52 protein-coding genes and 1 tRNA gene (2 of these 53 running past the window's edge) are annotated in these 56878 nt (G+C 65.2%); 38 read left to right on the top strand and 15 right to left on the bottom strand.

What is annotated here, in order from left to right:
* The 30 genes from btuB to AB4Y82_RS11000 all read left to right on the top strand — a co-directional run.
* Positions 1 to 1940 carry the 3' portion of a TonB-dependent vitamin B12 receptor gene (gene btuB / locus AB4Y82_RS11145; protein WP_441603150.1) on the top strand. The gene continues 10 nt to the left of window position 1, outside the view, so the window shows 1940 of its 1950 coding nt (coding positions 11–1950); its start codon lies beyond the left edge, outside the window; it ends in the stop codon at positions 1938 to 1940.
* Between the two features lie 64 nt (positions 1941 to 2004).
* On the top strand, positions 2005 to 2583 hold the full coding sequence (locus AB4Y82_RS11140) for a hypothetical protein (protein ID WP_441603149.1): 579 nt from the start codon (positions 2005 to 2007) through the stop codon (positions 2581 to 2583).
* 2 nt (positions 2584 to 2585) lie between these two features.
* Positions 2586 to 3206, top strand: a complete 621-nt coding sequence (gene cobO, locus AB4Y82_RS11135) for a cob(I)yrinic acid a,c-diamide adenosyltransferase (protein ID WP_441603148.1) — start codon at positions 2586 to 2588, stop codon at positions 3204 to 3206.
* Between the two features lie 46 nt (positions 3207 to 3252).
* Positions 3253 to 4551 (top strand): cobyrinate a,c-diamide synthase, encoded by a 1299-nt coding sequence (locus tag AB4Y82_RS11130; protein WP_441603147.1) that lies wholly within the window; start codon positions 3253 to 3255, stop codon positions 4549 to 4551.
* 14 nt (positions 4552 to 4565) lie between these two features.
* Complete coding sequence (cbiB, locus tag AB4Y82_RS11125) at positions 4566 to 5477, top strand: adenosylcobinamide-phosphate synthase CbiB (RefSeq protein ID WP_441603163.1); 912 nt, start codon at positions 4566 to 4568, stop codon at positions 5475 to 5477.
* On the top strand, positions 5470 to 6468 hold the full coding sequence (cobD, locus tag AB4Y82_RS11120; RefSeq protein ID WP_441603146.1) for a threonine-phosphate decarboxylase CobD: 999 nt from the start codon (positions 5470 to 5472) through the stop codon (positions 6466 to 6468). The genes cbiB and cobD overlap by 8 nt, the downstream gene beginning before the upstream one ends.
* On the top strand, positions 6465 to 7949 hold the full coding sequence (locus AB4Y82_RS11115; RefSeq protein WP_441603145.1) for a cobyric acid synthase: 1485 nt from the start codon (positions 6465 to 6467) through the stop codon (positions 7947 to 7949). The genes cobD and AB4Y82_RS11115 overlap by 4 nt, the downstream gene beginning before the upstream one ends.
* Entirely contained in the window at positions 7937 to 8458 is a 522-nt protein-coding gene (gene cobU, locus AB4Y82_RS11110; protein ID WP_441603144.1) for a bifunctional adenosylcobinamide kinase/adenosylcobinamide-phosphate guanylyltransferase, read from the top strand. Before AB4Y82_RS11115 ends, cobU begins: the two co-directional genes overlap by 13 nt.
* Complete coding sequence (gene cobT / locus AB4Y82_RS11105) at positions 8455 to 9501, top strand: nicotinate-nucleotide--dimethylbenzimidazole phosphoribosyltransferase (protein WP_441603143.1); 1047 nt, start codon at positions 8455 to 8457, stop codon at positions 9499 to 9501. Before cobU ends, cobT begins: the two co-directional genes overlap by 4 nt.
* On the top strand, positions 9498 to 10076 hold the full coding sequence (locus tag AB4Y82_RS11100; protein WP_441603142.1) for a histidine phosphatase family protein: 579 nt from the start codon (positions 9498 to 9500) through the stop codon (positions 10074 to 10076). Before cobT ends, AB4Y82_RS11100 begins: the two co-directional genes overlap by 4 nt.
* Positions 10073 to 10792 (top strand): adenosylcobinamide-GDP ribazoletransferase, encoded by a 720-nt coding sequence (locus AB4Y82_RS11095; RefSeq protein WP_441603162.1) that lies wholly within the window; start codon positions 10073 to 10075, stop codon positions 10790 to 10792. Before AB4Y82_RS11100 ends, AB4Y82_RS11095 begins: the two co-directional genes overlap by 4 nt.
* 122 nt (positions 10793 to 10914) lie before the next feature.
* A complete protein-coding gene (locus AB4Y82_RS11090) occupies positions 10915 to 11202 on the top strand; it encodes an FmdB family zinc ribbon protein (RefSeq protein ID WP_441603141.1) in 288 nt (95 codons plus the stop codon).
* Positions 11203 to 11326: 124 nt separating this feature from the next.
* Positions 11327 to 11905: a DUF3011 domain-containing protein gene (locus AB4Y82_RS11085; RefSeq protein WP_046971060.1), complete on the top strand. Its 579-nt coding sequence runs from the start codon at positions 11327 to 11329 to the stop codon at positions 11903 to 11905.
* A gap of 131 nt (positions 11906 to 12036) precedes the next feature.
* On the top strand, positions 12037 to 13806 hold the full coding sequence (gene aspS / locus AB4Y82_RS11080) for an aspartate--tRNA ligase (RefSeq protein WP_441603140.1): 1770 nt from the start codon (positions 12037 to 12039) through the stop codon (positions 13804 to 13806).
* Positions 13807 to 14041: 235 nt separating this feature from the next.
* Positions 14042 to 14677 (top strand): alpha/beta hydrolase, encoded by a 636-nt coding sequence (locus AB4Y82_RS11075; protein WP_121882450.1) that lies wholly within the window; start codon positions 14042 to 14044, stop codon positions 14675 to 14677.
* A 102-nt stretch (positions 14678 to 14779) separates the two neighbouring features.
* Positions 14780 to 15514 carry a YebC/PmpR family DNA-binding transcriptional regulator gene (locus tag AB4Y82_RS11070; protein WP_441603139.1) on the top strand — a complete coding sequence of 245 codons (735 nt, stop codon included), beginning with the start codon at positions 14780 to 14782 and terminating at the stop codon, positions 15512 to 15514.
* A 40-nt stretch (positions 15515 to 15554) separates the two neighbouring features.
* Positions 15555 to 16073 carry a crossover junction endodeoxyribonuclease RuvC gene (ruvC, locus tag AB4Y82_RS11065; RefSeq protein ID WP_441603138.1) on the top strand — a complete coding sequence of 173 codons (519 nt, stop codon included), beginning with the start codon at positions 15555 to 15557 and terminating at the stop codon, positions 16071 to 16073.
* The gene (gene ruvA, locus AB4Y82_RS11060) at positions 16070 to 16669 is read left to right on the top strand and encodes a Holliday junction branch migration protein RuvA (protein WP_441611275.1); all 600 of its coding nucleotides are present in this window, start codon (positions 16070 to 16072) and stop codon (positions 16667 to 16669) included. The genes ruvC and ruvA overlap by 4 nt, the downstream gene beginning before the upstream one ends.
* Before the next feature lie 27 nt (positions 16670 to 16696).
* A complete protein-coding gene (locus AB4Y82_RS11055) occupies positions 16697 to 18574 on the top strand; it encodes a potassium transporter Kup (RefSeq protein ID WP_441603161.1) in 1878 nt (625 codons plus the stop codon).
* Between the two features lie 97 nt (positions 18575 to 18671).
* Positions 18672 to 19721, top strand: a complete 1050-nt coding sequence (gene ruvB, locus AB4Y82_RS11050) for a Holliday junction branch migration DNA helicase RuvB (RefSeq protein ID WP_441603136.1) — start codon at positions 18672 to 18674, stop codon at positions 19719 to 19721.
* Positions 19714 to 20142, top strand: a complete 429-nt coding sequence (gene ybgC, locus AB4Y82_RS11045) for a tol-pal system-associated acyl-CoA thioesterase (RefSeq protein WP_441603135.1) — start codon at positions 19714 to 19716, stop codon at positions 20140 to 20142. The genes ruvB and ybgC overlap by 8 nt, the downstream gene beginning before the upstream one ends.
* 33 nt (positions 20143 to 20175) lie before the next feature.
* Positions 20176 to 20862 (top strand): protein TolQ, encoded by a 687-nt coding sequence (tolQ, locus tag AB4Y82_RS11040; protein ID WP_121882443.1) that lies wholly within the window; start codon positions 20176 to 20178, stop codon positions 20860 to 20862.
* A 281-nt stretch (positions 20863 to 21143) separates the two neighbouring features.
* Positions 21144 to 21581: a protein TolR gene (gene tolR / locus AB4Y82_RS11035; protein WP_046971050.1), complete on the top strand. Its 438-nt coding sequence runs from the start codon at positions 21144 to 21146 to the stop codon at positions 21579 to 21581.
* Complete coding sequence (tolA, locus tag AB4Y82_RS11030; protein WP_441603134.1) at positions 21578 to 22522, top strand: cell envelope integrity protein TolA; 945 nt, start codon at positions 21578 to 21580, stop codon at positions 22520 to 22522. The genes tolR and tolA overlap by 4 nt, the downstream gene beginning before the upstream one ends.
* Positions 22523 to 22530: 8 nt before the next feature.
* A complete protein-coding gene (tolB, locus tag AB4Y82_RS11025; protein ID WP_441603133.1) occupies positions 22531 to 23856 on the top strand; it encodes a Tol-Pal system beta propeller repeat protein TolB in 1326 nt (441 codons plus the stop codon).
* A 249-nt stretch (positions 23857 to 24105) separates the two neighbouring features.
* A complete protein-coding gene (gene pal / locus AB4Y82_RS11020; RefSeq protein WP_441603132.1) occupies positions 24106 to 24612 on the top strand; it encodes a peptidoglycan-associated lipoprotein Pal in 507 nt (168 codons plus the stop codon).
* Positions 24613 to 24653: 41 nt separating this feature from the next.
* On the top strand, positions 24654 to 25469 hold the full coding sequence (gene ybgF / locus AB4Y82_RS11015) for a tol-pal system protein YbgF (protein ID WP_441603131.1): 816 nt from the start codon (positions 24654 to 24656) through the stop codon (positions 25467 to 25469).
* 31 nt (positions 25470 to 25500) lie between these two features.
* Positions 25501 to 26172, top strand: a complete 672-nt coding sequence (gene queE / locus AB4Y82_RS11010) for a 7-carboxy-7-deazaguanine synthase QueE (protein WP_441603130.1) — start codon at positions 25501 to 25503, stop codon at positions 26170 to 26172.
* 165 nt (positions 26173 to 26337) lie between these two features.
* On the top strand, positions 26338 to 27024 hold the full coding sequence (queC, locus tag AB4Y82_RS11005) for a 7-cyano-7-deazaguanine synthase QueC (protein WP_441603129.1): 687 nt from the start codon (positions 26338 to 26340) through the stop codon (positions 27022 to 27024).
* Between the two features lie 61 nt (positions 27025 to 27085).
* Positions 27086 to 27161: transfer RNA gene (locus AB4Y82_RS11000), tRNA-Lys, on the top strand.
* 58 nt (positions 27162 to 27219) lie between these two features.
* On the opposite strand, the gene AB4Y82_RS10995 is transcribed toward AB4Y82_RS11000, so the two are convergent.
* A complete protein-coding gene (locus AB4Y82_RS10995) occupies positions 27220 to 28662 on the bottom strand; it encodes a sensor histidine kinase (protein WP_441603128.1) in 1443 nt (480 codons plus the stop codon).
* A 347-nt stretch (positions 28663 to 29009) separates the two neighbouring features.
* Here AB4Y82_RS10995 and AB4Y82_RS10990 point away from each other — a divergent pair, with 347 nt between their 5' ends.
* Positions 29010 to 29531: a DUF3617 domain-containing protein gene (locus tag AB4Y82_RS10990; RefSeq protein ID WP_441603127.1), complete on the top strand. Its 522-nt coding sequence runs from the start codon at positions 29010 to 29012 to the stop codon at positions 29529 to 29531.
* A gap of 11 nt (positions 29532 to 29542) precedes the next feature.
* On the opposite strand, the gene phnD is transcribed toward AB4Y82_RS10990, so the two are convergent.
* Positions 29543 to 30679 carry a phosphate/phosphite/phosphonate ABC transporter substrate-binding protein gene (gene phnD / locus AB4Y82_RS10985; protein ID WP_441603126.1) on the bottom strand — a complete coding sequence of 379 codons (1137 nt, stop codon included), beginning with the start codon at positions 30677 to 30679 and terminating at the stop codon, positions 29543 to 29545.
* A 37-nt stretch (positions 30680 to 30716) separates the two neighbouring features.
* Positions 30717 to 31397: a LuxR C-terminal-related transcriptional regulator gene (locus AB4Y82_RS10980; RefSeq protein ID WP_441603125.1), complete on the bottom strand. Its 681-nt coding sequence runs from the start codon at positions 31395 to 31397 to the stop codon at positions 30717 to 30719.
* 547 nt (positions 31398 to 31944) lie between these two features.
* Here AB4Y82_RS10980 and AB4Y82_RS10975 point away from each other — a divergent pair.
* Positions 31945 to 33708: a type VI secretion protein IcmF/TssM N-terminal domain-containing protein gene (locus tag AB4Y82_RS10975; RefSeq protein WP_441611274.1), complete on the top strand. Its 1764-nt coding sequence runs from the start codon at positions 31945 to 31947 to the stop codon at positions 33706 to 33708.
* A 5-nt stretch (positions 33709 to 33713) separates the two neighbouring features.
* On the opposite strand, the gene AB4Y82_RS10970 is transcribed toward AB4Y82_RS10975, so the two are convergent.
* From AB4Y82_RS10970 to AB4Y82_RS10955, 4 genes are all read right to left on the bottom strand, one after another.
* On the bottom strand, positions 33714 to 35612 hold the full coding sequence (locus AB4Y82_RS10970; RefSeq protein WP_441603123.1) for an ATP-binding protein: 1899 nt from the start codon (positions 35610 to 35612) through the stop codon (positions 33714 to 33716).
* Between the two features lie 111 nt (positions 35613 to 35723).
* On the bottom strand, positions 35724 to 36461 hold the full coding sequence (locus AB4Y82_RS10965) for a TVP38/TMEM64 family protein (RefSeq protein WP_441603122.1): 738 nt from the start codon (positions 36459 to 36461) through the stop codon (positions 35724 to 35726).
* Complete coding sequence (locus tag AB4Y82_RS10960) at positions 36458 to 37015, bottom strand: nucleoside deaminase (RefSeq protein WP_441603121.1); 558 nt, start codon at positions 37013 to 37015, stop codon at positions 36458 to 36460. Before AB4Y82_RS10960 ends, AB4Y82_RS10965 begins: the two co-directional genes overlap by 4 nt.
* Positions 37016 to 37039: 24 nt before the next feature.
* Entirely contained in the window at positions 37040 to 38827 is a 1788-nt protein-coding gene (locus AB4Y82_RS10955) for a glutamine--tRNA ligase/YqeY domain fusion protein (RefSeq protein ID WP_441603120.1), read from the bottom strand.
* A gap of 199 nt (positions 38828 to 39026) precedes the next feature.
* Between AB4Y82_RS10955 and AB4Y82_RS10950 the strand changes: the two genes are divergently transcribed.
* A complete protein-coding gene (locus AB4Y82_RS10950; RefSeq protein WP_441603119.1) occupies positions 39027 to 39305 on the top strand; it encodes a putative signal transducing protein in 279 nt (92 codons plus the stop codon).
* 116 nt (positions 39306 to 39421) lie between these two features.
* Positions 39422 to 39955 (top strand): adenine phosphoribosyltransferase, encoded by a 534-nt coding sequence (locus AB4Y82_RS10945; protein WP_441603118.1) that lies wholly within the window; start codon positions 39422 to 39424, stop codon positions 39953 to 39955.
* Positions 39956 to 40041: 86 nt separating this feature from the next.
* Here AB4Y82_RS10945 and AB4Y82_RS10940 read toward each other — a convergent pair whose 3' ends face one another.
* Together AB4Y82_RS10940 and oxyR are read right to left on the bottom strand one after the other, a co-directional pair.
* The gene (locus AB4Y82_RS10940; protein WP_441603117.1) at positions 40042 to 40641 is read right to left on the bottom strand and encodes a hypothetical protein; all 600 of its coding nucleotides are present in this window, start codon (positions 40639 to 40641) and stop codon (positions 40042 to 40044) included.
* A gap of 6 nt (positions 40642 to 40647) precedes the next feature.
* Positions 40648 to 41592, bottom strand: coding sequence for a DNA-binding transcriptional regulator OxyR (gene oxyR / locus AB4Y82_RS10935; protein WP_441603116.1), 945 nt, complete (start codon positions 41590 to 41592; stop codon positions 40648 to 40650).
* Between the two features lie 232 nt (positions 41593 to 41824).
* On the opposite strand from oxyR, the gene AB4Y82_RS10930 reads away from it, so the two are divergent.
* Positions 41825 to 44509 (top strand): M1 family metallopeptidase, encoded by a 2685-nt coding sequence (locus AB4Y82_RS10930; protein WP_441603115.1) that lies wholly within the window; start codon positions 41825 to 41827, stop codon positions 44507 to 44509.
* A 177-nt stretch (positions 44510 to 44686) separates the two neighbouring features.
* The gene (locus AB4Y82_RS10925) at positions 44687 to 48826 is read left to right on the top strand and encodes a hypothetical protein (protein ID WP_441611273.1); all 4140 of its coding nucleotides are present in this window, start codon (positions 44687 to 44689) and stop codon (positions 48824 to 48826) included.
* 129 nt (positions 48827 to 48955) lie between these two features.
* On the opposite strand, the gene AB4Y82_RS10920 is transcribed toward AB4Y82_RS10925, so the two are convergent.
* From AB4Y82_RS10920 to AB4Y82_RS10895, 6 genes are all read right to left on the bottom strand, one after another.
* Positions 48956 to 49972: an NADP-dependent oxidoreductase gene (locus AB4Y82_RS10920; RefSeq protein WP_441603113.1), complete on the bottom strand. Its 1017-nt coding sequence runs from the start codon at positions 49970 to 49972 to the stop codon at positions 48956 to 48958.
* Positions 49973 to 49985: 13 nt separating this feature from the next.
* A complete protein-coding gene (locus AB4Y82_RS10915) occupies positions 49986 to 50774 on the bottom strand; it encodes an SDR family oxidoreductase (protein WP_441603112.1) in 789 nt (262 codons plus the stop codon).
* A gap of 14 nt (positions 50775 to 50788) precedes the next feature.
* The gene (locus tag AB4Y82_RS10910) at positions 50789 to 51559 is read right to left on the bottom strand and encodes an SDR family oxidoreductase (RefSeq protein ID WP_441603111.1); all 771 of its coding nucleotides are present in this window, start codon (positions 51557 to 51559) and stop codon (positions 50789 to 50791) included.
* Positions 51560 to 51632: 73 nt separating this feature from the next.
* A complete protein-coding gene (locus AB4Y82_RS10905; RefSeq protein WP_441611272.1) occupies positions 51633 to 52322 on the bottom strand; it encodes a histidine phosphatase family protein in 690 nt (229 codons plus the stop codon).
* A 3-nt stretch (positions 52323 to 52325) separates the two neighbouring features.
* Complete coding sequence (locus tag AB4Y82_RS10900) at positions 52326 to 53393, bottom strand: phosphotransferase family protein (protein ID WP_441603109.1); 1068 nt, start codon at positions 53391 to 53393, stop codon at positions 52326 to 52328.
* Positions 53390 to 54619: an acyl-CoA dehydrogenase family protein gene (locus AB4Y82_RS10895; protein WP_441603108.1), complete on the bottom strand. Its 1230-nt coding sequence runs from the start codon at positions 54617 to 54619 to the stop codon at positions 53390 to 53392. Before AB4Y82_RS10895 ends, AB4Y82_RS10900 begins: the two co-directional genes overlap by 4 nt.
* Before the next feature lie 102 nt (positions 54620 to 54721).
* Here AB4Y82_RS10895 and AB4Y82_RS10890 point away from each other — a divergent pair, with 102 nt between their 5' ends.
* Together AB4Y82_RS10890 and AB4Y82_RS10885 are read left to right on the top strand one after the other, a co-directional pair.
* Entirely contained in the window at positions 54722 to 55639 is a 918-nt protein-coding gene (locus AB4Y82_RS10890) for a LysR family transcriptional regulator (RefSeq protein WP_441603107.1), read from the top strand.
* A 135-nt stretch (positions 55640 to 55774) separates the two neighbouring features.
* Positions 55775 to 56878 carry the 5' portion of an FAD-dependent oxidoreductase gene (locus tag AB4Y82_RS10885; protein WP_441603106.1) on the top strand. 573 nt of this gene lie beyond the right edge of the window, so 1104 of the gene's 1677 nt are visible here — the first part of the coding sequence; the start codon lies at positions 55775 to 55777; the stop codon falls past the right edge of the window.

The raw sequence follows: 56878 nt of genomic DNA, 5'->3' as shown, positions 1-56878 counted from the left end.
CCGCCACGCTCCTCCTGCCTGTCTATTTCCCATGCGTTCCGCGCGGGCAGGCGCGGTTGAGGAGCAGTACTTTGACTACCCGACTTTCCATGATCCGTCGCGCCGCACTGGCGACGGCACTTTCGACCATCGTCTTCCCGGCGTTCGCCGACGACACGACCAACCTCGACGGCGTGGTGGTGACCGCCACGCGTACCGAGCAGACGCAGAACCAGACGCTGTCCGCGGTGACGGTGATCGACCGCGCCGATATCGAACGCCTGCAGCCGTCTTCGCTGGCGGACCTGCTGCGCGGCACGCCGGGCATGCAGATTGCCAACAATGGCGGTCCTGGCAAGGCGACCAGCGCCTTCCTGCGTGGCACCGAAGCCGACCACGTGCTGGTGATGATCGACGGCGTCAAGATCGGCTCGGCCACGCTGGGCACGGCGGCGTTGCAGGATATTCCGGTCGACCAGATCGAGCGCATCGAAATCGTGCGCGGCCCGTTCTCCAGCCTGTACGGCTCCGAAGCGATCGGCGGCGTGATCCAGATCTTCACGCGTCGTCCGGAAGGCGCCTTCGTGCCGTCCTTCAGCCTGGGCGTCGGCAGCTATAGCCATCTGAATGGCTCGGCCGGTTTTGCCGGCAAGAGCGGCGACGGCTGGTACTCGCTGGAGGCCTCTCACGATCAGACGCATGGCATCAATTCCTGCCGCGTGGGTGCCGCCGAAGTGGGCGCGGCCTGCTTTGCCGATCAGCCGGACAAGGATGGCTACCGCAACAATGCGCTGACCCTGCAAGGCGGCTACAAGTTCGACGAACAGTGGGACGCCGATGTGCGCCTGTTCCGCAGCGAAGGCCACAACTACTACGACGGCACGTACACCGACTCCGACAAGAGCGCCACGCAAGTGGTGGGCGGCAGCGTGCACTATCGTCCGGCGTCCAATGTGAAGCTCACGCTCAGCCTCGGCACCAGCGGCGATTTCAGCAAGGACTTCTACCAGGGTGTGTACGTCGATCGTTTCGACACGCATCGCGACCTGGGTTCGTTCCAGGCGGATATCGGCTTCTGGGGCGGCCTGCTGACGACCGGCTTCGACTGGCAGCGCGATCACGTGGACAGCACGGCCGGTTACATGAATGCATTTACGGGCGAGCCGGTGAACAGCCGCATCGACCGCGGCGGCTTCGTGCAGTGGCAGCAGACCTTCGGCAGCCAGTCGGTGCAGGCCAGCGTGCGTCACGACGACAACAGCCAGTTCGGCAGCAAGAACACCGGCAGCCTGTTGTGGGGCTGGGACTTCACCCAAACCCTGCGCCTCACCGCGAGCTATGGCACCGCGTTCAAGGCGCCGACCTTCAACGATTTGTACTACCCGTTCTACGGCGACCCGAATCTCAAGCCGGAACGTTCGAGGAACTTCGAACTCGGCCTGCGCGGCAGCTACGACTGGGGCTACTGGTCGTTGAACGCGTTCCGCAACAACGTGACCGACCTGATCACCTACGACGCCGCCACCCAGGCGCCGGGCAATGTGGACCAGGCGCGCATCCGTGGTGCGGAAGGCGTGGTGAGCGGGCACGTGCTGGGCTGGCTGGTGACGGGCACGGCCACCTGGCTGGATCCGCGCGACGAGTCGACCGCGTACGAAGGCAACCTGCTGCCGCGCCGTGCGCGCCAGACCGGCAATATCGATCTGGACCGCAGCTTCGGCGACTTCAGCGTGGGTGGCACGTGGTTCGTCTCGGGCCGTCGCTACGATGATCTGGCCAACCAGCATCCGCTGGGCGGCTACGCCATCACCAACCTGCGCGTAGCCTATGCCATCTCGCGCGATTTCAAGCTGCAGCTGGCATTGAACAACGCCTTCGGCAAGGACTATGAAACCGCCTGGTACTTCAACCAGCCAGGTCGCAACTACATGTTGACCCTGCGTTATCAGCCCGCGCAGTAATCCATGACGCCGGGGCCCGCGAAGGCCCCGGCGTTTTTCCATGCATTCGACCAGGAGTCGTTTCGTGAAAGCTCTTTCCGGTTCCCGTTTCAACGCGCTGTGGCTGGTACTGGTCGCGGTGATGATCGCTACCCGCTTCAAGCATTTCGGCGACACGCTGCATCTGCCTGATGCTTCGATGGCGTTGTTCTTTCTTGGTGGTCTCTATCTGCGCCGCCATTGGACCTTCGTGGTGATGGTGCTGCTTGCGGTGGCGCTGGACTGGATTTCAATCAGCTACGCGGGCGTGAGCGCCTTCTGCGTGACGCTGGCGTACTCGTTTTTGCCCTTGGCTTACGCAGTGCTCTGGTACGCCGGACGCTGGTATGCGCCGCGCGTGAATCAGGGCGCGTTGTCGCTGCTCGGAGCATTCGGCGTGGCCGTGTTGGCGGCCGTGGCTTCGTTCGCCATCTCCAATGGCTCGTTCTATTGGCTGGGCGGCCGTTATGCGCAGCCGCACATGAGCGAATACCTGGCGCGCCTGTGGCAGTGGGGGCCGCTGTTCGTGCGCACCACCCTGGGCTACGTCGCGGCAGCCCTGGTGCTGCATGCTGTGATCGTGCGCGCGGCATCGTCTTCTACGGCACACCAGAAGGGAGCCTGAGCATGAGCGACACGCCCGAAACGCCGAATGCCGAAGAACGCCACCGCGAGCGCATGCAGCGCAAGAAGGAGCTGGTCGATCGCAAGATCGCCCGCGCCACCATCGAGCGCGGCGTGCTGGTGGTGAATACCGGTAACGGCAAGGGCAAGAGCTCCTCGGGCTTCGGCATGCTGGCGCGTTCGCTCGGCCATGGTTTTCGCTGCGGCGTGGTGCAGTTCATCAAGGGCAGTTTCTCCACCGGCGAGGAAGCGTTCTTCCGCCGCTTTCCCGATGAGCTCGATTACCACGTGATGGGCGAAGGCTATACGTGGGAGACGCAGGACAAGGCGCGCGATATCCAGGCGGCGCAAGCGGCCTGGCAGGTGGCGGCCAATATGCTGGTGGATGAGTCGCTCGACTTCGTACTGCTGGACGAACTCAATATCGCCCTGGTCAAGGGCTATATCGACCTGGACATCGTGTGCGCCGCGCTGAAGGCGCGCCCGCCACGCCAGCACGTGGTGATCACCGGGCGCGGCGCGCCGGATGGCCTGGTGGAACTGGCCGATACGGTGACGGAAATGCGCCTGGTGAAGCACGCCTTCCAGGCAGGCATCAAGGCGCAGCAGGGCATCGAGCTCTGACGCGACGGTTCGGCGTGGCAAGCGGCACCAACGACGGAGTTCACCGATGACTGACCAGATCGCCTCCTGTCCTGCCTTGCTGGTATCGGCGCCTGCGTCGGGGCAGGGCAAGACTTCGGTGACGGCGGCGCTGGCGCGCTGGCATGCCCGGCAGGGCAGGCGCGTGCGCGTCTTCAAGACGGGTCCGGATTTTCTCGACCCCATGGTGCTGGAGCGCGCCAGTGGCGCGCCGGTCTACCAGCTCGATCTTTGGATGAACGGCGAGGACGACGTACGCGCGCGCTTGCATGAAGCGGCTGGCGAGGCGGATCTCATCCTGGTCGAAGGCGTGATGGGCTTGTTCGACGGCGGCCAGTCGAGTGCGGACCTCGCCCAGCGTTTCGGTTTGCCGGTGCTGGCCGTGATCGACGGTTCGGCGATGGCGCAGACCTTTGGTGCCCTGGCGCTGGGACTGGCGAGTTATCGCGACGGCCTGCGCGTGCATGGTGTCGCCGCCAATCGCGTGGGCAGTGCGTATCACGCGCAGCTGCTTGCCGGCAGTGTGCCGTCCCCTCTGCAGTGGTTGGGTGCCTTGCCGCGCGATGCGGCGCTGGCCCTGCCCGAGCGGCATCTGGGTCTGGTGGCCGCTGGCGAGCTGGGCGATATCGACGCGCGCCTGGATGCACTGGCCGACGCATGGGGCACCCATGCCAATGCCGAACTTCCGCCGCCGGTGACGTTTCCCGCAGCGTCACACGCGCCGGTGCCCAAGCAATTGCAGGGTTGCCGCATCGCGATTGCCCGCGACGCGGCGTTCTGTTTTCTCTATCCGGCCAATCTCGATCTGCTGCGCGAAGCGGGCGCCGACTTGCGCTACTTCTCGCCGCTGGCCGGTGACGCGCTGCCCGAATGCGATGCGGTATGGCTGCCTGGCGGCTATCCCGAACTGCACTTGCATGCGCTATCCGATAGCGACACGTTGCGCAGCGCCTTGCACGATCATGTGAATGCCGGTCGCCCGCTGCTGGCCGAATGCGGCGGCATGCTTTACGCGCTGGATTCCCTGGCGGGCACCGATGGCGCGGCGTTTCCGATGGCGGGCCTGCTGCGCGGTCAGGCGACGATGCAGACGCGACTGGGGGGGCTAGGCATGCAATCCGTTGCCTTGCCCGAAGGCGAGTTGCGCGGTCACACCTTTCACTACGCGCTAGCCGAAATCGACGAGGCGCCCTTGGCGATGGCCAGCAACCCGGATGGCGGTCCGAGCCGGGAAGGCGTGTTTCGCCGCGAACGATTCACGGCGAGCTTCATGCACCTTTATTTTCCGTCGAACCCGACGGCGGCCGTGGCCTTGTTCCGGCCATGACCACCGCCCTGGACATGCTGCTCGCGGTGCTGCTGGATGCGTGGCTGGGCGAACCGCGGCAGATGCACCCGCTGGTGTCGTTTGGACGTCTGGCCGCCTGGGCCGAATCGCGATGGCACGCGGATCGTCGTGCGTCAGGTGTGCTGGCCTGGTGCGTGGTGGTGCTGCCGCTGGTGGCGTTGGCCTGGTTGCTTGGCACGTGGCTCGGGCATGCAGCGTCCTGGTTACGGCTGCTCCTCGATGTGCTCGTGCTTTACCTGGCCATTGGTTTGCGCAGCCTGGGCGATCACGCGATGCCGGTGGCTCGCGCACTCGCCGCCGGCGACATTCTTGGCGCACGCACGGCGGTAGGCCGCATGGTCAGTCGCGACACGGTTGCACTGGATGACGCCCAGGTCGCCGCGGCCGCGACGGAATCGGTGCTGGAAAATGGCAACGATGCCGTGTTCGGCGCGCTGTTCTGGTTCCTCGTGCTGGGTGCGCCGGGCGCGGTGCTGTATCGACTGGCCAACACGCTGGATGCGATGTGGGGCTATCGCACGGAGCGCTACGAGCGCTTCGGCTGGGCGGCGGCGCGGATCGATGATGTGCTCAATTTTCTGCCGGCACGCCTGACTGCCATGAGTTACCTGTTGCTGGGCGACGCGGCGCGGGCGTGGCGCTGCTGGCGCGTACAGGCGCCGCAATGGGACAGCCCGAACGCCGGACCAGTGATGGCGTCCGGTGCGGGCGCGCTGGGTGTATGCCTCGGCGGAGCGGCGCCTTATGACGGCGTGTGGGAGCCGCGCCCGGTGCTGGGCGAGGGCGATGCACCGGATGGTCAATCGATCGTGCGCGCGCTGCAATTGGTGCGTCGCTGCGTGGTGCTCTGGCTGCTGGTGATCATGCTGCTGGGCATCGTGAGCTGGGGAGCCGGCCATGCTTGAACACGGCGGACGCCTGTTGCGAGCAGCCCGCGACTACGGCATTGCGCCGGATGCGTGGCTGGACTTGTCCACCGGCATCAGTCCTTATGCCTGGCCGGTGCCCGTCCTGCCGGCATCGGTCTGGCAGCGATTGCCCGAAGACGACGATGGCCTCGTCGGTGCCGCATGCGAGTACTACGGTGCGTCGCAGCTGTTGCCCGTGGCCGGATCGCAGGCCGCCATCCAGATGCTGCCCAGTCTGCGGCAAGCCTCGGGCGTGGGAGTGATTGCGCCTGGCTACAACGAACACGCGCATGCCTGGCGCCGCGCGGGTCATGCGGTGGAAACGCAGTCGGCATCGAGCTTGCTGGCCGATCCATCGCGCTACGACGTGATCGTCCTGATCCATCCCAACAACCCCGGCGGCGAGCGCTTCGAGCGTGACGTCTTGCTGGCATGTCATGCCGCGCTGGCCTCGCGTGGCGGTTGGTTGATCGTCGACGAGGCCTTCATGGATGTCACGCCAGAGCAAAGCCTGTGCAGCGAAGCGTACCGCGACGGGCTGATCGTGCTGCGCTCTGCCGGAAAGTTCTTTGGCCTGGCCGGAGCGCGCGCGGGTTTTGTGGCTGCGCATCCTGCGTTGCTTGAAACACTGGGCGATCGATTGGGCCCGTGGACGTTGAGCGGGCCGACGCGTCATGTACTCGGGCTGGCCCTTGCTGATCGCGCATGGCAGGCCACGGCGCGCTCCTGGCTGCAGGATATGAGCGCCGGTCTGGCGGCCGTGCTGCTGCGTCATGGCATGGCAGCCACGGCAGGGTGCGCGTTCTTCCAGTGGTGGCGGCACGCAGGCGCAGAAGCAGTGCATATAGCGCTGGCCAGGCAAGGCATCCTGACCCGGCTGTTCGAGACGCCCGCAAGTCTGCGTTTTGGCCTGCCCCCTGATGAGGTTGCGCTACGGCGACTCGACGATGCGCTGGGCGCGCTGGACTTGAAGGAGAGGCGGCGATGAGCGCTGGCGTGCTGATGGTGCAAGGCTGCACCTCCGATGCGGGCAAGAGCACCTTGGTCACGGGCTTGTGTCGCTGGTTGCGCCGACGCGGCATCGCCGTGGCGCCGTTCAAACCGCAGAACATGGCCTTGAATTCCGCGGTGACGATCGATGGCGGCGAAATCGGCCGCGCCCAGGCCGTGCAGGCGCAGGCGTCTGGCCTGGAGCCGCATACCGATTTCAATCCGGTCCTGCTCAAGCCCAATAGCGATATTGGCGCTCAGGTGATCGTGCACGGGCATCCGGTGGCCAATATGGATGCACGCCACTACCACGACTACAAGCGCATCGCGATGGATGCCGTGCTCGCCTCTCATCGCCGCCTGGCCGATCGCTACGACGCGGTGATCGTGGAAGGCGCGGGCAGCCCCGCGGAAATCAACCTGCGCGATCGCGACATCGCCAACATGGGTTACGCGGAGGCGGTCGACTGCCCGGTGATCCTCATTGCCGATATCGACCGCGGCGGCGTGTTCGCGCATCTCGTGGGTACGTTGGCGCTACTGTCGGACAGCGAGCGTGCACGCATCGCCGGCTTCGTCATCAATCGCTTTCGCGGCGACATGGCGTTGCTCCAGTCCGGCTTGGATTGGCTGGAACGCGAAACCGGCAAGCCGGTGTTGGGCGTGCTGCCCTATCTGCACGGCCTGCACCTGGAGGCCGAAGACGCCTTGCCGCGCGACGCAGTCCAAAAGAGGGATGCGCGCCTGCGCGTGCTGGTGCCGGCCTTGCCGCGCATCAGCAACCACACCGACTTCGATGCCTTGCTCGCCCACCCGGACGTCGAGCTTCGTTTCGTGGGTCCCGACGAGGCGCATCCGCCGGCCGACCTGATCGTCCTGCCCGGTTCCAAATCCACCCGCGTCGACCTGGCCTGGCTGCGCGCCCAGGGCTGGAACGAAACCATCACGCGCCATCTACGCTACGGCGGGAAAGTGATCGGCATCTGCGGCGGCTTCCAGATGCTGGGGCGCTTCGTGCATGATCCACAGGGCATCGAGAGCGAGCCGGGCTCGAGCGCTGGACTGGGCTGGTTGCAGATGGAGACCACGCTTCAATCGCGCAAGCAATTGCGCCGCGTGGAGGGGAAACTGGTCCTGGGAGACGCGCGGGTGAGCGGCTATGAAATCCACTGCGGCGTCAGTCGTGGTGCAGCGTTGGAGCAGCCGGCGAGTGTGCTCGCCTCAGGCGAGCCGGACGGTGCGCTGTCGCCTGATGGTCAGATCTTCGGCACCTACCTCCACGGCCTGTTCGATGAGCCGCAGGCGCTTTCGGCCCTGCTCGCCTGGGCAGGCCTGCGCCATGCCGCCCCGCTGGACCTGCGTGCGTTGCGCGAGGCGAGCATCGACCGCGTGGCAGATGCCGTGGAAGCACACCTCGATACGCCGGCGCTGCTGCGTCTGCTGCAACCGGTGAAGGAGTCCACGCCATGCGCACCCTGATCCTGGGCGGCGCCCGCTCCGGCAAGAGCGCACTGGCCGAACGTCTTGCTGCCGAGTCGGGGCACGAGGTGGTCTATATCGCCACGGCGCAGGCGCGCGATGAGGAAATGGCCGCGCGCATCGCGCATCACCGGGCGCAGCGTCCGTCCCACTGGCTCAGCGTGGAAGAACCGCTGGCATTGGCCGCGGCCCTGGACGCGCATGCGCGCCCTGGCCGCTGCGTGCTGGTCGACTGCCTCACGCTGTGGCTCAGCAACCTGCTTGGCGCACCCGACGATGCACGCCTCGCGCAGGAGCGCGACGCCTTGCTACAGCTGCTGCCCTCGTTGAAGGGACAGCTGCTGCTGGTCAGCAACGAAGTGGGCCTGGGCGTAGTGCCCATGGGTGAACTCACGCGACGTTTTGTAGATGAAGCCGGACGCTTGCACCAAGCCCTTGCCGCGCAGTGCGAGCGGGTGGTGTTTGTCGCTGCCGGATTGCCCATGCCTCTCAAAGGAAGTCTTACATGAGCCAAGACTGGCTGACCGAACCCTGCTTCGCGATCGACGAAGCGAGCCGCGAACGCGCATTGGAACACCAGGCGCAGTTGACCAAGCCGCCGGGTTCGCTAGGCACACTGGAAACACTGGCCGTGCGTCTGGCCGGCATGCAGCACACGGTGATGCCATCGGTGCAGTCGGTATGGATCAGCATTTTTGCGGGTGACCACGGTGTGGCCGCGGAAGGCGTTTCAGCGTTTCCACAAGTGGTGACAGGCGAGATGGTCCGCAACTTCGCCAATGGCGGCGCTGCGATCAGCGTGCTCGCACGCAGCCTGGGCGCCATGCTCGAAGTGGTGAACCTGGGCACGGTGAACGATCCCGGCGAACTGCCCAACGTGCGCCACGCCATCATTGCGCCGCAGACCAGGAATTTCTGCGAGCAGCCTGCGATGAGTGCGGTGCAACTGGAGCTGGCGCTGCGTGCCGGTGCCGATAGCGCAGAGGCAGCACGGCAGGCAGGCGCAAAACTTTTTATCGGCGGCGAGATGGGCATCGCCAACACCACCTCGGCAGCGGCGCTGGCCTGCGGCTTGCTGCGCGAGTCGCCCAGTGCGCTCGCCGGCGCCGGCACCGGTCTGGATGCCGCGGGCATCCAGCACAAGGCCACGGTGATCGAGCGTGCGCTGGCGCTCTATCCCGCCGATGACGACGCGCTGGCCTGGCTCGGTCGGGTGGGCGGCTTCGAGATCGCCGCGTTGTGCGGCGCGTATATCGGCGCGGCGCAGCGCGGCATCCCGGTGCTGGTCGATGGCTTCATCACCACGGCCGCGGCCCTGGCAGCCGTGCGCATCAATCCGTCCTGCCGTGAGTGGATGTTCTTCGCGCACCGTTCGCGCGAGCGCGGGCACGCGCGCCTGCTTTCGGTGCTCGAAGCCGATCCGTTGCTGGACCTTGGCCTGCGCCTGGGCGAGGGCAGCGGTGCTGCCGCGGCCGTGCCGCTGATGCGCCTGGCCTGCGATCTGCACGCGCGCATGGCCACTTTCGCGCAGGCGGGGGTGAGCAACGCATGATCGGCAAGCACACCGGCATCGATCTGTTGCGCCATGGCGATACCGGGCAGCGCAGCTATCGCGGCCAACTCGACGACGCGCTCAGTCCGCTGGGCTGGAGTCAGTTGCGTGCGGCTATTTTCGGACGCAGCTGGGATGCCATCGTCACGTCGCCGCTGCGTCGTTGCGCGGAGTTCGCGCAGGATCTGGCCTGTGCACGCCGCGTGCCGATGCGGGTCGATCCGCGTCTGGCCGAATATCACTTCGGCGATTGGCAGGGCGTACCCATCGAGACGCTGGCCCAGCAACAGGGCGATGCGCTGGCGCGCTTCTGGGCTGATCCCGTCGCGCATCCGCCGCCGGGCGGCGAGTCGTTCGCGGCCTTTCGCGATCGTCTTTGCTCGGCCTTGAACGAAGTCGCCGAAGCGGCGGAGACCCAGCGCGTGCTGGTGGTGACCCATGGCGGCGCGATCCGCCTGCTGCGTTGCGAGGCGGAAGCGCGCGACTTCGGCGAGATGGCGAACATCGACGTGCCGCACGCATCGCTGCATGTGTTGCCGTGGGTACCGCCCACGAGTAAGCAAGACCAGTCCTGATGCGAGGACTGTTCGCCGCCATCGGTTTTCTCACGCGCCTGCCGCTGCCGGCGCGTGCGTTCGACGGCGCCTCGTCGCCCTCGGCACAGCTGGCCTGGTATCCCGCCGTGGGTTTGCTGCTTGGCGCACTGCTGTGGTGCCTGGGTTGGTTGTTGTCCGGCGCGTCGCCCTTGCTTGCGGCAGCGCTATTGCTGGTCGCGTGGGTGGCGCTCACGGGCGCACTGCACCTGGACGGCCTGGCCGACAGCGCGGACGCCTGGGTGGGCGGCCTGGGCGATCGCGAGCGCACGCTGACCATCATGAAGGACCCGCGCAGCGGCCCGATCGGCGTTACCGCGATCGTGCTGGTCTTGCTGTTGAAGTTCGCAGCGCTGGCCAGCGTGCCGCAGCCGTCGGCCATGTTGTGGGTGGCCCCCTTGTTGGGGCGCGCGGTGCTCACCGCGGCGTTCATGACGACGCCCTACGTGCGCAGCGGCGGCCTGGGCAGCGGCCTGGTGGGTGAGTCGCGCACGATATGCGCCGTGGCCCTGCTGCTCGCCGCCATCGTTACGCTGTTGGCCGGCTGGCAGGGGCTGTGGGCCATCCTGGTGGCCGCCTTGGTGTTTGTCTGGTGGCGATGGACCTGCATGCGCCGGCTGGGCGGCATGACCGGCGATACCTGCGGTGCGCTGACCGAATTCACGGAGGCGGCCGTACTGGTGGCGCTGGCGCTCTAGCGGTTTGCCTTGTCAGCACCTACAAATCGTTGAATTCCCGCCGTTCGCCTCGATAATGGACAGTTGTCGTCGTATGCGCCGGTGCGTGATCCCGGCACGGCGATCGATCCTTCGGAGTGTCCATGCCTATCTACGAATTTGAATGCGCCAGCTGCGGCCACCGTTTTGACCGCCTGCAAAAGATCGCCGATCCCGATCCGTCGGTGTGCCCGGCTTGCGACGTGGCCGAAGTGAAGCGACGCCTGAGTGCCCCGGGTTTCCGCCTGGCCGGCAGTGGCTGGTACGAGACCGACTTCAAGAAGGACGGCGACAAGAAGCGCAACCTGGCCGGCGACAGCGCCGCGCCTGCGGCCAGTGCGCCGAGCCCGCCCGCGCCCTCCAGCTCATCGAGCTCCTCCAGCGACAGCTGAGCGAGCCGCATGGCTGAACGCCGGATAGCCGGCCGGCAGGTTTCTGCGAACAGTCGCAAGATATTCAATTCCGGTTGAAGATATTCCCACTAGCGTGACTAGCCGTCACAGAGGAGTGGGATTGATGTTCCGGATACGAACAGGCTTGATGGGTGTAGCGGCAGGTCTCATGGCAGGCCTGCTGTGGGTGGCGGCGCCGGCCGTGCATGCGCAGGGTCGCGACCAGGTGCGTTGCGGCAGCGACGATGGCCGCTTCACGCGTTGCCAGGTGCCGTGGCGCGACGCCGAAATGATCCGCCAGGAATCGAACAGCCCGTGCATCCGCGGGCGGACCTGGGGCGTCGATCGCGGGGGCCTGTGGGTGGATCAGGGCTGCCGCGCCCAGTTCGTCGAAATGGGCGGTGGCGGTTACCGCCCGCCGGGTGGTGGTGGCTATTACCCGCCGCCGGGCTATCGGCCGCCGGACAACGGCGGCTGGCGCCCGGGTCCCGACTGGGATCGCGAAATCCGCCTGCAGTGCGAAAGCAACGACAAGCAGTACCACTTCTGCCAGGTGGACGTGGGTGGCCGTGGCAATGCCGTGCTGCTGCGCCAGCTGTCCGGTTCGCCCTGCGAGCAGGGCTACAGCTGGGGCTGGAACCGTGCCGGCGTGTGGGTTTCCAAGGGCTGCCGCGGCCTGTTCTCGGTGAATCGCCGCTGGTAATGGGCTGAAACGTGGGCGCAGGCGCGGTTTTCCAACCCCGCCTGCTGCCCGCCGCCGGGCGGGTCGGTGTTAACATTCCGGGTCTTCTTGTCCACGCATCACGCCGCCCAGCGGCCCGGAGTTCCAAGCGCATGCGCACGCATTTTTGCGGCCTCATCGATGAGGCACTGGTCGGTCAGACCGTTTCCCTGTGTGGCTGGGTCAACACCCTGCGCCTGCAGAGCCACGTGGCTTTCGTCGACCTGCGCGATCACGAGGGCCTGGCCCAGGTAGTGATCGAGCGTGACAACGCCGCCGCGTTTGCCGTGGCCAACGAAATCGGCAACGAATATTGCCTGCGCGTCACCGGCACCATCCGCAAGCGCCTGTCGGTGAACGACAAGCTGCGCACCGGCACGGTGGAACTGGTGGCTGACCAGGTCGAGATCCTCAACGCCGCGAAGGACCTGCCGTTCGCGATGCACGAGAATCCCAACGAGGAGATGCGCCTGACGTATCGCTACCTCGACCTGCGCCGCCCTGACATGCAGCAGATGATGCGCCGTCGCATCAAGCTGGTGCAGTCGCTGCGCCGGTATCTGGATGCGGCGGGTTTCCAGGACATCGAAACGCCGATCCTGACCAAGGCCACGCCCGAAGGCGCGCGCGATTACCTGGTGCCCAGCCGCGTGCATCCGGGCCAGTTCTACGCGCTGCCGCAGTCGCCGCAGCTGTTCAAGCAGATCCTGATGATGGCCGGTTTCGACCGCTACTATCAGATTGCCCGCTGCTTCCGCGACGAAGACCTGCGCGCCGATCGCCAGCCGGAATTCACCCAGCTCGACCTTGAGTTCGCCTTCGTCGAAGAGAAGGACGTGCAGGATTTCGTGGAGGAGTTGATCCGCCACGTGTTCAAGGAAGTGGTCAACGTCGAGCTCGACGCGTCGTTCCCGCGCATGACATGGGCCGAAGCCATGCGTCGCTTCGGTTCGGACAAGCCGGACCTGCGCATCGCGCTCGAGCTGGTCGACATCGCCGACGCGGTGAAGCATGTGGAATTCAAGGTGTTCGCCGAGCCGGCCAATGCCGACAACGGTCGCGTGGCCGCGCTGCGCGTGCCGGGCGGCGCCACCTTCACCCGCAAGGAAATCGACCAGCTCACCGAATACGTGGCCAAGTACGGCGCCAAGGGCCTGGCCTGGTTGCGCGTTGATGACTTGTCCAAGGGCCGCGACGGCATCAACTCGCCGGTGGCCAAGTTCCTTGACGATCAGGCGCTGCAAGGCGTGCTCAAGCTCACCGGCGCCGAATCGGGCGACATGCTGTTCTTCGGCGCGGGCACGTGGAAGGCCGTCACCGACTTCATGGGCGCGCTGCGCCTGAAGGTCGGCAAGGACCGCGGCCTGGTCGAAAACAGCTGGAAGCCGCTGTGGGTCACCGACTTCCCGATGTTCGAATACGATGAGGAAGAAAAGCGCTTCGTCGCCCTGCATCATCCGTTCACCGCGCCCAAGGTGGACGACATCGCCGAGCTGCGCGCCAATGCGTCCAACGCCGTGAGCCGCGGTTACGACATGGTGCTCAACGGCAACGAGATCGGCGGCGGTTCCATCCGTATCCATCGCCCGGACATGCAGAGCACGGTGTTCGACCTGCTCGGCATCACGCCGGAAGAGGCCGAGATGAAGTTCGGCTTCCTGCTCAAGGCGCTGAAATTCGGCGCGCCGCCGCACGGCGGCCTGGCCTTCGGCATCGACCGCATCGCCGCGTTGATGGCTGGCACCGAATCCATCCGCGACGTGATCGCCTTCCCCAAGACCACCAGCGCGCAGGATCTGATGACCGATGCGCCGTCGCTGGTGAGCGAGGCGCAGCTGAAGGAGCTGCATGTGAAGGTGGCTGCGGAAGCGAAGCCGGTCTGATTTTCCGCCGTCATTCCGGCGCAGGCCGGAATCCAGTAGCGAGCGTGCAGGGTTTTCGCGAAAACCATCCACTGAGTCTCTGGATTCCGGCCTGCGCCGGAATGACGAGCAAACCCCAGCGCGCACTGCGTCGCGACGCCGTCGCAACTTTCTGTGCACAATCGACTCTACACAATGACCGCGCTTCCAACGCGCGGCCATCTGCCCTGTCGTTGATGCATCACACCCTGGCGCCATGACCGATCACGTCATTCTTCTGCACGGCCTCTGGATGCGCGGTTTCGCGCTCTTGCTGCTGCATCGGCGCATGATGGAAGCGGGCTTTCGCGTTCATCGCTTCGACTATATGAGCGTGGCGGCTTCGCAGCCGCGCATTCTCAACAGCCTGCAGGCTCGCATCCATGAGCTGGGGCAGGACGCCCAACGGGTACATCTGGTCGGACACAGCCTGGGCGGTCTGCTGGCGCTGCGCGCCTGCGCCGAAGTCGCGTTGCCACCGGGGCGCGTGGTCTGCCTGGGGTCGCCGCTCAAGGGCAGCGCCGCCGCGCGTCGCTTCGCCGGCATGGGGCGCGGTGGCGAGGTCTTGCTCGGCCACAATCGCGAACTGCTGGAAAACGGCTTCGACCGCTGGCAGGGCGAGCGCGAAGTGGGTGTGATCGCCGGCAAGGTGTCGCTCGGCCTGGGCGCGATGATCGGGCAGTTCGAGGGCGATAACGACGGCTGTGTGACGCTGGAAGAGACGTTCCTCCCAGGCATTGCCGACCATTGCGCCATCGAGACCAACCATACGGGGCTGCTGTTTTCCCAGGAAGCCGCGCGCCAGGTCACCCAGTTCCTCCAGCAGGGTCGTTTCGATCGCGCCGAGGCCTGACAGGGCGCACTCCCAGGCGCTTTCGCGTGCCGCTTGCCCGTACTACGCCGCGAAGCGATAGAATTCGCGCCTCGTCCGTTCATCAGATTTGCAGGAAGTGCCATGGGTAGAGGCCCGTCCATCGAAGGTCGCAAGAATGCCGAAGACGCCAAGCGCGCCAAGGTGTTCACCAAGCTGATCCGCGAAATCACCGTGGCAACACGCGCCGGCATCGCCGATCCATCCGCCAACCCGCGCCTGCGCGCGGCGGTGGACAAGGCTTTGTCGGCCAATATGACCAAGGACACCATCGAGCGCGCGATCAAGCGCGGCTCGGGCGCCGACGGCGGCGCCGCGATGGAAGAGCTGCGCTATGAGGGCTATGGCCCGGCCGGCATCGCCCTGATCATCGACTGCTTCACCGACAACCCGACCCGCACCGTGGCCGACGTGCGCCACGCGCTGACCAAGCACGGCGGCAACCTGGGTACCACCGGCTCCGTGGCGTTCCAGTTTTCCCGCGTGGGCGAGCTGGTGTTTGCCACCGGCGGCAACGAGGCGGCCGAAGAGAAGGTGCTGGAAGCGGCCCTGGAAGCGGGTGCCGACGACGTGGTCAACGAGCATGGTGAAAGCACCGTGCTGTGCGCTCCGGAGAGTTTCGAAGCCGTGCAGCAGGCGCTGATCGCCTCGGGTCTGAGCGCGCAGCATGCCGGCGTGGGCATGCGCCCGAGCAATCGCGTCGCGGTGCCGGACGAAGCGCTCGAGACCCTGCTCGATCTGCTCGAGAAGCTCGACGCGCTCGACGACGTCAGCGAGGTTTCGCACAACGCGCTGCTGCCGGCCGAGGCTGCGAGCTAAGTTCGCGGGCCCTTCATCGGCCCGCGACGACTCTTCGCCCATGACCCGCATCATCGGCATCGACCCGGGCAGTCAGCGCACCGGCGTAGGCATCATCGATGTCGACGCCACAGGCAAGCTGACCCACGTCTTCCATGGCGCGCTGGCGGTGGCTGGCGAGGCCACCTTCCCGCTGCGCCTGAAACGCATATTTGACGAGCTGTGTGCCATCATCGCCGCCCATCGGCCGGACGAGTGCGGCGTGGAGCGCGTGTTCATGGCGCGCAACCCGGACTCGGCCTTGAAGCTGGGGCAGGCGAGGGGCGCCGCGATCTGCGCGGTGGTCAGCCAGGGGATCGCGGTGCACGAGTACGCGGCGACAGAAGTAAAGCAGTCCGTGGTCGGCAGCGGCCGCGGCGACAAGACCCAGGTGCAGCACATGATTGGCGTCCTGCTCGGACTCAAGGGCCCCCTGCAGGCTGACGCGGCAGACGCGCTCGCCATCGCAGTGACCCATGCACATACCCGTGCCAGCCTCGCGCGCGTGGGCATTCCCCGTACCGCCTGGAGGCGTCGATGATCGGTCGTTTGCGCGGCACCCTGGTGTCCAAGCAGCCGCCGTGGCTGATGGTGGAAGTGGGCGGCGTGGGCTACGAGCTCGAAGCGCCCATGTCCACCATCTACGACCTGCCGCAGACCGGCAAGGAAGTCACCCTGCTCACGCACTACGCGGTGAAGGAAGACAGCGTGGCGCTGTACGGATTCATGCACGAGTCCGAACGCACCCTGTTCCGCAACCTGCAGAAAGTCAGCGGCATCGGCGCGAAGATTGCGCTGGCCGTGCTGTCGGGCGTGTCCGCCAACGACTTCGCGCGTCTCGTGCAGACGGGCGACGTGGTGGCGCTCACCAAGATTCCGGGCATCGGCAAGAAGACCGCCGAACGCATGGTGGTGGAGCTGCGCGACCGCGTGGACGGATTGGCCACCACGCTGCCGGGCTCGCATGCGGCGCCCAATGGCGCACCTTTGGACCCGACGGGCGAAGCCACCGTGGCCTTGCAGCAACTTGGCTACAAGCCGGCCGAAGTGACCCGCCTGGTGCAGAAGGTCGCCGCCGATGGCGACACGGCCGAAGCTATCATTCGCAAGGCGCTGCGCGCCGCACTAGGACATTGAGACGTGACCCCTGATTCCTCTCACGGCATGTCCGACGCGGACACCAAACGTCGGCTGGCTACGCTCGCGCTCGGCGCGATCGGCGTGGTCTATGGCGACATCGGCACGAGCCCCCTGTACACCTTGCAGACCACGCTCAGCCACGACGGCATGAAGCCGACGCCCGAGAGCATCTACGGCGTGCTGTCGCTGATCTTCTGGGCGCAGATCATCGTGGTCTCGCTCAAGTACGTCGTGTTCATCATGCGCGCGGACAACAAGGGCGAGGGCGGCATCATGGCGCTGCTCGCACTGGCGCTGCGCAGCGTGCGTGGCGATGCGCGCCAGCGTTGGCTGCTTGCCATCATTGGTATCTTTGGCGCGGCACTGTTCTATGGCGATGGCGTCATCACGCCCGCCATTTCGGTGTTGTCGGCGGTGGAAGGCGTGAAGGTGGCCGCACCTCATCTGGGCCACTGGGTGGTGCCGATCACCGCGGTCATCCTGTTCTTCCTGTTTGCGCTGCAACGTCATGGCACCGAACGCGTCGGCCGACTGTTCGGCCCGGTGATGGTGGTGTGGTTCATCGTCATTGCGCTGCTGGGCCTGCGCATGGTGGTGCAGAATCCGCAGGTGCTGCTGGCGATCAATCCGGTCTACGGCGTGAAGTTCTTCTTCAGCCACGGTATGCAGGCTTTCATCGCGCTTGGCGGCGTGGTGCTGGCGTTGACCGGCGCCGAAGCGCTGTACGCGGACATGGGCCATTTCGGCAAGCGTCCAATCCGCCTCGCCTGGTTCAGCTTCGTGCTGCCGGCCCTGGTGCTCAACTATTTTGGCCAGGGCGCTTTGCTGCTGAGTCATCCGGAAGCCATCGACAGCCCGTTCTTCAAGCTGACGCCGGAGCCGCTGCTGTATCCGATGATCGGCCTGGCCACCATCGCCACCGTGATCGCCTCGCAGGCGGTGATCTCCGGCGCGTTCTCGATGACGCGCGAAGCGATGTCGCTGGGCTATTCGATGCGCATGCCGGTGGTGCATACCTCGCGCGAGATGTCCGGCCAGATCTTCGTGCCGTGGGTGAACAACTTCCTGCTGATCATGGTGCTGATCGCGGTGCTTGGCTTCCGCAGCTCGGACAACCTGAGCGCGGCCTACGGCATCGCGGTGACCGGCACCATGACCATCACCAGCATCCTGGCGTTGATCGTGGCGCGCAGGCAGTGGCACTGGAGCCGCATCACGGTCATCGCAACCGGCGTGCTGTTGCTCACCATCGACTTGTCGTTCCTGGGCGCCAACCTGATCAAGGTCGAGTACGGCGGCTGGTTCCCGCTGGTGCTGGGCGTGGCGATCTTCATCGTGATGACCACCTGGCGTCGTGGCCGCGAGTTGGTGGTGCGCGAGATCAAGCAATCGGGCCTGGCGCTGGATCCGTTCATTGCGAACATCGCCGAGCATCCGCCGCTGCGCGTGCCGGGCACGGCCGTGTTCCTTACCGCCAACCAGAACGCCGTGCCGCACGCGCTGCTGCACAACCTCAAGCACAACAAGGTGCTGCACGAGCGCAACGTGCTGCTGACGGTGGAAATGCTGGAAACGCCAACAGCGGACCTGGGCGAGCGCATCGAAATCACCGAGCTCGGCGGCGATTTCTACGGACTGGCCTTGCGCTTCGGCTTTGCGGAAGATCCGAACATCCCCTATGCGCTGTCCAAGTGCTCCAAGAAGGGTCTGCCCTTCGACATGATGGACACGACTTTCTTCCTCTCGCGCGAAACCATCATCGCGGACGCCAAGCGTCCGGGCATGGCGTTGTGGCGCGACAAGCTGTTCGCCTTCATGGCGCGCAATGCGCTGCCGGCCACGGCGTTCTTCCAGATTCCGGGCAATCGTCTGATCGAACTGGGCGCCCAGGTCGAAATTTGAGGAAAAGGGCGCTTCGGCGCCCTTTTTCGTGGCGGGGATTGGCTTGGCGGGCTTTTTTTCAAGCCTGCGTCATCGTGCTCTGCCATAATTTCGCCCCATGACCGAACACCGCATCGTTACCGCTGCCGCCCAGATGGACGACGAGGCCCTCGAAGCCTCCATTCGCCCCAGGCGACTGACCGAATACCTGGGCCAGCAGACGGTGCGCGAGCAGCTGTCGATCTATATCGAGGCGGCCAAGAAGCGCGGCGGTGCGCTCGATCACGTGCTGATCTTCGGTCCGCCGGGCCTGGGCAAGACCACGCTCAGCCATGTGATCGCCAACGAGCTGGGCGTCAACCTGCGCTCCACCTCCGGTCCGGTGCTGGAGCGGGCAGGGGATCTGGCCGCGCTGCTGACCAACCTCGAGCCGCACGACGTGCTGTTCGTGGATGAGATCCATCGTCTCTCGCCGATCGTGGAGGAAGTGCTCTATCCGGCGATGGAAGATTTCCAGATCGACATCATGATCGGCGAAGGCCCTGCCGCCCGTTCGATCAAGCTCGACCTGCCGCCGTTCACCCTGATTGGCGCCACCACCCGCGCCGGCCTGCTCACGGCGCCGCTGCGCGACCGTTTCGGCATCGTGCAGCGTTTGGAGTTCTATACGCCCGACGAGCTCACCGCCATCGTGCGGCGCTCGGCGCGCATCATGGGCATTCCCTGCGAGCTGGAAGGCGCGCAGGAAATTGCACGTCGCTCGCGCGGCACGCCGCGTATCGCCAACCGCCTGCTGCGCCGCGTGCGCGACTACGCTGAAGTGCGCGCGGCAGGGCAGATCACCCGCGACGCCGCGCGTGCCGCCACCGACATGCTCAAGATCGACGCCGAGGGTTTCGACGAGCTCGACCGTCGCCTGCTGACCATCATCATCGAGAACTTCGATGGCGGCCCGGTGGGCGTGGAGTCGCTGGCGGCCGCACTCAGCGAAGATCGCGGCACGCTCGAGGACGTGGTCGAGCCCTATCTGATCCAGCAGGGTTACCTGGTGCGCACCGCGCGCGGCCGCATGGCCAGCGCCAAGGGCTGGCGCCATCTGGGCCTGACCCCGCCGCCCCGACCCTCGGTGCCCGCCGACCTCTTCACGGCCGACAACAGCGATGTCTGATACCAAGCTAGCCAGTGCGACCGGGCCCTTCGAATGGCCGGTGCGCGTCTATTGGGAAGATACCGACGCGGGCGGGGTGGTCTACCACGCCAGCTACCTGCGTTTCATGGAGCGTGCACGCAGCGAATGGCTGCGTGCCCTGGGCATCAACCAGTCCGTGGTGAAGGAAAGCACCGGCCTGGCCTTCCTGGTCCGCGAAATGCAGATCGACTTCCTGGGCGCGGCCCTGCTGGATGATGAACTGGCGGTAAGCGTCGAAGTCAAAGAACGGCGGGCAGCCAGTATCCTTTTCGCCCAGACGATCCGCCGGGCGGACGGCGCGGAGCTGATCCGCGCGAAGGTGCGCGTGGCGTGCGTCGATGTCCGCCGCATGCGTCCGGTGCAAATTCCGGCCGATCTTATCCCCGGCCTTTTCCCTTAAATAAAAGTACGTGTGCTGGAGGACCTTCGAGCAATGAACGGTGGAGTCAATATTTTCAAACTGGTCGCGGAAGCGAGCATCCTGGTCCAGTTCGTCATGCTGGCGCTGCTGGTGCTCTCCTTCCTCTCGTGGGTCATCATCATCCGCAAGGTGTCGCAGCTGAAGGCGGCGATGGAAGAGGCGGAGAGCTTCGAGGAGCGCTTCTGGTCCGGTGCCGACCTTGCCCAGCTGTTCCGCGAAGTAAGCAATCGCGGCGCCAGCAACGGCGGCCTGGAAAACGTGTTCGAGTCGGGCTTTCGCGAGTTCGTGCGCCAGCGCCAGCGCCGCGTGCATGACATGCGCGTGGTGATCGAAGGTTCCGAGCGCGCCATGCGCGTGGCCGGCACCCGTGAAATCAACCGCCTGGAGCGCAACCTCGAGTTCCTCGCCAACGTCGGCTCGATCAGCCCCTACGTCGGCCTGTTCGGAACCGTCATCGGCATCATGGGCGCCTTCCAGGGCCTGGGCGAAATGAAGGACGTCACCATCGCCGTGGTGGCTCCGCACATTTCCGAAGCGCTGATCGCCACCGCGATGGGCTTGTTCGCCGCGATCCCGGCGGTGTGGGCGTACAACCGCTTCGCCAACAAGGTTGAGCGTGTCGCCTCGCGCTATGAGGTGTTCCAGGAAGAATTCTCTTCGGTGCTGCAGCGTCAGATCCAGACTGACGAAGCGGCCTAACAGGAGAGGGAGCCTGACTATGGCCTTCGCATGGTCCGCGTTGAGCTTGGATAGCCCTGTGGGCGTAGCGCGTGGCGCTGCGCCTGACTGGCTGTCAGGTCAAGCCGCGCGCTACGCCCACAGGGCTATCCAAGCTCAACCCTGCGGGCCGGGTCTGTTTGCCCGCAATCCCGCGTCATCACTCAGTCGTGTATCGACATACACTCCTTCGTTCTTCCTTGGCTTGCGCGCAAACACCTCCCGGCGCGGGCCATGCGAAGGCCATAGTCAGGCTCCTAGTCATGCGTAGCTCTGCACGCCACAAGCGCCTCAAGCTGAAATCCGAGATCAACGTCGTTCCCTATATCGACGTGATGCTGGTGCTGTTGATCATCTTCATGGTCACCGCACCGATGATCAACAAGAACGTCGACATCAACCTGCCGCAGGCCAACGCCAAGTCGCTGCAGGACAAGAAGGATCCGGTGATCGTCGCGGTCGACCAGAACGGGCAGCTCTACCTCACCCTGGGTACCGAGAAGCGCCAGCCGATCGATGTGGACACCATGAAGGCCAAGGTCGGTGCGTTCGTCAAGGCGAACCCCGAGGTCAGCGTGCTCGTCGCGGGTGATCGCGACGGCAAGTACGACGGTGTCTATCAGGTGCTGGCCGACCTGCAACAGGCCGGCGTCGCCAAGGTCGGCCTGATGAGCGCACCGGAGTCGGGCAAGAAGAAATGAGGGAAGACACCCCCAAGGGCACGTCCAAGGCGGTTGTCCTTTCCGCCATCCTCCATCTGGGCATCGTGGGTTTCCTGATACTCGCGGTGGTGCCGTGCTCGTTCTACGAAAGCCTGTTCGAGACGCTGCACCTGCCGGCGAGCTGGAACCCGATCGCCTGCGCCAAGCCGATCCAGCTGCAGGGCGAAATCATCGAAGCCACCCTGGTGGGCCCCACCGGCGCGCCGCCGCCGAAGGCCGCCCAGGCCAAGCCGACGCCGCCGACCGTGCCGCCGCCGCCTTCGATCCCGCCGCCGCCTTCGGAAGAAACCCCGAAGATCAAGACCTTGCCGCCGCCGCCCGAGCATCCCGATACCAAGGATCAGGAGAAGGTGGTGGCCGATGCGGCAGAGAAGGCCGAAGACGCCAAGAAGGAACAGGAAGAGAAGCAGCGCCAGCGCGCGGCCGAATTGGACGCCCAGGCGGCCAAGCACAAGCTGGAAGAGCAGAAGAAGCTCGACGAGCTGTTCGCCAAGATGGACGCAGCCGACAAGTCGGTCAAACAGGCCCAGAGCAAGGCGAACCAGGCCAAGCAGCAGATGCAGGACCTGAAGAACGCCCAGGACAACGGCCTGGACAATGTGCCGGTGGCAGCCCAGCGCCAGACTGGCCAGAACGGCCCTGATGCCGGCCTGCTGGCGCAGTATTTGGCCGCGATTCAGAACGCGGTCACTCAGAATTGGCTTCGCCCGGATAACATGCCCAACACACCGTGCACGGTGCATATTGTGCAGTTGCCAGGAGGCGACGTGATGAGCGCCAAGGTCGACTCCAGTTGTCCTTACGACGAAGCCGGCAAGCGCTCCATCGAAAACGCGGTGCTGCGCGCGCAGCCGTTGCCCTACAAAGGCTTCGAAAGCGTGTTCCAGCGTCAAATCGATTTCACTTTCAGACCGCAGTGATGGACCCCATGCGCAAACTGACCTTCAGCTACTCCTTCGTTCTGCTCCTGGTAGCCGCCTTGTTCGCGGGTCCCGCAGCAGCCCAGCAGACCCAGTCGCTCAACGTCGACATCGTCGGCGGCACGGCGACGGCCACGCCGATCGCCGTGGTGCCGTTCGCCCAGGCGGGCGGGGCGCCGCTGCCGACCGACATCGCTGATGTCATCCGCAACGACTTCAACCGCTCCGGCAAATTCCGCTCGCTGGCCAAGAGCGAAATCGTGGAGACGCCGTCGAAGGGTGCGGACGTCAACTTCGCCACCTGGCGCCTGCTCAAGCAGGACTACCTGACCATCGGCCGCATCAGCGATGCCGGCGGCGGCATGATGCGCGTCGAGTACGAGCTGTGGGACGTCAACAAGCAGCAGAGCCTGCTGGCCCAGGCGTTCACCGCGCCGGCCGGTGACCTGCGTGGCGTCGCCCATCAGATCGCCGATGCCATCTACGAGAAGATCACCGGCGTGCGTGGCGCGTTCTGGACCCGCATCGCCTACATCACCGCGGTGGGTCTGGGTAACAACACCACCTACTCGCTGATCGTGGCCGATTCGGACGGCTATAACCCGCAGGTCGTGGCCCGCTCGCGCGAGTCGCTGCTGTCGCCGTCCTGGTCGCCGGATGGTCGCAAGATCGCCTACGTGTCGTTCGAGAGCGGCAACTCGGCGATCTATGTGCAGGACGTCACCACCGGTTCGCGTCAGCTGATCTCGGCCCGCGCCAAGGGCATCAATGGTGCGCCGGCCTGGTCGCCGGATGGCAGCAAGCTGGCCCTGGCGCTGTCCTATCAGGGCAACCCCGAGATCTACGTGATGGACGTGGGCTCCCGCGCGGAGACCCGCCTCACCAACAACCTGGCCATCGATACCGAGCCGCGCTGGACGCCGGATGGCCAGAGCATCATCTTCACCTCCGACCGCTCGGGCCGCCCGCAGCTTTACCAGATGTCGGCCGGTGGCGGCGGGGCTGAGCGCATCACCTTCCAGGGCCAGTTCAACGCCAACGCCTCGATCAGCTACGACGGCAAGCAGATCGCGATGGTGCAGGGCAACGGGAACGTGTATCGTATTGCCATCATGGACCGCAGTCTGGGTGGGCAGGTGCGCTTCATCTCGCCGGGTCCGATCGACGAAACACCGAGTTTCGCGCCAAACGCAAGCATGCTGCTGTATGCCGCCTCTGAAGGCCGCCGTGGTGTGCTGTATGCCGTGTCCGCCGACGGCCTTGTCCGTCAGCGACTGGTACTTGCAGATGGCGATGTGCGCGAGCCGGCTTGGGGTCCCTATCGTCAGCGATAAGCAGTTCATGCCGTGACGCGTAAGCGTCACGGCCATGTGATCCGGGCGTGAAGTCTTGGACGACACGGATGGATCAAACAGCTTGCCGGCCGTGGCAATCCGTCGCGGAAGGCGGGCCAGGCGGCGCGAGACAGCGCACCGCCGGCATCAAAATGGCAAAATAACAGCCGGTCCACCGGCGAAAACTGTCCCGTAACCGCAATCATTATTGACTGTCGGAACTCAAACCTGTTTGAAGGAACGTCCACCATGAATAAGACCGTTCGCGTCGCCCTGGTCGCCCTGCTCTGCGTTGGCGCGGCCGCATGCTCGAAGAAGCAGGAAGTCAAGCCGCAGCCGCAGCCGGAAGCGCCGATGACCACCCCGGCTCCGTCGACCGCTGGCAAGTACACCCCGGCCGATCTCGATACCGACGCCTGCCTCCGTCAGCGCGTTGTGTACTTCGATTTCGACAAGGACGAAATCAAGCCTGAGTTCCAGCAGATCATGGCTTGCCATGCCAAGTACCTGCAGGATCGCCCGATGGCGCAGATCCGCCTCGAGGGCAACACCGACGAGCGCGGCACGCGTGAGTACAACCTGGCCCTCGGCGAGCGTCGCGGCAATGCCGTGTCCAGCGCGCTGCAGTCCAACGGCGGCTCGGCCAGCCAGCTCAACGTGATCTCCTACGGCAAGGAAAAGCCGGTGTGCCGTGAGCACAACGAAGATTGCTGGAGCAAGAACCGTCGCGTCGAGATCGTCTACACGGCGAAGTAATGAAGAAGCGACTGGCTAACAGCTTTACAGCCAGGATGAGCATGGCGGGCGCAATCGCGTCCGCCATGCTTTTTGGCGCCTCCGTGCACGCACAGGATTCCCGGCTCAGCCTCGCCGACCGCGTATCGCGACTCGAGCAGCAGGCGCAGAGCCAGCAGAATCAGGGTGGCACCACGCTGGTCAACCAGGTCCAGGCACTGCAGTCCCAATTGCAGCAGATGCAGGGCCAGATCGAGGAACTGCAGCACCAGTTGCAGGAAGCCAACGACAAGAACAAATCGCAGGCCACGGATTTCGATTCGCGCCTGGGTCGCCTTGAAAGCGGCGCCGGTGCAGCGAACGCAAATGCGGGGAATGCCAATCCCAATACCGCGCCGGCTGCCAACGCCACGCCGCCTCCGCCCGCTGTGACGCCACCGGCAGCGGCCGGCAAGGGTGCTGCTGGCGCGGCAGCAGTGAAGGGCGATGCCACCGCGCAGGCCGCTTACGACGATGCCTTCAAGTCGCTGCGTGCCGGCGACTATGTGAAGTCCTCGCGCGATTTCCGCAATTTCATCCAGCAATACCCGGACAGCTCCTTGCTGCCCAATGCGTTCTATTGGCTGGGCGAGTCCTATTACGCCACCAGCAATTACCAGGTGGCGATGGAAGCCTTCCAGCGCCTGGTCAGCCAGTTCCCGCAGAGCGAGAAGGTGCCCGACGCCTTGCTCAAGGTCGGCTACAGCCAGATCGAGCTCAAGCAGGTCGATGCCGGCAAGGCCACGCTGAAGAACGTCACTGCGAAGTACCCCGGCTCCAAGGCCGCTGGCCTGGCACAGGAGCGCCTGCGCCGCCTGCAGGCCCAGCCGGCCAACTGAGGTAGTGGTTGTGACTGGCAGTAGCACGAGCGTGGAACCCACCACGTCGACGCAGGCGCCGGCTGAGCGCCTGCGCATCACCGAAATCTTCCATTCGATCCAGGGCGAAGCCGATGCCATCGGCTGGCGCACCGTGTTCGTGCGCCTGACCGGCTGCCCGCTGCGTTGCGTGTGGTGCGATACCGAGTATTCGTTCTACGGCGGCGACTGGCGCGATATCGACGACATCATGGCCGAGGTCGCTTCGCACGGCGCCAAGCACGTGTGCGTAACCGGTGGCGAACCGCTCGCGCAGAAGCGCTGCCTGATCCTGCTCAAGCGCCTGTGCGATGCCGGCCACGACGTGTCGCTGGAAACTTCCGGCGCGCTGGATGTCGCGCAAGTCGATCCGCGCGTGCGCAAGGTGATGGACCTCAAGGCGCCCGATTCGGGCGAAGCCAAGCGCAACCTGTGGTCCAACATCGAGCACTTGCTGCCGCATGATCAGGTGAAGATCGTCATTGCCAGTCGCGCCGACTACGAGTGGGCGCGCGACGTGGTCGCCGAACATGATCTGGTCAAGCGCTGCATGGTGCTGTTCTCGCCCGTGCACGGCGCAATCAAGCCGCGCGACCTGGCCGAGTGGATCATCGAGGACAAACTGGATGTGCGTTTCCAGTTGCAGCTGCACAAGCTGCTGTGGAACGACGAGCCAGGACACTAAAAGCTCGGGCGAGTGGTGTGAGTCGAGCATGAGAGCGGGCGCTTGAACGTGCCCGATGCATGGCTCATCGCACGTCGCTCACTCGGCTCTCCGCGCTTCGGCCTGTGTTGCCGACGGTGCTAAATCGGCCGGATCACCGGCCTGACTCTTGAGTGGATTTCTCCCATGTCCCAAGCAACTCCCCGCAAGGCCGTCGTACTCGTCTCCGGCGGCATGGATTCGGCGGTCACCATCGCCATCGCCCGTGAACAGGGCTATCAGGTGCACGCCCTGAGCGTGGCCTACGGCCAGCGCCACAGCGCGGAACTGGCCGCCTCCGAGCGCGTATCCGGCCTGCTCGGCGCGGTGGAGCACAAGACGGTGCAGGTGGACCTGCGCACCATCGGTGGCTCGGCGCTCACCGCCGACATCGACGTGCCGCTCGACCAGACCGGCGAGCAGGGCATTCCGGTCACCTATGTGCCGGCGCGCAATACGATCATGTTGTCGATCGCCCTGGGTTGGGCCGAAGTGCTCCGTTCCACCGATATCTGGTGCGGCGTGAACGCGGTGGACTATTCGGGCTACCCCGATTGCCGTCCGGCCTTCATCGAGGCCTTCGAGCAGCTGGCCAACGTGGCCACCAAGGCCGGCGTGGAAGGCGCGGGCATCCGCATCCACGCGCCGCTGATGCGCATGAGCAAGGCCGATATCGCCCGCGAGGGCCAGCGCCTGGGCGTGGATTTCTCGGAGACGGTGAGCTGCTATCAGGCTGACGCGCAAGGGCGCGCCTGCGGGCATTGCGATGCCTGTGTGCTGCGTTCCCAGGGCTTCAAGACTGCCGGATTGCCGGACCCCACCCGTTACGTCTGAACGCTCTTGCTTGTGCCCAGGGCGCCCAGCCCATAAAATATCGGGCTGGCTTTTGACGCATGGGTCGTTAGCTCAGTCGGTAGAGCAGTAGACTTTTAATCTATTGGTCCCGAGTTCGAATCTCGGACGACCCACCAAAAGATCTCGGAGACCCGCGGCGACGCGGGTCTTTCTTTGTCTGAAACAGGGGCGAGTTCAGCTCGCCTGGCGCCAGGCCGGCGCGGCCGGCTTCTGCGCAGTGGCGCTGGAGTGGCGTTCCATCACGGGCATGCGCGGCAGGTCGAACCAGAAGGTGCTGCCGCGGCCGGGCTCCGAACGCAGGCCGATGCGCGTGCCCAGCAGTCGCGCCAGGCGTTCGGCAATCGCAAGGCCCAGGCCGTAGCCGCCGCGGCGTTCGCTTTCGCCGGCCTGCAATTGCACGAATTCCTCGAAGATGCGCTGCTGGTGGATCACGGCGATGCCCGGCCCGTTGTCGCGCACCTCGATGCGGATGGCCTGGCCGCGACGGCGTGCCGCGATCAGCACGCGGCCTTCCGGCGCGTTGGCGATGGCATTGCTGGCCAGCTGATAGAGCAGGCTGGCGGCCACGTCCGCATCGCCGTGCAGCTGATGGTGACTGCCGCGCCATGCAAGCGTGACGTGATGCTGCAGCGCTTCGTGATTGAGCGAGGTGCGATCACGCATGAAGAGTTCGGCGGCGGTGAAGCCGATCGGTTTCACTGCGATCACGCCGGCATCGAGGCGCGAGATTTCAAGCAAGGCATCGAGCAGGCGCGTCATCGAGGCGATGCTGTGGCGCATCTGCTGGAACGGCGACTGCGGCTCGTTGCCCCCGTTCTGGTCGAGGCCGGCGGCGAACAGTTCCAGCGCCTGCAGCGGCTGGCGGAAGTGATGGCTGACCAGCGCAATGAACTGCGATTTGCTGCGTGTGGCGGCCTGGCTCTGTCGCAAGCGATCGAGTGCCTCGACCGCGTTGTCGTGCTGCATCGTGCTCCAGTCGCGGCGCTGCGCTTCCTGCAACTCGGACAGGCGCTGCAAGGTCTTGCGCAGTTCGAGAAACTCCGTGCTGACCGGCGTGTCGTCGATGTGCGGATGCCTGGCATTGACCAGTTCATGGACGGCGTAGCGGACCTGCGACAGCGGTTCGAGCACGCGGTGGCGTATCGACACGCGCGCCAGCCATGCCAGCACCAGGATGCCCGTGGCGCACAACGCACCGAGCAGCCACACCATAGCCTGCGCCTTGCGCAGGGGTTGGGTGTCCACATCCATGCTCACCCACGTCGAGATGTTGCCCTGCGGCTTCACCTCGCTGCGATAGGTAGCGCTGTCGGCGCTCGCTGCGCTGCCACTGCTCCACAGGCGGCCGTCGGAGCCGTGCAATTCCACCCGCAACACCTGGTCGGTCTTTCCGTCGTGCAGGGTTCGATCGAGCGCCGCCTGCGGCGATACGCCTTCGGCGAGCGCCAGTTCACCGGCAAGCCGCGCCAGGCGCAGGCTTGCGGCAGCATCCACGCGCTCGGCCAGGCTGTGCGTCTGCTGCAGGCACAGCGCCAGGATCAATGCCAGGGCGGCAATCGTGCTGGGCAGGACCACATCAATGAACAGGCGGGGCAGCAGATGCGCTCGCGGCTCCATGCGTCAAACCTCCCGGTCGCAACGGCGCACCGGCGGCAGGCAGTCGTGCCGGCGTCGGGGCTTTGAGTACAGACAGTGGCAGGTTGACAGCATCACGCGGGATCCCGGCAGGGAACAAGTTGGTTCGATGGGCGCACCGCTTCACGCAAGCGCCCTGATTGGCACTCTAAAGAATCCAGTACGCCCCTTCGATACACAGTTCGATCTAGCGCGAGGCGCCATAGTGCTAACGGACTATGGGTCGAAAGTGTGACGTGGTGCACTGCAGAACGGTTCAGCATGACGGCGGCCGCAATTGGCGTTACCTTGCCACCCGCACGCCCACCCCGGGCGGATCGGAGAAGTCCATGTCTTCACGTTGTCGCTGGTTGATTGCGGTTTCCCTGCTGGGTCTCACCGGTGCCGTCCTGGCGCAGGACATTCCCTCCAATATCCCCAAGCGCAAGCCTGGCCTGTGGGAAATGCAGACCTCCGGCATGGGCGGGCAGGCGCAGACGACCAAAGCTTGCCTGGACGCCGATACCGATACCGCCATGTACAAGATGGGCACGCACATGAGCGGCCAGATGTGCAGCACGTTCAAGATCGATGTGCAGGGCAACAAGGTGATCACCGATGCCGTGTGCAAGATCAATTCGCCCAGCGGCGAGGTCAATATGACCAGCCACAGCGAGACCAACTATCAGGGTGATTCGGCGTATTCGACGCAGGGCCACATCAAGTACGACCCGGCGATCATGGGTCATGCCGAGATGACCATGACCAGCAGCGGCCATTGGATCGGCCAGTGCGCGGCGGGGCAGAAGCCGGGCGACATGATCATGCCCAATGGGCAGACCTTCAACATCAAGGATATGCCGGGGCACTGAGCCGGCGATGTCTACGGGGTGCTGGGCGCCATCAGCTGGTGCACCAGCGCCTCGTGTTCGGCATCGATCTTCTTGAGCCGCGTCTGCATGGCTGCGTCGCTCACCCATTGCGCGCTATAGGCGCGGCGGCGATCGAGATTGAATTCGATGTCGGCAAACGGCACCAGGGTCTCGTTGCCGGCCGGTGAGAAGCCGCTGATGTCGTGGATCAGATGCAGCTTGGCCAGTTCCGCCTGGGCGTTCTTGCCCTTGGCATAGGAAGTAAGCGCCGCGGCCACCCGCTGGCGCAGTTCCGCCGGCAGATCGGTGCGGATCACCACCACGGCATGGGGAATCAGGCTGGACGTCCATAACACGCGCAGGCGTGCGTACTGATCGGGAAAGCGCTCGGCAAAGCGCTCCATGTCGGCAGTGTTGTTGGAAGCGACGTCGGCTTCGTCGTTGGCCACCGCCAGCGCATTGTTCTGGTGGTTGTCCACCGTCACGCCGGCAAAGAAGGTGTCCGAGTCCAGCCGTCGGTTGGCAAAGACCTGGGTCTCGGGCACGAGATAACCGGACACCGACAACACTTCGCCGCGCGCATAACGCAGCTTGCCCGGCTGGCGGAACAGGTCGTCGAGGTTGCGGATGGGCGAATCCTTGGCCACCAGCAGCACCGAGTAATAGCCACGCGAACCGTTGCTGCGCGTGAGTTGGGCGATGACCTGCATGCGGTCGTGGATGACTGCATCGAGCGCCAGCCGGCCCGAGACAAAGGCGAAGTCCACGCGCTCCTCGGCCATGGCCTGGCCCAGTCCCTCATAGGTGCTGACCGAGAGACTGCGGATGGGCAGATGCAGCGTACGACTGAGGTCGTCCAGCATGGGACGCCAGGCCGCCAACGATTCGGACGGGCCGCCGATCGGCAGAATGCCGAAGGTCAGCGCATTGATGTGGCCGCTGTGCTGCGGCGCTTCGGCAGCGACAGCCGATGTACCGAGGACGGCGATCAGCAAGGGGGCCGCGCACAGCAGCCTCAGGAAACCGCGCCGCTTTGGCCTGATGCGTGGGGCGGCGATGGCGGCCTTCGGCAGCGCAGGCTGGCCGATGGGCCGCGAAAACTGTCCGTCTGTGCTGTTCTCGGCGAGTGCATCCGGAGCGAGGCGCATAGGCGGGCGGGCTACCGTCGGATCAGCGGCGTGGCGATCAGAGGCCGCTGATGCGGCGCGAGGCCACCACGGCCTCGACGCGGTTACGTACATTCAGCGCGCGGAAGATCGCCGCCAGATGGATCTTCACCGTGCCCTCGCTGATGCCCAGGTCGCGGGCAATCAGTTTGTTCGGCTTGCCCTGCGAGAGCAGGCGCAGCACATCGATCTGGCGTTCGGTGAGCAACTTGCGCAGCCGCTCTTCCAGCGAGTCGGCGCCGGGCGGCAGCTGCGACGCCGTGGCGGGCGGCGGTGTCGGCACCGTGCCGTCCACGCGCTCCTGCAACAGCAGCGGCGGTACGTAGACGCCGCCGGACAGCACCAGGCGCACGGCCGAGAGCATCACGTCGGGCGAATACGCCTTGGGAATGAAACCCTGCACGCCCATGGCCAGCAGGCTCTTCATCAGCGCGCCGTCCTCCGAGCCGGACAGCACCATCACCGGCACGTGAGGCAGATGTTCGATGACCTCGGCCAGGTGCTCGCTGCCCTGGACACCCGGCATGGCCAGGTCGATCAGCGCAAGCGACAGCGACGGCGCCTCCGGCGAATGGATGGCCTCGCGTAGTTCAGCCATATCCATGGCCATCACAAAATCAGTGTCCGGCCCAAGCTCGGCCAGCTTGAGCTTGACACCCTCGACGATCAGCCGATGGTCGTCTGCGATCAATATGCGCATCTCATTCCCCATGGCGCTGTACGGTAATCCCATCACCGCACGTCCGCCTACGCAACATAGCCCCAGCCAGTTCGCGCGGCAACCACAAAGCGCGTACGAACGGCATAGCCTCAACGAGATATGGCCCCTCGCCGCGCCAATCGTGAAAATGCCGCCGCGATCGGGGGAATCGCTCATCGATACCGCCGCTGGGTGGAAGCGGAGCGTTCGGGTCGTGCAAGCCGTTGGCACGATCCACCGCATACCTAGAGACTTGGCACCAGATGAATGACACGCAACGCGCCACCGGCCTGCCCGAGCCACTGCGTGCTGTGCCCAGTCTTCCCCCGAAACCCGTTGGAACCTCCGGCATGCGGGATCTAATGCCCGCGACGGCCGGTTCGCCATGGATGGCCCTCTTCCCCGGAGACGCGCTCGTCTCCGGTTTTTCGGGCTGGGTCTCATGGCGGGCACTGCTTGGTCGGCACGACGAGGCGTATCGTCGTAGACTTCGGCGCTCATCCCCGTCCGACGCGGCAACGTGGTCCGGCGGGGGCAATGGAGCGACATGCAACAGGCTTTGACGGCTATAGGTGCCATGCGGCTGCTGGAAAGTTTTGCGCCTCTGTTCGCATATGGCCTGCTGATCGACGAGCAGGCCACCAGCCAGAATCTCTCCGACGACGAATTGCCGTCCGTGCACGCTCGCGCAGTCGCCCTGGTGGAACAAAGCCGCGGCGCGGCGTTTGCGCGCGGCAAGCTGCTGGCCCAGGTCGAGCTGGCGGCGTTTGCCGTCTCGGCATGGTTTGACGAAGTAGTCACGCGTCACGGCGGCTGGCGCCAGGTGACCCCGCTGCAGCAGACACTCTTTCGTACCGGCGGGGCGGCCACCGAATTCTTCGACCAGCTCGGTCGCCTTGGCAGCAGCGACGATGAAGTCCGCGAAGTGTTCAGCATGGCGCTGTTGCTTGGCTTCGCCGGCCAGTATTACTACGAGCAGGGCGACAGCGGCGAACTGGGACGCATCAAGGCGCTCTACTGCCCGGCCAGCACCGGTGCGGCGAATCTGCTGCAGTCCTTGCAGCGCGAATCGGTGACGCCGCAACCCTATATGACACCCGGTTCCCCTGTACTGCGCCTGCCCGTGAGCTGGATGGGGCGCCGGCTCGCGCAGCTGGTGGCGGCGCTGGTGGTGGTGCTGGTATTCGTCGCTTTCGTGGCGCCGCTTTTCAGCCATGCCTTGTCCGAGCAGGCATGGTTCACCAGCAGCCTCATCGTGGCGGCCTTGGCGGTGGTGGGCTGGATCAGCGTGCTGGCCTGGCAATCCCTGGTGATGATGCGCGCCCATACCCGCGTGGCCGACAGTACAGAAGCAGGCTATGGCGTCGGCAGCATCTCGGCGGCAGTGAAGGACGCGGCCCGACGCCTGCGTGGCGCCATCCTGCATCCGTTCCGCCGCCGCGGTCGCTGGCGACAGCTGTCGCGGCACCCGTGGTTGCTGTTTGTGGGCGATAGTGCGGCGGATGTCCGTTCGTTGTTGCAGGCCGCCGCCGCTGCACCGCATGCGCGCGAACTGGCGCGAGCCAATGACACGCGGCCATGGCATTGGTGGGTGTTTCGGGCGCTGGTGGCGATCGAGCCCGGTCCGCGGCTTTCGCATCCGCATGCCACCGTTGGCGATGGCGATGCGCCGTGGTCCAAGGCGCTGGCCCTGCTGGCCAAGGAGCGTCGCAAGCTTCCGCTGGATGGCATGGTGATCTGCATCGCCGCGCAGAGCCTGCGCGAGCCCGACGGCGCTGTCGCCGCACATGCCGATCGCCTGCATCGCCTCGCCGATGAAGCCACGCGTCGCCTGCAATTGCAGTTGCCGGTGTATGTGGTGGTGACGGGGCTGGAGGCCTTGCCGGGACATGCGGCGTTCCGCTCGGCGCTGCCCTTGTCGGTGTTTCGACGCGTATTGGGCTGGCGCCACACGGCGGTGCTCGAAGACGGCGTGCTCGATGCGCGCGTGGAATCCCATGCCGACGCCGTATCCGATCGCCTGCTCGCCATCGCCCAGGCCGTGCTGGCGAGCGAGCGCGATCCACGTCGACGCCGCGAGGCCTTTGCCTTCCTGCAGTCCCTATATGGCGTGCAGCGTGGATTGCGCAGTTTCCTCGAACGGCTTCAGGCGAACGAAGTCCATGGCGAGCGCCGTCTGCACTGGCAAGGTCTGTACGTGACGGGCGGCTCGCGCAGCGATGCGCCCAACGGCGATTTCGTCGACGACTTGTTCAATCGCTTCCTGCCTGCCGACCGCGTCCTGGCGCGCCGCGTCGCTCCCAAAGGCTGAGCGCTTCAGGCGGTGGTGGCGCGCGAAGCGCTCCACGCGACCATCAGTGCTTCGCGCAGTTGTTCCGGCGACACCGGCTTGTAGAGCACGGGAATGCGCGCGGCCATGATTTCGCGCAGACGATCACTGCGCGTTTCGCCGGTGATAAGCAGGCGCGCGAACGGCGGATTGCCGTCGATCTGGTAATGCGCATCCAGCGCGGCCAACACGTCCAGGCCGCTTTCGCCGTCGCGCAGGCGCAGGTCGGAAATCACGATATCCGGCGGCACGTTCCAATCTTCCGCCGCCTGCAACGCCTGCACGCGATCCTCGGCCACCGCCACTTCGCAACCCCAGCTGGACAACAGGTAGCGGATGCCCGAGAGGATGGCGGGCTCGTCGTCGATCACCAGCACGCGCATGCCCGATACATCGGGCGAGGCCTCTTCGACGCTCGCGGCGATGTGCTGCGCGGGCACTTCGGGCAGGTGGAAGCTGAAGACGCTGCCACGCCCGGGCTTGGATTTGAGTTCCACCTGCGTGTCGAGTAATTCGGCCAGGCGTTGCACGGTGGCAAGTCCCAGGCCGAGGCCGCGCCGGCGACCCACATCGTGTTCGTTGCTGTGGCATTCGACCCGGTAGAACTCGTCGAACACGCGCACCTGATGCTCAGGTGCGATGCCGCTGCCGGTATCCCACACGTCCACGCGCGCTGTGCCGTCGGCACGCTGGCGCGCCACCACCAGCACACCGCCGCGGCTGGTGTAGCGAAGTGCGTTGCTCACCAGGTTGTTGAGGATGCGCGAAAGCATGGTGCGGTCACTGCGCACCCACAGATCGGTGGTGCGCATGATCAGCCGCAGGCCATGCTGCTCGGCGATCATGCGGAAATTGCGGCTGACTTCCTGGAACACCTGGTCGAGCGGGAACTCGGCAATCTCGATCTGCATGGCGCCGGTTTCCAGGCGAGACAGGTCGAGCAATTCGCTGAACAGATGATCGAGTGCTTCCACGCATTCCTGGATATGCGCGATGCGGTCCAGGCGCACCGGGTCGCGTTCGTCTTCGGCAAGCGACGATGAAAACAGGGTCAGCGCGTATAGCGGCTGGCGCAAATCGTGCGATGCCGCCGCGAGGAAGCGCGCCTTCGCCACGCTGGCCGCTTCGAGTGCGGCGTTCTTGCGCGCCAGTTCCACCGTGGCGTGTTCGATCTCGCGTTCCATGCCGCGCTGCACGTCGAACAACGCCATGGCGGCGCTGTTGAAGCCGCGCTGCAGTTCGCCGATTTCGGTCTGGTCGGTGACTTCCACTTCCACATGCCGGTCGCCACGACCCAGTTGATGCACGGCATCGACCAGGCGGCGCAGCGGCGCGCTGATCCAGCGCGCGGCCTGCCACGCAATGATGGCGGCCACGAAGAGACTGATCACCAGCGCCACCAGCGCGTGGCGAAGACTGGCCTGCTGCATCGCAATCGCATCGCGCAGGCTCACGTCGACAACGACCGAGCCGAGCACGGGTTGCCCCGGGCGCTCGCTGTCGATCACGTCGCGCACCACAGTCAAGCCTTCGTTGTTATCGGCGCCGCTGCGGCCGAGGCTGTCGGCCAGGATCTCGCCGTCGGCAGCGCGTATCTGCACGCGGGCGACATGCGGCAGGTCGCTGATGGATTCGGCGATGCGCACCAGTTCGCGCCGCTGCATATCGCGCAAGGGTGCGGCGGTGACCGAGGCAGCCTGCGTCGCGATCGCATCGGCGGTGTTCTGCGCCATGCCGCGCAAGGTCATCACTTGCTGCGGCGCCAGCATGGCCACCAGCAAGGTGGCGGTGACCAAAGTCGGGATGAGTGTCACCAGGGCAAGCCGCTGCATCAGCGACGTGCGACGCCACCATTGCACTGTTCGCGAGTTGACCCCTGCACCCATCACGTCCCCTTGCACGCTGCATGCGTCAGGCTGAGCCAGCCTAGCGCGATTTTCCGCGTCAGGCAGCAGGCCGACTGGGGGCCTACGAACGGGCTATGGCGCTTGTCGGTCTTACTCTGGAGGATGGCCCGCCCTGCTCGGCAGGGCGGTCTTGTGGCGTCGGCTGGTAAAGCGTTCCACCAGCAGCGGAACCAGGGCCAGCACCGCAATCGCGCTCAGCGGCATCCACACGCCGCGCTGCATCAGCAGCTCCGGGCCGAAATGGCCGTTGCTCTGCGCCAGAGCCGCGCCAAGGCCGGCACCAATGGACGTCTCGAAGATCAGCGAGACCGTACCGCCCAGCCAGCTGGCGCCCATGAACAGCCATAACGGACAGCGCAGCCAGGCCAGCGCCACCGTGATCAGGCCAAACGGCGCGATCGGCACAAAGCGCAAGAACATGGTGTAGGCCACGGGATGCCGCTCGAAACCATGGTGCAGCTTGTCCACCAGGGCGGGCGGATGCTTGCTCCCTGCACCAAAGGCATAGCGGCTGGCCAGGAACAGGATCAAGGTGCCCAGGGTGAGCCCGATGGACGAGTAGATGCTGCCTTCCACCGCGCCAAAGGCGAAGCCGCCGGCGATGATGATGATGACCGTGCCCGGAATGCCGGTGGACATGGCCAGGGTAAGCAGGCCGATAAAGGTGAAGCGGCTAAGCCACGGCGCCGTCCCGATCTCCTGGCGCAGCTGGTCCTGGTGCTGGACCAGCTGCTCCGGATGCAGCCGGTCCATCAGGCCGGAGCTGAACAAGGCGATGCCGGCTAACACCAGCAGGATCAGCGGAAGAGCGGCGCGCAGGCGGCTCAATAGTGCTGTCCACTCTGACCGTAGGTCGCCAGCACGCTGCGCGCCTCGTCGCGAAGAATGTCGCGGCGCACGGCAATGCCACGCTTTTCGAGCTCACCGATCCAGTCGGCCGGCAGCGGGCCTTCGTCGAACTCGGTAAGTTCTTCGACGTCTTGCGCACGCGCCCCGATCAGCAGCTCATCCACGCCGGCCCACACGGTGGCGCCATAACACTGGCAGCACGGTTGCGCGCTTGTGGCGAGCGCGTAGCGACCGCCGTCGGCGTTGAGCCGGAACGCGGCAAGTCGCTGCTGTGCGCTCATGTACGCCATCATTTCGGCGTGCGCTACCGAACACGTCTGCGGCACCACGCGATTGACGCCCACCGAGACCACGCGTCCCTGGCCATCGAACACCGCGGCACCGAACGGGCCGCCATGGCTGCGCTCGATGTTCAAACGAGAGAGTTCGATGGCAAGAGCCACGCGTTCCTCGTCGGTGATGTAGCGCTTATGCGTATCGACCACTTCGTCGATCCACGGCGGCAGGGTCAGGTGTATCTGTTGACGCAGCATGCAACGTTCCTTGTGACGCGGATATCAACCAGCCTGTTTAGCCCACGCATCACGCAGGGTGACGGTACGGTTGAAAACAGGTTTATCCGAGGTGTGATCGACGCGGTCAGCCACGAAGTATCCGAGGCGCTCGAACTGGAAACGCTGCTCTGGATCGACTTTGGCCGCCGCCGGTTCCAGCCATGCCGTGACCACGCGCTTGGCTTCCGGGTTGATATGTTCGATCCAGGTCTTGCCGTCGGTTTCATCGTCCGGATCGGCCACGTTGAACAAGCGGTCGTACACGCGCACTTCGGTGGCGACGCCGTGCCTGGCGCTCACCCAGTGGATGGTGCCCTTCACCTTGCGGTCGGCGCCTGGCATGCCCTGGCGCGACTCCAGGTCGAGCGAGCAGCGCAGCTCGGTGATGTTGCCGTTCGCATCCTTCACCAGCTCGTCGCATTTGACGATGCCCACGCCACGCAGGCGCACTTCGCCCTCGGGCTTGAGGCGATGGAAACCCTTCGGCGGCACTTCGGCAAAGTCGTCGCGCTCGATCCACAGCTCGCGCGAGAACGGCACGTGGCGCGTGCCGAAGCTCTCGTCCTTGGGATGGTTGGAGAAGGTGAGCTGTTCTTCGTGGCCTTCCGGCAGATTGGTGATCACCAGCTTGAGCGGGTCGAGCACGGCCATGCGGCGGGCTGCGGTCGCGTCGAGATCTTCGCGGATGCAGTTTTCCAGGATCGAGTAATCGATGATGCTGTTCTGCTTGCTCACGCCCAGGCGTTCGATCAACAGGCGCAGGCCGCCCGGCGTGAAGCCGCGGCGACGCAGGCCGCGCAGCGTGTTCATGCGCGGATCGTCCCAGCCATCGACCAGGTTCTCGTTCACCAGCTGGGCGAGCTTGCGCTTGCTGGTGATGGAGTAGGACAGGTTGAGGCGCGAGAATTCGATCTGTCGCGGCTTGGCCGGCTCGGTGCGGAAACCGCCTTCGCGCAGGTGCTGCCACAGCTCCGGATGGTTGACCAGGTCCACCTTGTCGACGAACCAGTCATACAGCGGGCGGTGGTCTTCGAATTCCAGCGTGCACAGCGAATGCGTGATGCCTTCCAGCGCATCGGACAGACAATGCGCATAGTCGTACATCGGGTAGATCGGCCACGCGTCGCCGGTGTTCTGGTGCGTGACCTTGCGGATGCGGTAGATCGCCGGGTCGCGCATGTTCATGTTGCCGGACGTCATGTCGATCTTCGCGCGCAGCGTCTTGGCGCCGTCGGCGAATTCACCGGCGCGCATGCGCTGGAACAGGTCGAGGTTTTCTTCCACGCTGCGCTCGCGGAACGGCGAGTTGCGGCCCGGCTCGGTGAGCGTGCCGCGATAGGCGCGCATATCTTCCGGGCTCAGGTCGTCCACATAGGCCACGCCGTCCTTGATCAGCTTGATGGCCGAGTCGTAGAACACCTCGAAGTAGTCCGAGGCGTGGCGCAGGTCGTGCCACTCGTAGCCCAGCCAGCGCACGTCGTCCTTGATGCCTTCGACGAACTCCGGGTCTTCCTTGCCGGGGTTGGTGTCATCCAGGCGCAGGTTGCACCAGCCGGCAAATTCCTTGGCGATGCCGAAATTCAGGCAGATCGCCTTGGCATGGCCGATGTGCAGGTAGCCATTGGGCTCGGGCGGGAAGCGCGTGCGGATGGCGTGATGCTTACCGGTGGCCAGGTCCTCGCGGATGATCTGGCGAATGAAATCCCTTTGTAGATCGGCGCGTTGACCCTCGGCCTGCGGGGCTGCAGCGGCGGAGGCAGTGGGTTCAACGGCGGCGTTTTCGGTGGACATCGGGAATCGAAGCTCGGTCGCGGTGGCGGAAACGGTGAAGTTTACCTCGTCCGGTACGTGGGGGTGTTTCGGCGGTTTTTCAGCGGCTGGCCGGGGCAGGGAAGAGGCGTCGATCCTCGGTGAACCGCGGCCTTCGCACCGGCAACGCTCAAGCAGGCGGCGCTTGCCGGAATATCGCCGCAGGGGTAGCGTGGCTGGCATGCGTATCGCGTACCGAGCCGAAAGCCTGATCGACGCCCACCTGGTGAAGGACGCGCTGGAGCGCGCCGAGATCCCGGCGTTCGTCTCCGGCGAATACCTCACCGGGGCCGTGGGACAACTACCTGCCCTGGACTACGTAGCCGTGCTGGTTCCCGAAACCAGCCTGGCCGCCGCCGAACAAGTGGTGCGCGAGGTCGAACGGGATCTGCAGGAGGCCCGGCTGGCCCTGAACGACCCCGACGAAGACCCCGACGCGCCGCAGCCCGCCTTCTGCTGAACGGCGCGTTCCCCTGCCGGCGCCGCCGGTATTCCGTTTGTCATGTCGCCCCGGCCCGTTTCGCGTGGCACGGTACCCTGCCGGGTTGCCGCCCGGCTGCTAAGGAGTCACACCCCATGGATGTCACGCTGCAACAGATCGCGTCATTGATTCGCGCCGTACCGGACTTTCCCAAGCCCGGCGTGATGTTCCGCGACATCACTCCGCTGCTGGCCGATGCCGGCGGCTTCGCCCGCTGCATCGATGCGCTGGCCGAACCCTGGCAGGGCAGTGCGGTACAGGCGGTATGCGGCATCGAATCGCGTGGCTTCATCTTCGGCGCGGCGCTGGCGCAGAAACTGCACGCGGGCTTTGTGCCGCTGCGCAAGCCCAACAAGCTGCCGCCGCCGGTGGTGTCGGTGGATTACCAGCTCGAATATGGCGTGGATCGGCTGGAGGCGCGCAACGATGCCTTGCGTCCCGGTGAACGCGTGTTGCTGGTCGATGATGTGCTGGCGACAGGTGGCACCCTGGCCGCGGCGCGTGCGCTGGTGTTGAAGCTGGGCGCGCAGCTGGTGGGCGCCAGCGTGGTGATCGAGCTTGCCAGCTTGCAGGGGCGCGAGCGGTGGCAGGATGGGAGTGCGCCGTTGGAGGCGTTGTTGCGGTATTGAGGTGAACGGGTGTCGCGCACAGGGTGCGCTCCCACAATTTGCAGCACCCTTGTGGGAGCGCACCCTGTGCGCGACACCCGCTTGCCTCATGGCGACACGGGTTCGATGCTCTCCACATAAACCAGCTCACACGCCCCATCACCCGTATCGTCGCGCGTCATCGACGTGCGCCAGCGCCAGCCATCGGCACGACTCGCATCGACCAGAAAGCCTTGCAGGTGGATCACTTCTCCCGCACGCACATGGTCCAGTTCGCGACGAGCGGTGTCGTCGGCGGGAATCATGTGCATATTGGCGCTGGATTGCTCGATCTCACGACGCGGTATCGGAAAATGATCGACGTGCCAGTGGTAAAAACGATTGCCCTGGCTGACCTGGATTTGCGACAACACGTCGCTGTCGGACATGCGCCCCCAGCCCAGCGCGAGATCCGTCGGCGCCAGTGCTGCGCCGGCATCGAACCGGTAGTCTTCGCGTGACAGTACCCGTGCGATGAGCTCGAAGCGTGCACGTGTCTGCAATCTGAAGTCACCGCGTTGCAAGGTGTTGCTGTCGCCGAGGTCGATCTGCGCGGGCACGTCGGTCGCCAGCATGCCGGGGGCGTGCGTGATGGCGCGATGGCGCCACCAGTTGACGCCGCCGAGCAGTGCAATCAGCAACAGGCCGACCAGGATGAAGCGTTGCATGCTGCGTCAGCGCCCCGACTTTACCGCGGGCTTGCCCTCGACAATGCCCGGCTCGAGCAGACCTTCCGGCAGATCGCCGATCACTTCGGCGAAGCGCTTGAGGAAAGTCCCCAGCGACGAACTCTTGCGCCATACCAGCGCAATGCGGCGACTCGGCGCACGACCGGCGAATTCCAGCAGACGTACGTTGTCGGTGCGCGCCACCGGCGGCTTGATGGCGAGCGTGGGGAGCAGGGTGATGCCCACATTCGCGGCGACCATCTGGCGCAGAGTCTCCAGACTGGTGGCGCGAAAACCGGAGCGTTCGCCCGCACCCGCGAGCTGGCATACCTCAAGCGCCTGATCGCGCATGCAATGACCGTCTTCGAGCAGCAGCAGGCTTTCGTCGGCCAGGTCGTCGAGCTTCAGGCGTTTGTGCTTGAGCCCCAGCGGATGGTCTTCCGGCACGGCGAGCACAAAGGGCTCCTCGAACAGGAACTGCGTGTGCAAGCTGTCTTCGTGCAGCGGCAGCGCGAGGATGCCCACATCGAGCGAGCCCTCGCGCAGCATGCGGATCACCTGCTCGGTTTTTTCTTCAACCAGCAGCAGCTCCAGACGCGGAAAATTCTTTCGCACCAGGGGCACCAGGTGCGGCAGCAGGTACGGTCCCAGCGTGGGGAAGATGCCCAGTCGCAGCGTGCCCGATTCCGGATCGCGCGTGCGTTGCGCAATCGCCTTGATCTCGTCGATCTCCGACAGCACGCCGCGCGCGCGGCGGGCGATCTCGCGACCGGTTTCGGTCAGCAACACCTTGCGCGGGGTGCGCTCGACCAGCGCCACGCCCAGTTCGTCCTCCAGCTTCTTGATCTGGGTGGACAGGGTGGGCTGGCTGACGAAGCTGGCTTCCGCCGCACGACCGAAATGGCGGTGTTCGGCGAGAGCAACGAGGTAGCTGAGGTCGCGCAGGTTCATGGGCGGAGCCGATGTTCTTGTGATAGGTGTCGCCTATGATTGTGGGGTTGATGATCGTCATAGGCAATGCCTGGGGCGCCATCAGTCTCGCCGGGCGCCAAGCGCCGAGGTCTGCGCCTGCCCGTGGTAGGACTTGGCTGAAGACGGCCCGCTCATGCCTTTTGGCACTGGGTCCAAAGTCACGGCAGCGCCTAGGGTCGGCGTTTGCTTTACCCAAGGGGAGCTTTTGCGCATGCGCCGTTTTGTCCGTCCACTCGTTCTTACCGCCCTCGCCGCTTGCTGCGGCGCCGCCCTCGCCGCAACTGCGGCCGACGACCAGCCGCACGGCCGCCTGCCGGGCTGGGCCCAGCCGGAGTCCTACCAGCTCGACTTCAAGGTCGACCCGCGCCAGCAGGATTTCTCCGGCACCACCGTGATCAAGGTGAAGCTGAGCCAGGCCTCCGATCACCTGTGGCTGCACGGCCGTGAGCTGAAGGTCAGCAAGGTCACCGTGACCGATGCGGCGGGCAAGGCGCACGCGGCGAAATACGTGGAAGCGGCGCCGAAGGAAGGCGTGGTGCGCATCGATTTCGGCGGCACGCTCAAGCCGCAGGAGCTGACGCTGGCGTTCAACTACACCGCGCCGCTCAACCAGCAGCTGCAGGGCCTGTACAAGGTCAGCCACGAAGGCCAGCCGTACGCGATGACGCAGATGGAGCCGATCAGCGCACGCTTCGCTTTCCCCGGCTTCGACGAGCCCGGTTTCAAGACGCCGTTCGATGTCCGCCTGACCATTCCCAACGACGAAGTGGGCGTGGCCAACACCAAGCAGGTGAAGGAAGAAAAGGCCGGCGACGGCTGGAAGCGGCTGACCTTCTCCACCACCAAGCCGCTGCCGACCTATCTGGTCGCCTTCGGCGTGGGTCCGTGGGATGTGGTGAAGGGGCCGGATATTTCGTCCAACCAGTACCGCACTGCTGCGTTGGAACTTCGCGGCGTGGCGGCCAAGGGCGAAGGCCATCGCCTGCAGCATGTGCTCGGCGAAACGCCGACGATCATCCACACGCTGGAGGACTACTACGGCTTCGGCTATCCGTGGGACAAGCTCGACCTGCTGGCCGCGCCGGATTTCTCCGCGGGCGCGATGGAAAACGCGGGCCTGGTCACCTTCCGCGACTGGCTGCTGCTGATCGATCCGGATTCCCCGGCCAACTACGTGCGCGGCTCGTTCAATGTCACTGCGCATGAGCTGGCCCACCAGTGGACGGGCGATACCGTCACGCTCGCCTGGTGGGACGACCTGTGGCTCAACGAAGCCTTCGCCACCTGGATGCAGCAGAAGGTGACGCAGAAGGTGCATCCGGAATACCGCGCCGATCTCGACCGCGTGCGCGGCGCGCAGGGTGCGATGAACGGCGACAGCCTGGTCACCACGCGCAAGATCCGCCAGCCGATCACCGGCAATGGCGACATCGAAACCGCCTTCGACAGCATCACCTATCAGAAGGGTGCGGCGGTGCTGGGCATGTTCGAAGGCTACGTCGGCGAGGCGACGTTCCAGCAGGGCATGCGCGCCTATGTCCAGGAGCACAAGTTCGGCAACGCCACGGCCGACGATCTGATCAACGCCATCGCCAAGGCGGCCGACAAGGGCGACAACTTCAAGCAGGCGTTCAAGAGCTTCCTCAACCAGCCGGGCGTGCCGTATGTGCAGACCGAGCTGACCCAGGAAGGCGGCAAGACCGTGCTCAAGCTCAGCCAGAGCCGTTACCTGCCCACCGGCAGCAAGGGTGACGACAAGCAGGTCTGGGGCGTGCCGATGTGCGTGCGCTACGGCACCGCCAGCGGCAGCAAGGTGAGCTGCGAACTGCTCGACCAGGCCACCGGCTCGATGGTGCTCGAGGGCGCCAGCAAGGGTACGTGGGTGCTGCCCAATGCCAACGGCAGCGGCTACTACCGTTTCGCGATGACCAAGGGCGACCTCGGCAACCTGGGCAAGCAGATCGGCAAGCTCGACGATGCCGAGCAGCTAGCTTATGCGGATGCGGTCTATGCCAGCTTCAAGCACGGTGACATCGATGCGGGCGACGTGCTCGCCGCGCTCAAGCCGCTGACCTCGTCCAAGACCCGCGAAGTGGCCACCGCACCGCTGACCACCTTCAACTGGATCTACCGCAACCTGGCGCAGACCGATGCCGAGCGCGCCAAACTCGCCGCCTGGGCCAAGGCCGCCTATCTGCCGCGCATGCAGCAGCTGAGCTACCAGCGCAAGGCCAACGAAGCCGATAGCGACTCGCTGTTGCGCAGCACGCTGGCCGACGAACTCGCCTTGACGGTCAAGCTGCCGGAAGTGCGCGCCGAACTGCTCAAGCAGGGTGATGCCGCGCTCAAGCGCAAGGCCGATGGTCGCCTGGATCTTGCGGCCGCCGACGCGGATCTGCTGGGCACGTCACTGGGCGTCGCCGTGCAGGAACGCGGCAAGCCGGCGGTGGACGCACTGATCGCCGAAGTGCCACAGACCAGCGATCCGGCCCTGCGCAATGCCATGCTCGATGGCCTGGCCGAAGCGAACGATCCGTCGCTGACCTTGCAAGTGCGCAACTTTGCCCTCGACAAGAAGGTGAAGGTCGGCGAGATGTCGATGCTGCTGCACGGCAGCCGCGACACCCGCACCGAACGCGATGCGTCGTGGCAGTGGACCACCACCAACTACGACAAGATCGTCGACCGCACCGGCAGCTTCTCGGGCGGTCGCCTGCCTGATCTCGTCGGTGGCGGCGGTTGCTCGCAGGACGAAGCCGATCGCTTGCAGGCGTTCTTCAAGGATCGCGCGAAGGACGTGAGCGGCGCCGATCGCGGCCTGGCCCAGGCCAGCGAATCCACCTTGCTGTGCAACGCGCTGGTGCGCAAGCAGGACGCCGCCGCGATCCTGCGCTGAGCTTCAGGGGCAAGCGAGTGTTACCCAATCGGGCGGCCGCAAGCCGCCCGGTTTTTTTGTGCGCGGCCTCGAACCCTTTTCCCCGACTGGCCCGTTAGACCTGGCGAGGGTGCTTTCCGCCACCTTCTGCCGGCACCTACACTGAGCCGGCCCACCCGGGTAGTCAGGGAGAGAGACATGCGTCGTCCGTGGGAATGGCTGTGCCCGCTTGTGTTGTTGATCGCGCCAGCCATGGCGCAGGACGTACCACCACCGTTGAAGGATTGGCAGGATTGGGTGTTGCATGAAGTGCCGGAGCATGCGTGCCCGGTGCTGAGCACTGCAAGCGGTACCACGGCAGACCGACAGTGTGCGTGGCCCGGGCGGCTTACCCTTGACGCCGGCAAGGCTGGAGCCCGCTTCAGTCTGGACGTCCATGTGGATGGGCGCAGTTGGGTGGCGCTGCCCGGTGACGAGCGCAACTGGCCACAGCAGGTGGGTGTCAACGGCAAGCCGATGGTCGTGCTGGACCACGACGAAAAGCCGGCCTTGCTGCTCGAGCCGGGCGACTACGCGCTACACGGCACGCTGCCCTGGGAAAACCGACCAGCGCGCCTAGAGGTGCCTGTTTCCATCGGTCTCGTCACGCTGACACTGGACGGCACTCCCGTGACGCGTGTCGAACGCAACGGCGCGCAGTTGACGCTGGGCGAGGCCGCTGAGGCCCAACGCGTGGCAGATGCCTTGTCCATGCGCGTGTTCCGGCGACTGCAAGATGGCATGCCGGCCGATCTGCAGACCGAGCTGCAACTCAACGTCACCGGCAGTTCGCGCGAACAACTGCTCGGACCGGTCTTGCCCAAAGGGTTTGTCGCCACGTTTATCGAAGGCGGCTTGCCGGCACGACTGGAAAGTGACGGACGCCTTCGCGTGCAGCTGCGTCCTGGCCAGTGGGCAATCACCTTGGGCGCGCGCAGTACCGAAGTCCCAAAACAGATCAGTCTGAACCTGCCTGGCGCCCCTTGGCCCGCCCAGGAAATCTGGAGTTACGAAGACCACCTCTCGTTTCGCACCACACGCGTCGAAGGACAGCCTACCGACGCTGGCCAGGCCGATGTGCCGGACCTGTGGGTGGATCTGCCGGCATTCGCCCTCGATGCGAACCACGGCCTCAGCATCGAACAAGGCATGCGCGGTGGTGAGGGCGGGCAGGGCGATCAGATCACGCTGCATCGCCAGTTGTGGCTTGACTTCGATGGCAAGGGTTTTACTGCCGCCGATCGTCTGACTGGCTCATTGCGCCGCAGTCAGCGACTGGATGTCGCTGCGCCGTGGCAATTGCAAAACGCATCGCAGCCGGAGCGTCCGCTGCTGGTGACCGACGGCGGCAACGGTCGCAGCGGTGTCGAACTGCGCGACGCGCGGCTCAACCTAACGGCAGGGCTGCGACTGCCCGAACGTGGTAGCGCGCCAGCAGGCGGTTGGTTGCTGCCGTTGGAGAACATCGAGACCACCTTGCACCTCCCTTATGGTTATCGCCTGATCGGTGCGTCGGGCGCCGATCATTCGCCCGACTCCTGGGTGGCGCAATGGAGTCTGCTCGACCTGTTCGTGGTGGCGCTGATTGCGCTGCTCGCCGGACGCTTGCTGGGCTGGCCGTGGGCGCTCGTTGCGCTGGGTTTTCTCGCGCTCGCACAACACGAGGCCGGCGCGCCCCGCTGGACGCTGGCACTGGCATTTGCACTGGCGCTGCTGGTGCGTGCGTTACCCGAAGGCAGGTTGAGGTGGGCGTCACGCGTCGGCGCGATGGCGCTGTTGGTGATCGCTGTGCTGTGGACGCTGCCATTCGCGGCCGCGCAAATGGAATACGCGCTGCATCCGCAGCTGGAAGAAGGGCGTATTCAAAGCGGCGTCCAGTCGGAAGTGAGTCGTAGGCTCCAGGCACGGGTCGACATGGTGGAACAGGCGGGCTACATCGCTCAGCCCGCGCCTCCACCGCCACCGCCACCGCCACCGCCACCGCCAGCGGATGCATCGGGGTCCGAAGAAGCCGCGCCTGCGATGATCGCGCCGTCCGCGGGCATCGTTGGCGGTCAGCCGCCGCCAATGATCCTGCAGAAGGTAAAGCCTCAGCGCTCACTGGAGTCGGTCACCGTCACCGGCTCGCTGATCAATGTCGGGCAGGAGTCGGACGCCCGCAGCATCATCCAGGCCGGTCGCGGCACGCCCGATTGGGATGTCGGCAACGACTATCGCCTCGCCTGGTCAGGTCCGGTCACGGTCGATCAAACCACGCATCTGGTCATTGCACCCGCATGGCTGGTTCGCCTGTTGCGCGTGGCGATGCTGGCCTTGCTGCTCATGCTGCTGGCCAGACTGGCCTCGCGCCTGTGGCCAACGCTGCAGGGACAGTGGCGCGGTGTGCGCATACGCGGTAGCGCGACGGCGTTGCTGGTGCTCGCCTTGGTGCCGCACGGCGCCCATGCGCAGGCCACGCCGAACGACGGCATGCTTGTGCAGTTGCGCAACCGTCTCACCGAGGCACCCAAGTGCGCGCCTGATTGCGCGGCTGTGGCGCAGGCCACGTTCCTGGCGAATGGCGATCAGCTGATCGTCGATATGGAAATGCACGCCGGTACCGACGTTGCCGTGCCGTTGCCTTTGGGCGGTCCTGTATTGATGTTGCAGACCGTGGCGGTCGATAACCGGGACGCTGCGTTGACGCGCGACGACGATGGCGTGCTGGTCAGGCTGGAGCGTGGCGTGCATCACGTATCGCTGCGGTACAGCGCATCATCGGCCGACGTCGCAACGCTGCATTTCCCGCTGCGCCCGCAGCACATCGTGTTCAACGGCAATGGCTGGAAACCCGATGGTGTGGCCGATGGTCGCCTGCTCGGCGATAGCCTCACGTTCAATCGAGTGCGCGTCATGGAAGACGGCAGCACACCCACTGCCATGACGCAGGCATTCCCGCCGTATGTCCGGCTCACGCGCACGCTGGTGCTGGGCAGCGAGTGGACGGTGCGCAACACGGTGCAACGCATCGCCCCCAACGAAGGCGGTTTCAGTCTGGACCTGCCGCTGCTGCCCGGCGAGCATCCCCTGGGTGACGACGCCCGTGTGCACGATGGCCGCATTGGCGTCACCTTCAATGCCAGCGAAAACAGCAAGAGCTGGACGAGCCGTCTGGATCGCGCCGACGTGCTCTCCTTGACGGCACCCGGACTGGGCGAACGCGCGGAGACTTGGGTATTGCAGTCCTCGCCCATGTGGCATCTGGACGCGAAGGGCGTACCGTCCAGCCAGGACGGTCAGGGCCTGCGCTTCCAGCCGCTGCCGGGCGAGAGCCTGCATGTCACGGTGACGCAACCCAAGGCCATCGCCGGTGACAGCCTGGCCTTCGACCGGGTGGACGTGGAAAGCCGCGCAGGCGAGCGCAGCACGGAAACCCTGCTCACGCTCACGGCGCGCAGCACGCGCGGCGGCGAGCACGCCATCGGCTTGCCGAAGGGTGCCGAACTGCTGGAGGCCAGGCGTGATGCCATCGCTTTGAGTCTGGCGATACGCGACGACAAGCTCAGCCTGCCGCTGCTGCCGGGCACGCATGTCTACACGTTGCGCCTGCGTGAGCCGCAAGGTGTGGCGTTTGGTACGCGCACGCCGCTCTTCGAACTGAATGCACCGGCTGCGAATATCCAGTTGCGTCACACGCTCCCCGAAAGCCGCTGGGTGCTGTGGACCTGGGGGCCGCGCATGGGTCCGGCCGTGCTGTACTGGTCGCAGCTCATCGTGCTGCTGATGGCCGCATGGCTGCTGGCCCGCTACACGCCCACGCCGCTGCGTTTTCATCAGTGGCTGCTCTTGGGCCTGGGCTTTTCCGCATTCGCGTGGGGTGCGTACGCCGTGGTGGTCGTGTGGTTGATCCTGTTGGGGCTGCGCGCGCGTCACGTCCTGCCGGAGCGCTATCGTGCAAGCTTCAACCTCGCGCAGATCGCGCTGAGTATCGTCACGCTGGTGGCCATCGTCGTGCTGATCTCGGCTGTGCCCAAGGGTCTGCTCGGTCTGCCCGACATGCATGTGAGTGGCAACGAATCCACCGCGTGGCAGCTCAACTGGTTTGCCGATCAGACCGACAGCGTGTTGCCGCAGGGCGGGGTGCTGAGTGTGTCGCTGTGGGTCTACAAGATCGCCATGCTGTTGTGGGCGCTGTGGTTGGCCAATGCCTTGATCGGCTGGTTGCGCTGGGGGTTTGAGGCGTGGAGCAAGGGCGGGTACTGGCGGGCGCGCAAACCTAAGGTGGCAGAGCCGCCGCCGGTGCCGGAAGCAAGTCCGTAAAGGCGAAGCGCCCCGGCGGAAGCCGGGGCGCCTGGTTTTCGTACAGGTGGCTGTCGGGCACAGGGTGCCCTCCCACAGGGGTGCCTCGCGACATTGTAGGAGCGCACCCTGTGCGCGACCCACGCAACCTCAGTCGTCGTCACTTACCTTCAAGACCAATTTGCCGGTATGGCTTCCATCGAACAGCCGATTGAGCACCATGGGCGCGTTCTCCAACCCATCCGCCACGGTTTCGCCGGCCTTGATCTTGCCGCTGACCACCCAGCCCACCAGATCCCGCACCGCGCGCGCCTGATCCTTGTAATCGAACGCCAGGAAGCCGCGCACGGTGAGACGCTTGACAATGATCACGCTGTAATCGTCTTGCCCGCGTCCACCGCCTGCATAGTTGGCGATCAGTCCGCACAGCGCCACGCGCCCGCCGTTGACCATGCGCGACAACACGGCGCGCATCACCGGCCCGCCCACGTTTTCGAAATTGACGTGCACGCCATCCGGGGTGGCGGCCGCGAGCTTCTGTTTGAAGTCATCGGCTTTGTAGTCGACCGCAGCATCGAAGCCGAGGTCTTCCACCAGGTGGCGGCATTTCTCCGCGCCACCGGCGATGCCGACCACGCGCGCGCCGCGCAGTTTGCCGATCTGTCCGGCGATGGAACCCACCGAACCCGCAGCGGCGGACACCACCAGCGTTTCACCGGCTTGCACGGGCGCGATTTCATCCAGGCCGTAATAGGCGGTGATGCCGCTGAAGCCGCAGGCGCCGAGCAAGGTGGGCAGTGCCACCGGCGGCTTGGGTGGCAACTTCACCCAGTAGCCCATCTTGTTTTCATCGAGCAGGGCATAGTCTTGCCAACCCACCAGGCCTTGCACCAGATCGCCCACCGCATAGTTCGCGGATTTCGATGCCACCACACGGCCGATACCCAGGCCGCGCATCACCTCGCCAATAGCGACCGGCGGCATGTACTGCGGGACGTCGCTCATCCACACGCGGTTGGTGGGATCCATGGACAGATACAACACCTTCACCAGGGCCTGGCCATCCGTCAGTTCGGCGGTGGTGGTTTCGTGCAGGTCGAAATGATCGAGACTGACCAGGCCTTCGGGACGGGTCTTCAACAGCAGCTGGCGATTCTTGAAGCTCATGGTGGTCTCCTGGTCAGACGGCGCGGGCGCCGCCATCGACCATCAGTTCGGCGGCGGTGACAAAGCGGCTTTCGTCCGAGGCTAGATAAAGCACCGCATAGGCAACGTCATCAGGATCACCCAGGCGATTCATCGGGTTGACGCGCGCCAGCCGGCGCGTGGCATCTGCCTCGCCCATGCTGGCGAAGATCGGCGCGACGATGCCGGTGCGGATGAAGGCGGGATGGATGGAATTGCAGCGCACATCGATCTTCTGATGCGCGCAATCGACCGCAACGGATTTGCTCAGTGCAGCCACCGCGGCCTTGGAGGTGTTGTATGCGGTAAAGCTCGGATCGGTCTTGAACGCGGCCAGCGATGAGATATTGATGATCGAGCCTGGCTGCGCGTCGCGCAGATACGGCATCGCGTGCTTGCAGCCGAGCATCACGCCTTCGAGGTTGATGCCCATCACGCGGCGCCATTCCTTCAGCTCGATGTTCTCCACGCCGCCCAGTGAACCGATGCCGGCGTTGTTGACCAGCACCGACACGCCGCCCATGGCTTGTGCAGCTTGCGCAAGCGTGTCCTTCCACGCGGCTTCGTCGCTGACATCGTGCGCACTGGACCAGGCAACCGTGGCGCCTGCGTCGCGATTGATGTCATCGGCGAGCGCCGCAGCGGCAGCGGCGTTCACGTCGGTGACGAAGACCTTGGCGCCATGCCGCGCCAGCATGTGTGAGATCGCGGTACCAAGGCCGCCGGCCGCACCGGTTACGAAGGCGCGCTTGCCCGCGACGCGTTGATTCTGTAGCTGGCTCATGAAGGTTCCTTGGGTCAGACGCAGAGATAGCCGCCATCGACATTGAGCACGCTGCCCGTCGTATAGGACGCGGCATCGGACGCGAGATACAGCACGGCCCCAGCCATTTCCGACGGCTGCGCCACGCGGCGCATCGGCACGTGGGCGAGTGCCTGCTTGAGGATGGCGGGTGTATTGACCAGCACCGACGCGAACTTGGTATCGGTCAGGCCAGGCAGCAAAGCATTGCAACGTACGCCTTGCTCCGCGCATTCCACGGCGAAGGCCTTGGTCATGGAAATCACCGCGGCCTTGGTGATCGAGTAGATGCCCTGCTGGAAGCCCGGCACCACGCCGTTCACCGAGGCCACGTTGATGATGGAACCGCCGCCGTTCTTCGCCATCAGGCGCGCACCGTGCGTAGACATGTAGAAATAGCCACGGATATTCACATCGACGGTTTTCTGAAACACCGAGGGATCGGTATCGATGATGTGGCCGAAGTACGGATTCGTCGCCGCGTTGTTGACCAGGATATGCAGTCGACCATGCGTCTTCTCGACGTGCGCATAGAGCGCCTCGATCTGTTCCATCTCGCCGATATGGCAGGCCACGGCTTCGGCCTTGCCGCCCAGGCCCACGATCTCGTCCACCACGCTCTGGCAGTCGGCCTGTTTGCGGCTGGAGACGATGACGTGCGCGCCATGGGTGGCGAGCAACTTGGCGATCTCGGCGCCGATGCCGCGGCTGGCGCCGGTGACGATGGCGATCTTGCCGGCGAGGTCGAAGGTGTTGGATGTGGTCATGGAGTGAGGGTTCCTGAGAGAGGTCCAGTCCGAGTCGTGCGATGTGCCTTATGGGCGCGTGGAGGCGGTCGTTTCATCGCAGGGTCACCAGCGATGCGTCACGCGTGCGCTCCAGGTGCGGCCATGTGTTGTACGTCGCCAGCTGAGCGCCGCGGGAGCCTAGTCGAAGGCGCGTCACCCCGGTGTTCACGAGCGACCAGCTGAGATCGAAGGTCTTGGCTTCCGGTGCCTGCAGCAGGGCGCCCGCGATCACGGCGATGGGGCCACCTGAGGTGAAGGCCCAGATCGTTTCGGCGGGCGACTGGGTAAGCTGCTCAAGCGCGTCCAGCACGTCGCGCCGAAAGTCCTGCCAGCTGCGACTGTAGTCGGCATCGTGCTCACCGCTGGTCCAGCGCCGGAGCGCTTCGACGAACAATTGTTGAAAGGCGCGATAGGGATCGGCTTGCTGCTTCATCGCCGCGCGCAGGGCACCGGCGCCGGCCAGCTCGGGTCGAAGACGCGCCAGCAATTCCAGGTGATCGACTTCGTCGAGGCCGGGCAGGGTGATCGGAGGCGTGCTGACACCGGCGGCGCGCAGGCAAGGCAGCGCGGTGTCGCGATGACGCGCACGCGGACCCATCGCCACCCGATCCGGCATCGCGCCACATTCGCCCATCCATTCGCCCAGCAGCAGCGACTGGCGTTCGCCCAGCGGTGACAACTGGTCGTAATCCTCGGCATGAAAGCTTGCCTGTCCGTGCCGGATCAACAGCAGCTCGCGCATGCGTCAGTCCTTCGCCGCCATGATGCGGCGACAACGCATGCCCATATAGCGCGCCGCATCGCCAAAGCCGGCGAACTGCGGGTTGGTGGTCTGCCCCAGCGCATAGCGCCGGTAGATCTGCTGGATGATGACCATCAGCCGGAACAGGCCGAAAACCTCGTAGAAGCGCCAGCCCGACACATCCATGCCCGTGCGCTCGCCGTAGTAGGCGACCACTTCGCGGCGCGTGAGCATGCCGGCTTCGTGGGTGGGTTGGCGGCGGAACGATTGAAACACCGCGTCGTCGTCGGCCTGCACCCAATAGGCGAGCGAGCTGCCCAGGTCCATCAACGGATCGCCGATGGTGGCCAGTTCCCAATCCAGCACGCCGATGATGGATAGCGGGTTGTCGCTGGCGAGCACCACGTTGTCGAAGCGGAAATCGTTGTGGACCACGCAGCTTGCGTTGTCATGCGCGGGTTGCTGCGCATCGAGCCAGGCAATCACGTCCTCGCACGGGTCGGAACCTTCCGTGGTCGCCTGTCGCCAGCGTTCGCTCCAACCCGCGAGCTGGCGAGCGATATAACCCTCGCCCTTGCCGAGCTCTTTCAGCCCGGCCTGGGTGGCATCTACCTGATGCAGTTCGATCAGGCGATCGATAAAGCCCAGGCACAGCGCATGCACGCCGTCGCGATCGAGTCCGAGTTCGGCGGGCAGGTCGCGGCGAAGTATCGTTCCGCTCAGCCGCTCCATCACGTAGAAGTCCTGGCCGATCACGCTGTCGTCGTCGCAACGCGCGAGGATCGCCGGCACATAGGGATAGCTGGCTTTCAGCGCGCCCATCACGCGCGCCTCGCGCAGCATGTCGTGCGCGGATTTTGCCTTGGCGCCGCGCGGCGGACGGCGCAGCACGAGTTCGCGATCGGGGTAGCTCAGCAGATAAGTGAGATTGGACGCGCCACCCGGAAATTGCCTGACGGTGGGACTGCCAACCAGGCCATCGATCTGTTGCTTGAGAAACGCATCGACGCGGGCGATATCGAAGGCGTCTTCCTCGCGCACGCTGCGCGCCTGATCCGGAATGGCGGTCATGCGGGGCTTCCTGCAGCGAGTTGAGCCTTGGCTTCGATCTTGGCGACCACGGCGCGATGCACTTCGTCCGGACCGTCCGCAAGTCGCAGCACGCGTGCATAGGCGTAGAGCTGGGCGAGCGGGAAATCGTCGGTAAGGCCGGCGCCGCCGTGGATCTGGATGGCGGCATCAGCCGCGTGTTGGGCCACCGCAGGCACCACCACCTTGATCTGCGAGATCAGGCTTAGCGCCGCCTTGCTGCCTTGCGTGTCCAGCACCCATGCGGTCTTCAGCGTGAGTAGTCGCGCCTGTTCAATGGCCATGCGCAGGTTGGCCACGATATCCGCATTGCCGCCAAGCTTGATCAGCGGCTGCCCGAAGGCCACACGCGATTGCGCGCGTTGGCATAGCAGCGATAGCGCGCGCTCTGCGGCGCCGAGCGCACGCATGCAGTGATGCACGCGACCGGGCCCCAGGCGCCCCTGTGCGATGTCGAAGCCACGACCGGGCCCGAGTATCACGTTGCTCAACGGCAGTCGCACATGGGCGAAGTGCAGTTCGCCGTGGCCGCTGGGCTCGTGGTAGTCGTGGAAGACCGGCAACATGCGTTCGATGTGCACACCCGGCGTATCCAGCGGGCAGATCACCATGCTGTGGCGACGATGCGGCTCGGCCTGCGCATCGCTCAGGCCCATGAAGATCACGAAGCGGCAATGCGGATGGCCGAGGCCGGTGGTCCACCACTTGCGGCCGTTCAAGACGATTTCATCGCCTTCGAGGGTGGCGGTGGCGCGCATATTGGTGGCATCGGACGAAGCCACATCGGGTTCGGTCATCGCAAAGCCGGAGCGGATCTCGCCGCGCAGCAGCGGTTCCAGCCATTGTTCGCGCTGCGAGGCAGACGCGTAGCGATGCAGCACTTCCATATTGCCGCTGTCGGGCGCGTTGCAGTTGAACACCTCGGGCGCGATGAACGAGTGGCCCATGATTTCGGCGAGCGGCGCGTAGTCCAGATTGCTCAGGCCGGGGCCGTCTTCCAGGTCGGGCAGAAACAGGTTCCACAGGCCGGCGGCGCGCGCGCGCGACTTGAGCTGTTCCATCACCGGGGGCTGGCGCCACTGACGATAGTCGGCGCTGCCGGTGAGTTGCGCCATATAGACGGGCTCAGCGGGAAGCACCTCATCGCGCATGAAGCCTTGCAGGCGTTCGGTGAGTTCGCGGGTGCGTTCGGCGGGGGCGAAATCCATGGCTGTGCTCCTCAACTCTCAGGGAGCGTACGCCTTGGGCGGCCAATAATTGAAATGAATATACTTTATGGGTAGACATTAGCCATAAGAATGGGCCAGAGCATGGATCGTGACAGCCGTATCGACCTCAATCTGTTCCGCGTGCTTGACGCGATCTACACGCAAGGCGGCGTGAGCGCCGCAGCGCGCGTGCTGCACCTGACCCAGCCGGCGGTGACCCACGCCCTGCGTCGTCTGCGTGACCAATTGGGTGACCCGCTATTCGTACGGCAGGGCAATCGCCTGCTGCCCACGGACAAGGTGCGCGCGATGATGCCGGCGGTGCAGGGGCACCTCAAAGGCCTGATGGCCAGCGCGCACGCACAGCCCAGCTTCGACCCAGCGCGACTGCAGATGGAGTTCGTGATCGGCTTTCGCGACATCCTCGAATCGATTGCCTTGCCGAGACTGATGGACAGCATCGGCCGGGAGGCACCCGGTGTGCGCGTAGTGAGCCGGCGCGTGGCCGCCGATGAGGTGGAGCGCGAACTGAGCACCGGCGCACTGGATCTGGCGGTGGATCGCCCCTTGCGCGCTGGCGAGCATATTTCCCACCGACGCCTGCTCGATGAGACGCTGGTGGTGGTGATGCGTCGCGACCATCCGTCGTCGCGCTCGCTGCGCCGCGCGGACTATCTCGCCGCGCAGCACGTCACCGTCTCTCCGCTGGGCGAGGCAAGCGCGCTGGATACCTTGCTGGGCCAGAACGGGATGTTCCGCGAAGTGCGCATGGTGGCGCAGCACTACTTTTCGGCATGCCAGATCACGGCGGCCAGCGACCTGTTGCTGACCGTGCCCAAGGCGTACGCCGATCACCTCGCCGTGCTCCTGCCCATCGCCATGCAGCCGCTGCCGGTGCGCATCAAGGCCATCCCGATCCTCGCCTACTGGCACGATTCCAAGGACAGCGACCAGGCGCATCGATGGTTTCGTGAACGCCTCGTCAAGTCGATCACGGCCGCCATGCAGGCGTCGCCGTAATGACTTGCGAGCGACTTGGTTGCGGCGCAGGATGCAGGTAGCAGCGCCGCGCGGTCCCCGCCATACGCGCTGAAATAACCCAAGGACGAGCCTGGCAGCTGGCTGCCGGGCCGCCCCCACGACGAGGTGTCTTGCATGTCCGAGCAGTCGCCAGCACCCGAGGTCGTTTACGACCCGACCGATCCGATGAACCGCAAGGAGCAGATGTTTCCGCGGCTGGATCCATCCATGGTCCGGCGCATCGCAGCCTATGGTCGCGAGGAAAACGTAGCCGCCGGCACCATGCTGTTCCAGCGCGGTGAGCGCGGCGTGGATTTCTTCCTCGTGCTCGATGGCCTGGTCGAGATCCTCGATGTGGATCAGCACGGTCAGTCCAGCGTATTCACCATGTATGCGGCGCGCCAGTTCAGTGGCGAAATGAACATGTTCAACCGCCGCGCCGTGGTTGCATCGGCCCGCGTGGCGATGGATAGCCGCGTGCTGCGCGTTCACGCGGACGATTTCCGTCGCATGGTGGCCGCCGAAGCGGACATCAGCGAGATCATCATGCGTGCCTTCATTTTGCGGCGCGTAGGCCTGATCCGGGCCGGTTTCGGCGGCGTGATCCTGGTGGGGCCGGGGCATAGCGCCGATACCTTGCGGCTCGAACGCTTCCTGGTGCGCAACGGCTATCCGCATCGCCTGATCGATTCGGAGACCGACCCCGACGCGGGCGGTTTTATCGAGTGCTTCCAGCTCACGCTCGACCAGCTGCCGGTGGTGATCTGCCCGGAGCGTTGCTTCCTGCAGAACCCGAGCACCGCCGAGCTGGCCGACGAACTGGGGCTTACCGAGACCATCGATCCCGATTTCGTCTACGACGTCGCTGTGGCCGGCGCGGGCCCCGCTGGTTTGGCTGCCGCCGTGTACGCCGCGTCGGAAGGTCTTTCCACCATCGTGGTGGAAGGGGTGGCACCGGGCGGCCAGGCCGGTACCTCGTCAAAGATCGAGAACTACCTGGGCTTTCCCACCGGCATTTCGGGACAGGCGTTGGCCGGTCGAGCGCAGGCGCAGGCGCAGAAGTTCGGCGCCCGCCTGGCGATCTCGCGGCAGGCCGCAGGCATCGATTGTTCGGTGCATCCGTATCGCCTGTTGCTCGATGACGGCCAGAGCGTGCAGGCACGCGCGGTGATCGTGGCCACCGGCGCGCGCTATCGCAAACTCGATGTGCCGGGCTATGAGCATTTTGAGGGAGCAGGC

This window comes from Dyella sp. 2YAF14 (assembly GCF_052114725.1).
In the GTDB taxonomy this organism is placed as follows: Bacteria; Pseudomonadota; Gammaproteobacteria; order Xanthomonadales; family Rhodanobacteraceae; genus Dyella.
The sequence above is the reverse complement of the archived record's forward strand: the minus strand, read 5'-3'. Positions and strand labels throughout refer to the sequence as shown.

Coding starts and splice junctions, on each gene's coding strand:
- cbiB (WP_441603163.1), top strand. CDS start 4,566: ATGCTGCTCGCGGTGCTGCTGGATGCGTGGCTGGGCGAACCGCGGCAG.
- ruvA (WP_441611275.1), top strand. CDS start 16,070: ATGATCGGTCGTTTGCGCGGCACCCTGGTGTCCAAGCAGCCGCCGTGG.
- AB4Y82_RS10910 (WP_441603111.1), bottom strand. CDS start 51,559: ATGACCACATCCAACACCTTCGACCTCGCCGGCAAGATCGCCATCGTC.
- cobU (WP_441603144.1), top strand. CDS start 7,937: ATGCGCACCCTGATCCTGGGCGGCGCCCGCTCCGGCAAGAGCGCACTG.
- AB4Y82_RS10950 (WP_441603119.1), top strand. CDS start 39,027: ATGCGTATCGCGTACCGAGCCGAAAGCCTGATCGACGCCCACCTGGTG.
- pal (WP_441603132.1), top strand. CDS start 24,106: ATGAATAAGACCGTTCGCGTCGCCCTGGTCGCCCTGCTCTGCGTTGGC.
- tolB (WP_441603133.1), top strand. CDS start 22,531: ATGCGCAAACTGACCTTCAGCTACTCCTTCGTTCTGCTCCTGGTAGCC.
- AB4Y82_RS10940 (WP_441603117.1), bottom strand. CDS start 40,641: ATGCAACGCTTCATCCTGGTCGGCCTGTTGCTGATTGCACTGCTCGGC.
- AB4Y82_RS10930 (WP_441603115.1), top strand. CDS start 41,825: ATGCGCCGTTTTGTCCGTCCACTCGTTCTTACCGCCCTCGCCGCTTGC.
- AB4Y82_RS11090 (WP_441603141.1), top strand. CDS start 10,915: ATGCCTATCTACGAATTTGAATGCGCCAGCTGCGGCCACCGTTTTGAC.
- AB4Y82_RS10925 (WP_441611273.1), top strand. CDS start 44,687: ATGCGTCGTCCGTGGGAATGGCTGTGCCCGCTTGTGTTGTTGATCGCG.
- AB4Y82_RS10895 (WP_441603108.1), bottom strand. CDS start 54,619: ATGGATTTCGCCCCCGCCGAACGCACCCGCGAACTCACCGAACGCCTG.
- AB4Y82_RS11085 (WP_046971060.1), top strand. CDS start 11,327: ATGTTCCGGATACGAACAGGCTTGATGGGTGTAGCGGCAGGTCTCATG.
- ybgF (WP_441603131.1), top strand. CDS start 24,654: ATGGCGGGCGCAATCGCGTCCGCCATGCTTTTTGGCGCCTCCGTGCAC.
- AB4Y82_RS10920 (WP_441603113.1), bottom strand. CDS start 49,972: ATGAGCTTCAAGAATCGCCAGCTGCTGTTGAAGACCCGTCCCGAAGGC.
- cobD (WP_441603146.1), top strand. CDS start 5,470: ATGCTTGAACACGGCGGACGCCTGTTGCGAGCAGCCCGCGACTACGGC.
- cobT (WP_441603143.1), top strand. CDS start 8,455: ATGAGCCAAGACTGGCTGACCGAACCCTGCTTCGCGATCGACGAAGCG.
- AB4Y82_RS10900 (WP_441603109.1), bottom strand. CDS start 53,393: ATGACCGCCATTCCGGATCAGGCGCGCAGCGTGCGCGAGGAAGACGCC.
- AB4Y82_RS10890 (WP_441603107.1), top strand. CDS start 54,722: ATGGATCGTGACAGCCGTATCGACCTCAATCTGTTCCGCGTGCTTGAC.
- AB4Y82_RS11100 (WP_441603142.1), top strand. CDS start 9,498: ATGATCGGCAAGCACACCGGCATCGATCTGTTGCGCCATGGCGATACC.
- ruvB (WP_441603136.1), top strand. CDS start 18,672: ATGACCGAACACCGCATCGTTACCGCTGCCGCCCAGATGGACGACGAG.
- AB4Y82_RS10915 (WP_441603112.1), bottom strand. CDS start 50,774: ATGAGCCAGCTACAGAATCAACGCGTCGCGGGCAAGCGCGCCTTCGTA.
- AB4Y82_RS10995 (WP_441603128.1), bottom strand. CDS start 28,662: ATGGAGCCGCGAGCGCATCTGCTGCCCCGCCTGTTCATTGATGTGGTC.
- AB4Y82_RS10970 (WP_441603123.1), bottom strand. CDS start 35,612: ATGGGTGCAGGGGTCAACTCGCGAACAGTGCAATGGTGGCGTCGCACG.
- queC (WP_441603129.1), top strand. CDS start 26,338: ATGTCCCAAGCAACTCCCCGCAAGGCCGTCGTACTCGTCTCCGGCGGC.
- AB4Y82_RS10955 (WP_441603120.1), bottom strand. CDS start 38,827: ATGTCCACCGAAAACGCCGCCGTTGAACCCACTGCCTCCGCCGCTGCA.
- AB4Y82_RS10975 (WP_441611274.1), top strand. CDS start 31,945: ATGCAACAGGCTTTGACGGCTATAGGTGCCATGCGGCTGCTGGAAAGT.
- tolR (WP_046971050.1), top strand. CDS start 21,144: ATGCGTAGCTCTGCACGCCACAAGCGCCTCAAGCTGAAATCCGAGATC.
- tolA (WP_441603134.1), top strand. CDS start 21,578: ATGAGGGAAGACACCCCCAAGGGCACGTCCAAGGCGGTTGTCCTTTCC.
- AB4Y82_RS10980 (WP_441603125.1), bottom strand. CDS start 31,397: ATGCGCATATTGATCGCAGACGACCATCGGCTGATCGTCGAGGGTGTC.
- oxyR (WP_441603116.1), bottom strand. CDS start 41,592: ATGAACCTGCGCGACCTCAGCTACCTCGTTGCTCTCGCCGAACACCGC.
- phnD (WP_441603126.1), bottom strand. CDS start 30,679: ATGCGCCTCGCTCCGGATGCACTCGCCGAGAACAGCACAGACGGACAG.
- AB4Y82_RS10905 (WP_441611272.1), bottom strand. CDS start 52,322: ATGCGCGAGCTGCTGTTGATCCGGCACGGACAGGCAAGCTTTCATGCC.
- AB4Y82_RS11055 (WP_441603161.1), top strand. CDS start 16,697: ATGTCCGACGCGGACACCAAACGTCGGCTGGCTACGCTCGCGCTCGGC.
- cobO (WP_441603148.1), top strand. CDS start 2,586: ATGAGCGACACGCCCGAAACGCCGAATGCCGAAGAACGCCACCGCGAG.
- aspS (WP_441603140.1), top strand. CDS start 12,037: ATGCGCACGCATTTTTGCGGCCTCATCGATGAGGCACTGGTCGGTCAG.
- ruvC (WP_441603138.1), top strand. CDS start 15,555: ATGACCCGCATCATCGGCATCGACCCGGGCAGTCAGCGCACCGGCGTA.
- AB4Y82_RS11070 (WP_441603139.1), top strand. CDS start 14,780: ATGGGTAGAGGCCCGTCCATCGAAGGTCGCAAGAATGCCGAAGACGCC.
- AB4Y82_RS11115 (WP_441603145.1), top strand. CDS start 6,465: ATGAGCGCTGGCGTGCTGATGGTGCAAGGCTGCACCTCCGATGCGGGC.
- AB4Y82_RS11130 (WP_441603147.1), top strand. CDS start 3,253: ATGACTGACCAGATCGCCTCCTGTCCTGCCTTGCTGGTATCGGCGCCT.
- tolQ (WP_121882443.1), top strand. CDS start 20,176: ATGAACGGTGGAGTCAATATTTTCAAACTGGTCGCGGAAGCGAGCATC.
- AB4Y82_RS11075 (WP_121882450.1), top strand. CDS start 14,042: ATGACCGATCACGTCATTCTTCTGCACGGCCTCTGGATGCGCGGTTTC.
- AB4Y82_RS10960 (WP_441603121.1), bottom strand. CDS start 37,015: ATGCTGCGTCAACAGATACACCTGACCCTGCCGCCGTGGATCGACGAA.
- ybgC (WP_441603135.1), top strand. CDS start 19,714: ATGTCTGATACCAAGCTAGCCAGTGCGACCGGGCCCTTCGAATGGCCG.
- AB4Y82_RS10990 (WP_441603127.1), top strand. CDS start 29,010: ATGTCTTCACGTTGTCGCTGGTTGATTGCGGTTTCCCTGCTGGGTCTC.
- AB4Y82_RS10945 (WP_441603118.1), top strand. CDS start 39,422: ATGGATGTCACGCTGCAACAGATCGCGTCATTGATTCGCGCCGTACCG.